At 73.1% G+C, this 55,410-nt stretch carries 56 protein-coding genes, 1 pseudogene and 1 riboswitch (1 of these 58 only partly in view); of the genes and pseudogenes, 29 read left to right on the top strand and 28 right to left on the bottom strand.

Features of this window, described 5'->3' with window-relative positions:
- A protein-coding gene (cobM, locus tag AB0L74_RS16825) for a precorrin-4 C(11)-methyltransferase (RefSeq protein ID WP_365651827.1) crosses the window boundary here: on the bottom strand, positions 1-287 show its 5' end (the start). The gene continues 532 nt to the left of window position 1, outside the view; 287 of the gene's 819 nt are visible here — the first part of the coding sequence; the start codon lies at positions 285-287; the stop codon falls past the left edge of the window.
- 140 nt (positions 288-427) lie between these two features.
- On the opposite strand from cobM, the gene AB0L74_RS16820 reads away from it, so the two are divergent.
- Positions 428-1,156 (top strand): ZIP family metal transporter, encoded by a 729-nt coding sequence (locus AB0L74_RS16820; protein ID WP_365651824.1) that lies wholly within the window; start codon positions 428-430, stop codon positions 1,154-1,156.
- Positions 1,157-1,173: 17 nt separating this feature from the next.
- On the opposite strand, the gene cobI is transcribed toward AB0L74_RS16820, so the two are convergent.
- From cobI to AB0L74_RS16775, 9 genes are all read right to left on the bottom strand, one after another.
- Entirely contained in the window at positions 1,174-1,905 is a 732-nt protein-coding gene (gene cobI / locus AB0L74_RS16815) for a precorrin-2 C(20)-methyltransferase (protein WP_365651821.1), read from the bottom strand.
- A complete protein-coding gene (locus AB0L74_RS16810) occupies positions 1,902-3,257 on the bottom strand; it encodes a cobyrinate a,c-diamide synthase (RefSeq protein ID WP_365652184.1) in 1,356 nt (451 codons plus the stop codon). Before AB0L74_RS16810 ends, cobI begins: the two co-directional genes overlap by 4 nt.
- Entirely contained in the window at positions 3,254-3,853 is a 600-nt protein-coding gene (cobO, locus tag AB0L74_RS16805) for a cob(I)yrinic acid a,c-diamide adenosyltransferase (protein WP_365651818.1), read from the bottom strand. The genes AB0L74_RS16810 and cobO overlap by 4 nt, the downstream gene beginning before the upstream one ends.
- Positions 3,853-5,838, bottom strand: a complete 1,986-nt coding sequence (locus tag AB0L74_RS16800) for a putative cobaltochelatase (protein WP_365651815.1) — start codon at positions 5,836-5,838, stop codon at positions 3,853-3,855. The genes cobO and AB0L74_RS16800 overlap by 1 nt, the downstream gene beginning before the upstream one ends.
- Positions 5,835-9,485, bottom strand: coding sequence for a cobaltochelatase subunit CobN (gene cobN, locus AB0L74_RS16795; protein ID WP_365651812.1), 3,651 nt, complete (start codon positions 9,483-9,485; stop codon positions 5,835-5,837). Before cobN ends, AB0L74_RS16800 begins: the two co-directional genes overlap by 4 nt.
- The gene (locus AB0L74_RS16790; protein WP_365651809.1) at positions 9,482-11,029 is read right to left on the bottom strand and encodes a cobyric acid synthase; all 1,548 of its coding nucleotides are present in this window, start codon (positions 11,027-11,029) and stop codon (positions 9,482-9,484) included. The genes cobN and AB0L74_RS16790 overlap by 4 nt, the downstream gene beginning before the upstream one ends.
- Complete coding sequence (locus AB0L74_RS16785; protein WP_365651806.1) at positions 11,026-11,985, bottom strand: cobalamin biosynthesis protein; 960 nt, start codon at positions 11,983-11,985, stop codon at positions 11,026-11,028. The genes AB0L74_RS16790 and AB0L74_RS16785 overlap by 4 nt, the downstream gene beginning before the upstream one ends.
- A 122-nt stretch (positions 11,986-12,107) precedes the next feature.
- Positions 12,108-12,179, bottom strand: a riboswitch (cobalamin riboswitch).
- A gap of 261 nt (positions 12,180-12,440) precedes the next feature.
- Positions 12,441-12,662 (bottom strand): hypothetical protein, encoded by a 222-nt coding sequence (locus AB0L74_RS16780; RefSeq protein ID WP_029385150.1) that lies wholly within the window; start codon positions 12,660-12,662, stop codon positions 12,441-12,443.
- A gap of 34 nt (positions 12,663-12,696) precedes the next feature.
- Positions 12,697-13,956 (bottom strand): inorganic phosphate transporter, encoded by a 1,260-nt coding sequence (locus AB0L74_RS16775; RefSeq protein WP_365651802.1) that lies wholly within the window; start codon positions 13,954-13,956, stop codon positions 12,697-12,699.
- A 227-nt stretch (positions 13,957-14,183) separates the two neighbouring features.
- Here AB0L74_RS16775 and AB0L74_RS16770 point away from each other — a divergent pair, with 227 nt between their 5' ends.
- The 6 genes from AB0L74_RS16770 (at position 14,184) to AB0L74_RS16745 (ending at position 21,207) form a co-directional block, all read left to right on the top strand.
- A complete protein-coding gene (locus AB0L74_RS16770; protein WP_365651799.1) occupies positions 14,184-14,915 on the top strand; it encodes a class II aldolase/adducin family protein in 732 nt (243 codons plus the stop codon).
- Between the two features lie 126 nt (positions 14,916-15,041).
- Positions 15,042-16,172, top strand: a complete 1,131-nt coding sequence (locus AB0L74_RS16765) for an alpha/beta fold hydrolase (protein ID WP_365651796.1) — start codon at positions 15,042-15,044, stop codon at positions 16,170-16,172.
- Between the two features lie 227 nt (positions 16,173-16,399).
- Positions 16,400-17,800 (top strand): hypothetical protein, encoded by a 1,401-nt coding sequence (locus AB0L74_RS16760; protein ID WP_365651793.1) that lies wholly within the window; start codon positions 16,400-16,402, stop codon positions 17,798-17,800.
- Between the two features lie 294 nt (positions 17,801-18,094).
- Positions 18,095-19,693 (top strand): ABC-F family ATP-binding cassette domain-containing protein, encoded by a 1,599-nt coding sequence (locus AB0L74_RS16755; RefSeq protein WP_365651790.1) that lies wholly within the window; start codon positions 18,095-18,097, stop codon positions 19,691-19,693.
- A gap of 335 nt (positions 19,694-20,028) precedes the next feature.
- Positions 20,029-20,250, top strand: a complete 222-nt coding sequence (locus tag AB0L74_RS16750; protein ID WP_029385158.1) for a helix-turn-helix domain-containing protein — start codon at positions 20,029-20,031, stop codon at positions 20,248-20,250.
- Between the two features lie 144 nt (positions 20,251-20,394).
- Positions 20,395-21,207 (top strand): enoyl-CoA hydratase/isomerase family protein, encoded by an 813-nt coding sequence (locus AB0L74_RS16745; protein WP_365651785.1) that lies wholly within the window; start codon positions 20,395-20,397, stop codon positions 21,205-21,207.
- 179 nt (positions 21,208-21,386) lie between these two features.
- On the opposite strand, the gene AB0L74_RS16740 is transcribed toward AB0L74_RS16745, so the two are convergent.
- The gene (locus AB0L74_RS16740; protein ID WP_365651782.1) at positions 21,387-22,106 is read right to left on the bottom strand and encodes a nucleopolyhedrovirus P10 family protein; all 720 of its coding nucleotides are present in this window, start codon (positions 22,104-22,106) and stop codon (positions 21,387-21,389) included.
- A gap of 87 nt (positions 22,107-22,193) precedes the next feature.
- Between AB0L74_RS16740 and AB0L74_RS16735 the strand changes: the two genes are divergently transcribed.
- The 5 genes from AB0L74_RS16735 to amaP all read left to right on the top strand — a co-directional run bounded on the left by AB0L74_RS16735 (position 22,194) and on the right by amaP (position 24,559).
- Entirely contained in the window at positions 22,194-22,658 is a 465-nt protein-coding gene (locus tag AB0L74_RS16735) for an Asp23/Gls24 family envelope stress response protein (protein ID WP_365651779.1), read from the top strand.
- Between the two features lie 74 nt (positions 22,659-22,732).
- Positions 22,733-22,918 (top strand): hypothetical protein, encoded by a 186-nt coding sequence (locus AB0L74_RS16730; RefSeq protein WP_164391757.1) that lies wholly within the window; start codon positions 22,733-22,735, stop codon positions 22,916-22,918.
- Positions 22,915-23,298: a hypothetical protein gene (locus AB0L74_RS16725; RefSeq protein ID WP_365651775.1), complete on the top strand. Its 384-nt coding sequence runs from the start codon at positions 22,915-22,917 to the stop codon at positions 23,296-23,298. The genes AB0L74_RS16730 and AB0L74_RS16725 overlap by 4 nt, the downstream gene beginning before the upstream one ends.
- A complete protein-coding gene (locus AB0L74_RS16720; RefSeq protein WP_365651772.1) occupies positions 23,295-23,975 on the top strand; it encodes a DUF6286 domain-containing protein in 681 nt (226 codons plus the stop codon). Before AB0L74_RS16725 ends, AB0L74_RS16720 begins: the two co-directional genes overlap by 4 nt.
- A gap of 5 nt (positions 23,976-23,980) precedes the next feature.
- Complete coding sequence (gene amaP, locus AB0L74_RS16715) at positions 23,981-24,559, top strand: alkaline shock response membrane anchor protein AmaP (RefSeq protein ID WP_365651769.1); 579 nt, start codon at positions 23,981-23,983, stop codon at positions 24,557-24,559.
- A gap of 40 nt (positions 24,560-24,599) precedes the next feature.
- Here amaP and AB0L74_RS16710 read toward each other — a convergent pair whose 3' ends face one another.
- From AB0L74_RS16710 to AB0L74_RS16685, 6 genes are all read right to left on the bottom strand, one after another.
- Positions 24,600-25,355, bottom strand: a complete 756-nt coding sequence (locus AB0L74_RS16710; protein WP_365651766.1) for an SDR family oxidoreductase — start codon at positions 25,353-25,355, stop codon at positions 24,600-24,602.
- Positions 25,356-25,359: 4 nt separating this feature from the next.
- Positions 25,360-27,141, bottom strand: a complete 1,782-nt coding sequence (locus AB0L74_RS16705; RefSeq protein ID WP_365651763.1) for a glycoside hydrolase family 15 protein — start codon at positions 27,139-27,141, stop codon at positions 25,360-25,362.
- 135 nt (positions 27,142-27,276) lie between these two features.
- Entirely contained in the window at positions 27,277-28,071 is a 795-nt protein-coding gene (locus AB0L74_RS16700) for an SURF1 family protein (protein ID WP_365651760.1), read from the bottom strand.
- Between the two features lie 47 nt (positions 28,072-28,118).
- Positions 28,119-28,352: a hypothetical protein gene (locus tag AB0L74_RS16695; RefSeq protein WP_078957636.1), complete on the bottom strand. Its 234-nt coding sequence runs from the start codon at positions 28,350-28,352 to the stop codon at positions 28,119-28,121.
- A gap of 143 nt (positions 28,353-28,495) precedes the next feature.
- Complete coding sequence (locus tag AB0L74_RS16690; RefSeq protein ID WP_365651757.1) at positions 28,496-29,482, bottom strand: DEDDh family exonuclease; 987 nt, start codon at positions 29,480-29,482, stop codon at positions 28,496-28,498.
- A 257-nt stretch (positions 29,483-29,739) separates the two neighbouring features.
- Positions 29,740-31,281 carry a S8 family serine peptidase gene (locus tag AB0L74_RS16685; protein WP_365651754.1) on the bottom strand — a complete coding sequence of 514 codons (1,542 nt, stop codon included), beginning with the start codon at positions 31,279-31,281 and terminating at the stop codon, positions 29,740-29,742.
- A 326-nt stretch (positions 31,282-31,607) separates the two neighbouring features.
- Between AB0L74_RS16685 and AB0L74_RS16680 the strand changes: the two genes are divergently transcribed.
- The 3 genes from AB0L74_RS16680 (at position 31,608) to moaA (ending at position 34,750) form a co-directional block, all read left to right on the top strand.
- Positions 31,608-31,964 carry a DUF485 domain-containing protein gene (locus AB0L74_RS16680; protein ID WP_365651751.1) on the top strand — a complete coding sequence of 119 codons (357 nt, stop codon included), beginning with the start codon at positions 31,608-31,610 and terminating at the stop codon, positions 31,962-31,964.
- Positions 31,961-33,589, top strand: a complete 1,629-nt coding sequence (locus AB0L74_RS16675; RefSeq protein WP_365651748.1) for a cation acetate symporter — start codon at positions 31,961-31,963, stop codon at positions 33,587-33,589. The genes AB0L74_RS16680 and AB0L74_RS16675 overlap by 4 nt, the downstream gene beginning before the upstream one ends.
- A gap of 171 nt (positions 33,590-33,760) precedes the next feature.
- Positions 33,761-34,750: a GTP 3',8-cyclase MoaA gene (gene moaA, locus AB0L74_RS16670; protein ID WP_365651745.1), complete on the top strand. Its 990-nt coding sequence runs from the start codon at positions 33,761-33,763 to the stop codon at positions 34,748-34,750.
- Positions 34,751-34,792: 42 nt separating this feature from the next.
- Here the strand turns inward: moaA and AB0L74_RS16665 are convergent, their stop codons facing one another.
- The gene (locus AB0L74_RS16665; RefSeq protein WP_365651742.1) at positions 34,793-35,014 is read right to left on the bottom strand and encodes a hypothetical protein; all 222 of its coding nucleotides are present in this window, start codon (positions 35,012-35,014) and stop codon (positions 34,793-34,795) included.
- A gap of 246 nt (positions 35,015-35,260) precedes the next feature.
- Entirely contained in the window at positions 35,261-35,677 is a 417-nt protein-coding gene (locus AB0L74_RS16660) for a DUF3099 domain-containing protein (RefSeq protein ID WP_365651739.1), read from the bottom strand.
- Between the two features lie 248 nt (positions 35,678-35,925).
- Between AB0L74_RS16660 and AB0L74_RS16655 the strand changes: the two genes are divergently transcribed.
- A complete protein-coding gene (locus tag AB0L74_RS16655) occupies positions 35,926-36,204 on the top strand; it encodes a GlsB/YeaQ/YmgE family stress response membrane protein (RefSeq protein ID WP_365651736.1) in 279 nt (92 codons plus the stop codon).
- A 69-nt stretch (positions 36,205-36,273) separates the two neighbouring features.
- On the opposite strand, the gene tyrS is transcribed toward AB0L74_RS16655, so the two are convergent.
- Both tyrS and AB0L74_RS16645 read right to left on the bottom strand, forming a co-directional pair.
- On the bottom strand, positions 36,274-37,542 hold the full coding sequence (gene tyrS, locus AB0L74_RS16650; protein ID WP_365651733.1) for a tyrosine--tRNA ligase: 1,269 nt from the start codon (positions 37,540-37,542) through the stop codon (positions 36,274-36,276).
- Between the two features lie 75 nt (positions 37,543-37,617).
- Positions 37,618-37,848: pseudogene (locus AB0L74_RS16645) on the bottom strand (hypothetical protein); the annotation flags it as partial.
- 268 nt (positions 37,849-38,116) lie between these two features.
- Here AB0L74_RS16645 and fabG point away from each other — a divergent pair.
- The 3 genes from fabG (at position 38,117) to AB0L74_RS16630 (ending at position 40,129) form a co-directional block, all read left to right on the top strand.
- On the top strand, positions 38,117-38,836 hold the full coding sequence (gene fabG / locus AB0L74_RS16640; protein WP_365651730.1) for a 3-oxoacyl-[acyl-carrier-protein] reductase: 720 nt from the start codon (positions 38,117-38,119) through the stop codon (positions 38,834-38,836).
- Between the two features lie 5 nt (positions 38,837-38,841).
- The gene (gene fabI, locus AB0L74_RS16635; RefSeq protein ID WP_365651727.1) at positions 38,842-39,609 is read left to right on the top strand and encodes an enoyl-ACP reductase FabI; all 768 of its coding nucleotides are present in this window, start codon (positions 38,842-38,844) and stop codon (positions 39,607-39,609) included.
- Between the two features lie 175 nt (positions 39,610-39,784).
- Complete coding sequence (locus AB0L74_RS16630; protein ID WP_365651724.1) at positions 39,785-40,129, top strand: hypothetical protein; 345 nt, start codon at positions 39,785-39,787, stop codon at positions 40,127-40,129.
- Here AB0L74_RS16630 and AB0L74_RS16625 read toward each other — a convergent pair.
- Positions 40,116-40,799 carry a FadR/GntR family transcriptional regulator gene (locus AB0L74_RS16625; RefSeq protein ID WP_365651721.1) on the bottom strand — a complete coding sequence of 228 codons (684 nt, stop codon included), beginning with the start codon at positions 40,797-40,799 and terminating at the stop codon, positions 40,116-40,118. The two genes, AB0L74_RS16630 and AB0L74_RS16625, sit on opposite strands and share 14 nt — an antisense overlap.
- A 145-nt stretch (positions 40,800-40,944) precedes the next feature.
- Between AB0L74_RS16625 and AB0L74_RS16620 the strand changes: the two genes are divergently transcribed.
- The 4 genes from AB0L74_RS16620 (at position 40,945) to AB0L74_RS16605 (ending at position 43,597) form a co-directional block, all read left to right on the top strand.
- Positions 40,945-42,339 carry a CynX/NimT family MFS transporter gene (locus AB0L74_RS16620; protein ID WP_365651718.1) on the top strand — a complete coding sequence of 465 codons (1,395 nt, stop codon included), beginning with the start codon at positions 40,945-40,947 and terminating at the stop codon, positions 42,337-42,339.
- 34 nt (positions 42,340-42,373) lie between these two features.
- Positions 42,374-42,490, top strand: coding sequence for an SGM_5486 family transporter-associated protein (locus AB0L74_RS16615; protein ID WP_099053712.1), 117 nt, complete (start codon positions 42,374-42,376; stop codon positions 42,488-42,490).
- A gap of 284 nt (positions 42,491-42,774) precedes the next feature.
- Positions 42,775-42,984 carry a hypothetical protein gene (locus AB0L74_RS16610; protein ID WP_365651714.1) on the top strand — a complete coding sequence of 70 codons (210 nt, stop codon included), beginning with the start codon at positions 42,775-42,777 and terminating at the stop codon, positions 42,982-42,984.
- A 94-nt stretch (positions 42,985-43,078) separates the two neighbouring features.
- Positions 43,079-43,597 carry a histidine phosphatase family protein gene (locus AB0L74_RS16605; protein WP_365651711.1) on the top strand — a complete coding sequence of 173 codons (519 nt, stop codon included), beginning with the start codon at positions 43,079-43,081 and terminating at the stop codon, positions 43,595-43,597.
- 129 nt (positions 43,598-43,726) lie between these two features.
- Here AB0L74_RS16605 and serB read toward each other — a convergent pair whose 3' ends face one another.
- Positions 43,727-44,959, bottom strand: coding sequence for a phosphoserine phosphatase SerB (gene serB, locus AB0L74_RS16600; RefSeq protein WP_365651708.1), 1,233 nt, complete (start codon positions 44,957-44,959; stop codon positions 43,727-43,729).
- 368 nt (positions 44,960-45,327) lie between these two features.
- Positions 45,328-46,071, bottom strand: a complete 744-nt coding sequence (locus AB0L74_RS16595; protein WP_365651705.1) for a transglycosylase SLT domain-containing protein — start codon at positions 46,069-46,071, stop codon at positions 45,328-45,330.
- Between the two features lie 613 nt (positions 46,072-46,684).
- Here AB0L74_RS16595 and AB0L74_RS16590 point away from each other — a divergent pair.
- Entirely contained in the window at positions 46,685-47,830 is a 1,146-nt protein-coding gene (locus tag AB0L74_RS16590) for a GAF domain-containing sensor histidine kinase (protein WP_365651702.1), read from the top strand.
- Positions 47,823-48,464: a response regulator transcription factor gene (locus tag AB0L74_RS16585; protein ID WP_365651700.1), complete on the top strand. Its 642-nt coding sequence runs from the start codon at positions 47,823-47,825 to the stop codon at positions 48,462-48,464. The genes AB0L74_RS16590 and AB0L74_RS16585 overlap by 8 nt, the downstream gene beginning before the upstream one ends.
- 188 nt (positions 48,465-48,652) lie before the next feature.
- Here AB0L74_RS16585 and AB0L74_RS16580 read toward each other — a convergent pair whose 3' ends face one another.
- Positions 48,653-49,441, bottom strand: a complete 789-nt coding sequence (locus tag AB0L74_RS16580; RefSeq protein ID WP_365651697.1) for a hypothetical protein — start codon at positions 49,439-49,441, stop codon at positions 48,653-48,655.
- A 148-nt stretch (positions 49,442-49,589) separates the two neighbouring features.
- Here AB0L74_RS16580 and AB0L74_RS16575 point away from each other — a divergent pair, with 148 nt between their 5' ends.
- The 3 genes from AB0L74_RS16575 (at position 49,590) to AB0L74_RS16565 (ending at position 52,015) form a co-directional block, all read left to right on the top strand.
- Positions 49,590-50,387: an ABC transporter ATP-binding protein gene (locus AB0L74_RS16575; RefSeq protein WP_365651694.1), complete on the top strand. Its 798-nt coding sequence runs from the start codon at positions 49,590-49,592 to the stop codon at positions 50,385-50,387.
- Between the two features lie 90 nt (positions 50,388-50,477).
- Positions 50,478-50,909 carry an NfeD family protein gene (locus AB0L74_RS16570; protein ID WP_365651691.1) on the top strand — a complete coding sequence of 144 codons (432 nt, stop codon included), beginning with the start codon at positions 50,478-50,480 and terminating at the stop codon, positions 50,907-50,909.
- A gap of 152 nt (positions 50,910-51,061) precedes the next feature.
- Positions 51,062-52,015, top strand: a complete 954-nt coding sequence (locus AB0L74_RS16565) for an SPFH domain-containing protein (protein ID WP_365651688.1) — start codon at positions 51,062-51,064, stop codon at positions 52,013-52,015.
- 109 nt (positions 52,016-52,124) lie between these two features.
- On the opposite strand, the gene AB0L74_RS16560 is transcribed toward AB0L74_RS16565, so the two are convergent.
- From AB0L74_RS16560 to AB0L74_RS16550, 3 genes are all read right to left on the bottom strand, one after another.
- Positions 52,125-52,631 carry an HNH endonuclease gene (locus AB0L74_RS16560; protein ID WP_365651685.1) on the bottom strand — a complete coding sequence of 169 codons (507 nt, stop codon included), beginning with the start codon at positions 52,629-52,631 and terminating at the stop codon, positions 52,125-52,127.
- A 210-nt stretch (positions 52,632-52,841) separates the two neighbouring features.
- Positions 52,842-53,381: a YbhB/YbcL family Raf kinase inhibitor-like protein gene (locus AB0L74_RS16555; RefSeq protein ID WP_365651681.1), complete on the bottom strand. Its 540-nt coding sequence runs from the start codon at positions 53,379-53,381 to the stop codon at positions 52,842-52,844.
- An 83-nt stretch (positions 53,382-53,464) separates the two neighbouring features.
- Positions 53,465-54,247, bottom strand: a complete 783-nt coding sequence (locus AB0L74_RS16550) for a sporulation protein (RefSeq protein ID WP_365651678.1) — start codon at positions 54,245-54,247, stop codon at positions 53,465-53,467.
- A gap of 152 nt (positions 54,248-54,399) precedes the next feature.
- On the opposite strand from AB0L74_RS16550, the gene AB0L74_RS16545 reads away from it, so the two are divergent.
- A complete protein-coding gene (locus tag AB0L74_RS16545) occupies positions 54,400-55,041 on the top strand; it encodes a DNA-3-methyladenine glycosylase (protein WP_365651675.1) in 642 nt (213 codons plus the stop codon).
- Positions 55,042-55,410: the final 369 nt, after the last annotated feature.

Raw genomic sequence — 55,410 nt, 5'->3', positions numbered from 1 at the left:
GTGCCGCCCCACAGGGCCGGGTCGCCGGAGTGGATGCGGGCCACCTTCAGGCCCTCGGCGTGCGCCCGCTCGTAGACGGCGACCACGTCCTCCAGTGACATCGTCGCCGAGTCCAGGACCCGCGCGTCCTCGCGCGCGTGCTCCAGGACCTCCTCCTGGACCAGGCTCGCCGCCCAGATCACGATGTCGGCCTCGGCGATGGCGCGCGCGGCGCGGAACGTCAGCAGATCGGCGGCGCCGGGGCCGGCACCGACGAAGGTCACCTTGCCGGCGGGGGTGTCGGCCATGGGGTCGGTTCCTCTCGTACGGAAGTCAACGCGGGTCACGTGGGCCACGCCGGCCACGCGGACCACACGGGTTCGACGCGGGTTCATCGCGGGCCGGGTCGGACGTGCGCGACCCGGCGCCGATCGGATAGCAAGGGCACATGGCGGTCTTCGTCGCGCTCGGCGCGTTCCTGATGACGCTGGCCGGCGGCTGGACGGCACAGCGCGTGACCGACCGCCGCCACCTGGTGCTGGGCCTGGCCGGCGGCCTGATGCTGGGCGTCGTCGGCCTGGACCTGCTGCCGGAGGCGCTTGAGGCGGCGGGCACCGAGGTGCACGGCGTCCCGGCGGCCCTGCTGCTGTTCGTGGCCGGTTTCCTCGTAGCCCATCTGGTGGAACGTCTGCTGGCGGCACGACAGGCCGCCCACGGTGCGGAGGAGCACGACGGTCGGACACCCGAGGTCGGCCTCACCGCCGCCGCCGCGATGGTCGGCCACAGCGCCATGGACGGGGTCGCCATCGGCGCCGCCTTCCAGGTCGGCCACGGCATGGGGCTCGCCGTCGCGCTCGCCGTGATCGCCCACGACTTCGCGGACGGCTTCAACACCTTCACCCTCACGACCGTCTACGGCAACGCCCGCCGCCGCGCCGTCGCCATGCTGGTCGCGGACGCGGTCGCCCCGGTCGCCGGTGCCGCCTCCACGCTGCTGTTCACCCTCCCCGAGCCCCTGCTCGGCGGCTATCTCGGCTTCTTCGGCGGCGCGCTGCTCTATCTCGCGGCGGCCGAGATCCTGCCCGAGGCCCACCACGAGCACCCGGCCCGCTCGACCGTGCTGTGCACGGTCGCGGGCGCGGCGTTCATCTGGCTGGTGGTCGGCATCGCCGAGTGACCACGCCCCCCGGCGGGTCACAGTTTCCCGCCCCGCCCGCCGTCCCGGCGCGCGGGCGCGATCAGCGTCGACAGATACGGCAGGGCCGCCCCGTCCAGCTCGGCGGCCGGCCGGATCGACTCCTCCGGCAGCCCCAGCGCGGAACCCCACACGGCACCGCCGATCCGCCCGCTGTCGCGCAGCGCCTCGGCGACCTCGGCGGCCTGCCGCCCGAACTTGTACGCCACGACCGTGCCCGGCCCGCTGAGCGCGTCCTTCAGCACGGCCGCGCCCGCCGTCACCGGCACCAGCGTCAGCGGCTCGGTGCCCTCCGTCAGCACGGCGCCCGAACGGGCCGCGAGATCCTGCATGGCGGTGATCCCGGGCACCGTCTCGACGACCGTGCCCGGCACCAGCCCGGCGACGGTCTGCGCGAGATAGGTGAACGTCGAGTACACGTTCGGGTCCCCGATGGTCGCGAACGCCACGCTGCCGTGGGCCCGCAGCAGCCCGGCCACCCGCTCGCCCGCCGCGTCCCACGCCGCCTCGCGCCGCGCCCGGTCGGTGCGCTCGTTCAGCGCGAACACCACCCGGACGACCTTCTCCGCGGGCACGTAGTGCAGCACCGTCGCCTCGGCCCGTCCCCGCTCACCGGTGTCCATGACGGGCACGACGACCACCTCGGCCGCGCGCAGCGCGTTCACGCCCTTCACGGTCACCAGCTCCGGGTCGCCCGGACCGACCCCGACCCCGACCAGCCTGCTGCTCATGACGTCCGGCACCTCTCCACGAACCGACGGGCGACACCGGGCTCGGACGCCCAGTGCGTGTGCAGATAACTCGCGTGCACACCGCGCTGTACGAAACCTTCGACGCGCCGCTCGGGCGCCCGCACCCCCCACGCCGGGGCCGCCCCCGCCCCGGGCTCGACCACCGTGCGGTGGAACTCGTGCCCCCGCATGCGCGTCCCGGACGGCGCCAGCACACTGTCGCCCACGGCCACCGCGTCCCGGTAGCCCAGCGTCAGCCGCTCGCTCATCCGCGCGGAGGCGTCCAGCACCCCGCACATCGGCTGCCCGTCCAGCTCCCGGCACAGATACAGCAGCCCCGCGCACTCGGCGGCCACGGGGGCGCCGGAACGCGCCAGCTCGCCGACCGCCCGGCGCAGCGGCTCGTTGGCGGACAGCTCACCGGCGTACACCTCCGGGAAGCCGCCGCCGATCACCAGCCCCGCCGTGCCCTCCGGCAGCCGCTCGTCCCGCAGCGGATCGAACGTCACCACCTCGGCACCGGCGGCGGTCAGCAGCTCGGCGTGCTCGGCGTAGGAGAACGTGAACGCCGCGCCACCGGCCACGGCCACCACGGGGCGCGTCCCGCCGCAGACCACCGGCGGCTCCCACTCCCCGCACGACAGCGGGCCCGCACCGCGCGCCAGCCCCGCCAGCGCCTGAAGATCGCATCCGGCCTCGACCTGCGCGGCCATCGCCGCCACGGCCTGAACCGCCGCGCCGCGCCGCTCGGCGACCGGCACCAGCCCCAGATGCCGCGACGGCGTGTCCACCTGCGGCGCCCGCCGCAGCACGCCCAGCACCGGCACCCCGGCCGCGTCCAGCGCCTCCCGCAGCAGCGCCTCGTGCCGGTCGGAGCCGACCTTGTTGAGGATCACGCCCCCGATCCGCACCCCGGGGTCCCAGGACGCGAAGCCGTGCACCAGCGCCGCCACCGACCGCGACTGCGAGGACGCGTCGACCACCAGCACCACCGGCGCCCGCAGCACCTTCGCCACCTGCGCGGTGGAGGCCAGTTCGCCCTCCCCGGCCGCCCCGTCGTACAGCCCCATCACACCCTCGACCACGGCGAGGTCACAGCCTCGGGCCCCGTGCAGGAACAGCGGACCGACCAGCTCCGGACCGCACAGGTAGGCGTCGAGGTTGCGCCCCGCCCGCCCGGTCGCGAGCGCGTGGTAGCCGGGGTCGATGTAGTCCGGCCCCACCTTGTGCGGGGACACGGCGAGCCCCCGCGCGGTGAACGCGGCCATCAGCCCCGTGGCGACGGTGGTCTTGCCGCTCCCCGAGGAGGGCGCGGCGACCACGAGCCGGGGGACGGACGAGGAGGGGTTCACCACTCGATGCCCCTCTGTCCCTTCTGCCCCACGTCCATCGGGTGCTTGACCTTGGACATGTCGGTGACGAGATCGGCGAAGTCCACCAGCTTCTCCGGCGCGTTCCGCCCGGTGATCACCACATGCTGGGTTCCCGGACGGTCGCGCAGCACCTGCACGACCTCGTCCGTGTCGACCCAGCCCCAGTGCATCGGGTAGGCGAACTCGTCCAGCACGTACAGCCGGTACGTCTCGTTCGCCAGGTCCCGCTTGACCTGCTCCCAGCCCTCGCGGGCCTTCTCCGCGTTGTCCATCTGGGCGTCCCGCTGGACCCAGGACCAGCCCTCGCCCATCTTGTGCCAGGCGACGCTCCCGCCCTCGCCGGAGTCCCCGAGCACGCGCAGCGCCCGCTCCTCGCCGACCTTCCACTTCGCCGACTTGACGAACTGGAACACCCCGATCGGCCACCCCTGGTTCCAGGCCCGCAGCGCCAGCCCGAAGGCGGCCGTCGACTTGCCCTTGCCCACGCCCGTGTGCACCACGACCAGCGGCCGGTTGCGTCGCTGACGCGTCGTCAGACCATCGTCGGGAACGACACTCGGCTGTCCCTGCGGCATTACGCGGCCCTCCTCTGTACGTCCTTCACCAGGCCGGCGATCGCGTCGGCCCGCAGCTCGTCCAGCGTCACGGCGGTGCCGCCCAGCTCGGCGGCGAGCTTGCCGGCCAGCCCCAGCCGCACCGGCCCCGACTCACAGTCCACGACCACCGAGGCGACCCCCTCCGCCGCGAACAGCCGCGCGGCCCGCGACGCCAGCGCCACCGGCTCCGGGCCGCCCGTGGCCCGCCCGTCCGTCACCACCACGACCAGCGGCCGCCGCGCCGCGTCCCGCAGCCGCTCCACCCGCAGCACGTCGTGGGCCTTGAGCAGCCCCGCCGCGAGCGGCGTCCGCCCGCCCGTCGGCAACGACTGAAGCCGCGCGGCGGCGGCATCGACGGACGACGTCGGCGGCAGCGCCACCTCGGCGCCCGACCCCCGGAACGTCACCAGCCCCACCTTGTCCCGCCGCTGGTAGGCGTCGAGCAGCAGCGACAGCACGGCACCCTTCACGGCGCCCATGCGCTGCCGCGCCGCCATCGAGCCGGAGGCGTCGACCACGAACAGCACGAGGTTGCCCTCACGCCCCTCGCGGGTCGCCTGCCGCAGATCGTCCCGGCGGACCACCAACCCCGGCCCCGACCGCCCGCGCGCCCGCTGATGCGGGGCCGCCGCCTGCACGGTCGCCGCAAGATGCAGCTTGGTCAGCGCACCCCGCGGACGCCGCGCCCCGGTCGTGCGCCCGTGCTCGGTCCGCGCCCGCGAGCGCCGCCCGGCGGCACCCTCGCCGATGCCGGGCACGCTCAGCGCCTTCGTACGGAACGGCTCCGCCGCCCGCACGGGGGACTGCTCACCCGCGCCCGACGGCTGCGGCTCGCCGCCCTCCCCGGCCTCGGGGCGCGCGGCGGTGTCACCGCCCTGGGGGCCGTTGTCGGGAGCGGGCTTTCCACCGCCCCCGCCGGGCCCGTCCGGTCCCGGGTCCGGGTCGTCGTCCTCCCCGGAGAACTCCTCCAGGGTCTGGTCGAGCTTGTCCTCGTCGAGGCCCGGCGCGTCGAAGGGGTTGCGCCGGCGCCGGTGCGGCAGCGCCAGCAGCGCCGCCTGCCGCACATCCTCCGCGAGCACGTCGGTCCGGCCCGCCCACGCGGCCAGCGCCGTCGCCGTGCGCGCCATCACGATGTCCGCCCGCATGCCGTCCACCTCGAACGCCGCGCAGGTCGCCGCGATCTGCCGCAGCGCCCCGTCGCCGAGCCGCACCCGCGGCAGCAGCTCCCGTGCCGCGGTGATCCGCTGCCGTACGGCGGCCTCCTCGTCGGCCCAGCGCGCGGCGAAGGCGGCGGGGTCGTCCTCGTAGGCGAGGCGCCGGCGCACGACCTCCACCCGCCGCTCCGGCTCCCGCGAGGCCGCGACCTCCACGGTCAGCCCGAACCGGTCGAGGAGCTGCGGGCGCAGCTCGCCCTCTTCCGGGTTCATGGTGCCGACGAGCAGGAAGCGCGCCGCGTGCCGCACGGAGACGCCCTCGCGCTCGACGTACGAGGCGCCCATCGCCGCCGCGTCCAGCAGCAGGTCGACCAGGTGGTCGTGGAGCAGGTTGACCTCGTCCACGTACAGGATCCCGCGGTGCGCGCCGGCGAGCAGGCCCGGCTCGAACGCCTTCACGCCCTCCGCGAGCGCCCGCTCGATGTCGAGGGCGCCCACCAGCCGGTCCTCGGAGGCGCCGACGGGCAGCTCGACCATGCGCGCGGGGCGCGCGGTCCCCGCGCCCGGCTCGTGCGGCCCGTCCGGGCAGCCGGGGTCCGGGGAGGCCGGGTCACAGGAGAAACGGCACCCGGGCACGACGGCGACCTCGGGCAGCAGCGCCGAGAGGGCACGCACCGCCGTGCTCTTCGCGGTGCCCTTCTCGCCGCGCACGAGGACTCCGCCGACCGCCGGGGACACGGCGTTCAACAGCAGCGCGAGCCGCAGGTCGTCCTGGCCGACCACGGCCGTGAAAGGGAAGGGGGTGGTCACTGGTCGCCCTCCAAGTCGCCCTCGAGCTCCAGATAAGTGGCGCGCAGCCGCTCCAGCGTGTCCGCGTCCGGCTCGGACCACAGGCCCCGGTCCGCCGCCTCCAGCAGCCGCTCGGTGATGCCGCGCAGCGCCCACGGGTTGGACTTCTTCATGAAGTCCCGGTTCTCCGGGTCGAAGACGTACTCCGCGCTCAGCTTCTCGTACATCCAGTCGTCCACGACCCCGGCCGTGGCGTCGTAGCCGAACAGGTAGTCCACGGTCGCCGCCATCTCGAAGGCGCCCTTGTAGCCGTGGCGCCGCATCGCCGCCATCCAGCGCGGGTTGACCACCCGGGCGCGGAAGACGCGGTGCGTCTCCTCGCCCAGCGTCCGGGTCTTCACCTGGTCGGGCGTGGCCGAATCACCGACGTACGCCTCGGGGCTCGCCCCCGTCAGGTGCCGCACCATGGCGACCATGCCGCCGTGGTACTGGAAGTAGTCGTCCGCGTCGACGAGGTCGTGCTCACGCGTATCGACGTTCTTCGCGGCGACGGCGATCCGCCGGAACGCCGTCTCCATGTCCCCGCGCGCCGCCCGCCCGTCGAGCCCGCGCCCGTAGGCGTAGCCGCCCCACACCGCGTACACCTCGGCCAGGTCCGCGTCGGAGCGCCAGTTGCGGGCATCGATCAGCGGCAGCAGCCCCGCGCCGTACGCGCCCGGCTTGGAGCCGAAGATGCGGGCGGTGGCCCGGCGCCGGTCGCCGTGCCCGGCGGTGTCCTGCTCCACGTGCGCCCGCACGTAGTTGGACTCGGCGGGCTCCTCCAGCTCGGCCACCGCCCGCACCGCGTCGTCGATCAGCCCGACCACGTGCGGGAACGCGTCCCGGAAGAAGCCGGAGATGCGGACGGTGACGTCGATGCGCGGCCGGCCCAGCTCCGCCAGGGGGACGATCTCGAAGCCGGTGACCCGGCGCGAGGCGTCGTCCCACACCGGACGGCAGCCCAGCAGCGCCAGGATCTCCGCGATGTCGTCGCCCTGGGTGCGCATGGCCGAAGTGCCCCACACCGTCAGGCCGACGGACTTCGGGTACTCGCCCGTGTCCTGGAGGTACCGCTGTACCAGCGAGTCCGCCAGCGACTGCCCGACCTCCCAGCTCAGCCGGGACGGGATCGCCTTGGGGTCGACCGAGTAGAAGTTCCGGCCGGTCGGCAGGACGTTGACCAGGCCCCGGGTCGGCGAACCGGAGGGACCGGCCGGGACGTAACCGCCGTCCAGGGCGCGCAGGATGTGCCCGATCTCGTCCGTCGTACGGGCCAGGCGCGGCACGACCTCGGTACAGGCGAACTCCAGCACGGCCACGGCGTCGGGGAGCTCGGTGCCCAGGACCTCGCGCACCAGCCCGGGCACCGAGGCGGCCGCCCAGTCCCGCGCCTCCATCCCCTCCGCGATCCGCCGGCACAGCTGCTCCAGCAGGTCGATCGCGTCGGCGGCGGTCCGCGCCGGGCCCTCCACCAGGTCCGTCAGCTCCACCGGCACCTTCACCGGCGCGCCCGGCTCGGCCAGCAGCTCCTTCTCCACCAGCCCGAAGTGCCCGGCCAGCGCGGCCCGCAGGCCCGGCAGCGCGTTCGCCTGCCCGCCCCACACCTGGGAGGCGCGCAGCACGGCCAGGACCAGGTTCACGCGGGGCTCGCCGACCGGCCCGCCGCCCAGGATGTGCAGGCCGTCGCGGATCTGCACGTCCTTGATCTCGCACAGGTAGCCGTCGATGTGCATGACGAACTCGTCGAACTCGTCGTCGTCCGGCTGTTCGTCCACGTGCAGGTCGTGGTGGAGCTCCGCCGCCTTGACCAGCGTCCAGATCTGCGCCCGCACGGCCGGGGCCTTCGTCGGGTCCAGATCGCTGACCAGCGCGTACTCGTCGAGGAGCTGCTCCAGCTTGGCCAGGTCGCCGTAGGTGTCGGCGCGCGCCATCGGCGGGACGAGGTGGTCGACCACCGTCGCGTGCCCGCGCCGCTTGGCCTGGGTGCCCTCGCCGGGGTCGTTGACGATGAACGGGTAGACCAGGGGGAGGTCGCCGAGGACGGCGTCCGGCGCGCAGCCGGCGCTCAGGCCCAGCCCCTTGCCCGGCAGCCACTCCATCGTGCCGTGCTTGCCCATGTGCACGATCGCGTCGGCGCCGAAGCTGTTCTCCAGCCAGCGGTAGGCCGCCAGGTAGTGGTGGGACGGCGGCATGTCCGGGTCGTGGTAGATCGCGATGGGGTTCTCGCCGAAGCCGCGCGGCGGCTGGATCATGACGACGACGTTCCCGAACCGCAGGGACGCCAGCACGATGTCGTCGCCGTCCACGTACAGCGAGCCCGGCGGCTCGCCCCACGCCTCCCGCATGGCCTCCCGGAGTTCGGGGTCCAGCTTCTCGAACCACGCCCGGTAGTCGGCCAGCGGGACCCGCGCGGGCGCGGCGGCCAGCTGCTCCTGCGTCAGCCACTCCACGTCGTGCCCGCCGGCCTCGATGAGCCGGTGGATCAGCTCGTCGCCGCCGGAGGGGTAGTCGGTGAGCGCGTACCCGGCGTCCCGCAGCGCGTCCAGCACCCGCACCGCCGAGGCGGGCGTGTCCAGGCCGACCGCGTTGCCGACCCGGGAGTGCTTGGTCGGGTAGGCGGTGAAGACGAGCGCGATCCTCTTCTCCGCGTTCGGCTTGTGCCTCAGCCGGGCGTGCCGTACGGCGATCCCGGCGACCCGCGCGGCCCGCTCCGGGTCGGCGGCGTACACGGGAACGTCGTCGGGGCCCTGCTCCTTGAAGGAGAACGGCACGGTGATCAGGCGGCCGTCGAACTCGGGGATGGCGACCTGCATCGCCGCGTCCATGGGGGACAGGGCGGCGTCGGACTCCTCCCACGCGGCGCGCGAGGAGGTCAGGCAGAGCCCTTGCAGCACCGGCACGTTGAGGTCGGCGAGGGCCCCGATGTCCCAGGACTCCTCGTCGCCGCCCGCCGACGCCTGCGAGGCGTGGGTGCCGCCGGCGGCCAGGACGGTGGCGACCAGCGCGTCGGCCCGGCCGAGGATCTCGTACAGTCCGGCGTCCGCGCCCCGCAGCGAACCGCAGTACACGGGCAGGGCGTTGGCGCCGTGCGCCTCGATGGCGTCGCACAGGGTGTCCACGAAGGCGGTGTTGCCGCTCAGCTCGTGCGCGCGGTAGAAGAGCACGCCCACGGTCGGCCGGCCGTCGTGGAGCTCGCAGGAGCCGTGCACCCCGTACTCCGGCATCTTCCGGGGCGCGGCGAAGCCCTCACCCGTCAGCAGCACGGTGTCGGACAGGAACCGCGCCAGCTCGGCCAGGTTGGCCGGGCCGCCCTCCACGAGGTACTTCAGCGCCTCGGCGACGACTCCGGCGGGCACGCTGGACTCGGCCATCAGCTCCGCGTCCGGCACGGCCTCCCCGCCCAGCAGCACGGTGGGGACGCCGGACGCCTTGAGCGCGGCGAGGCCGTCCTCCCAGGCGCGCTTGCCGCCCAGCAGCCGTACGACGGCGACGTCCGCGCCGTCCAGGAGGCCCGGCAGCTCCTCCCGCACGTCCACCCGGGTCGGGTTGCCGATCCGGTAGGCGGCGTCTGAGGCTCGGGCCGCCAGCAGATCCGTGTCGGCGGTCGACAACAACAACACTGTGCTCATGCGGGCGCTCCCGGTGGAATGAAAGGCAGTCCTTGCGGCGCGCCGGACTCGATGAGCCGCCACAGCGCGTCCGTGTCCGCGTGCTGTTCGATCAGGTCGCCGAGCCGGTCGAGCTGCTCCTCGCGCAGCACGGCGAACGACGTGTCCGGGGCCGGTACGAAGCGGCGGCCCGCGGCGGCGGCCACCTCGCGCAGGAACGCCCGCCGGAAACCGTCCGACTCCAGCGAGCCGTGCCAGTGCGTCCCCCAGGTCTGGCCGACCCGGCAGCCGTCGAGGAAGGGCTCCCCTCCGGTGACCTCGGCGACCCCGTGGTGGATCTCGTACCCCTCGACCCGCTCGCCGAGGGCCCGGCCCACCGGCCGGGTGAGGGTCTTCTCACGGGCGAACCGCACCCGCACCGGCAGGATCCCGAGCCCGTCGACCCGGCCGCGGCGGCTCTCGACGTCGTCCTCGATGCGCTCGCCGAGGAGCTGGAAGCCGCCGCAGAGGCCGAGCACGGGCCGCTGCTCGGCGGCCCTGCGCCTGAGGGCGTCCGCGAGTCCCCGCTCCCGCAGCCAGTCCAGCGCCCGGACCGTCCCCCGCGTCCCCGGGACGACCACCAGGTCCGCGTCGGCCAGTTCCTCCGGCCGGTCGACGAACCGCACCACCACGCCCGGCTCGGCGGCCAGCGCGTCCACGTCCGTGAAGTTCGACATCAGCGGGATGGCGCAGACGGCGACCCGCAGCACGTCCTCCCCGACGGGCGGGGCCACGTTCGACTCCCGCACGGTGCCGCGCAGGGAGACCCGCAGGCCGTCCTCCTCGTCGATGCCGAGCCCGTGCCGGAACGGCAGCACCCCGTAGGTGTGCCGTCCGGTCAGGCCGTGCAGCATGTCCAGGCCCGGCTCCAGCAGCGACACGTCCCCGCGGAACTTGTTGACCAGGAACCCGGCGACCAGCGCCTGGTCCTCGGGCGACAGCAGCGCCACCGTCCCGAAGAACGAGGCGAACACGCCCCCGCGGTCGATGTCGCCGACGACCAGCACCGGGAGCCCGGCGTTGCGGGCGATCCCCATGTTCACGATGTCGGTCCGGCGCAGGTTGATCTCCGCCGGGCTGCCCGCCCCCTCGCAGATCACCGCGTCGTACGTGCGGCGCAGCTCGGCCAGGCAGTCCAGGACGGTGCCGAGCAGCTGCCGCTGCCGTCCGCCGTGATAGCCGCGCGCGCTGAGCTCGCCGACCGGCTTGCCCAGCAGCACCACCTGGCTGCTCTGCTCGCCGCCCGGCTTGAGCAGCACCGGGTTCATCAGCGCGGTCGGCTCGACGCGGCACGCCTGCGCCTGCATCGCCTGGGCCCGCCCGATCTCGGCGCCCTCACGGGTGACGAAGGAGTTCAGCGACATGTTCTGCGCCTTGAACGGCGCGACCTTGACGCCCTGCCGCGCCAGCCACCGGCAGATTCCGGCGGTGACGACGCTCTTGCCGGCGTCGGAGGTGGTCCCGGCGACGAGGAGACCGCCGCCCCTACCGCCTGCCGTGCCGGACCCGGCTCCCGTGCCGCTCATGACGTACGTCCTCTCTTCCGCGGGCCGACGGCCAGCAGCCGCGCGCCCGCACACGCGCCCAGCGCCAGCCAGGACACGCGCCGGGACAGCCGTACCGCACGGCCGATGTCGCCGACGCGGACGGTGCGTCCCGCCGCGCCGTTGAGCACGGGCCGGTGCTCCACCCGCCCGCCGTACGACAGCGTTCCGCCGAGCCGGACGCCGAGAGCGCCCGCGAACGACGCCTCGACGGGCCCGGCGTTGGGGCTCGGGTGCCGCGCGGCGTCGGCCCGCCAGGCCCGGACGGCCCCGCGCGGGTCGCCGCCGGCGAGGACGGCGAGGACGGCGGTGAGCCGCGCGCCCGGCCAGCCGGCGAGGTCGTCGAGACGGGCCGAGGCCCAGCCGTAGCGGCGGTGGCGGGGCGACGTGTGGCCGACCATCGCGTCCAGGGTGTTGACGGCCCGGAAACCGAGCAGCCCCGGCACGCCGCCGACGGCACCCCACACCAGGGCGCCCACCACCGCGTCGGAGGTGTTCTCGGCGACGGACTCCACGACGGCCCGCGCGATCTGGTCGGCGTCCAGGGCCTGCGGGTCGCGCCCGCACAGATGCGGCAGCCGCGCCCGGGCGGCCTCGATGTCGCCCGCCTCCAGCGCCCGCCCGACGGCACCGGCCTCGCGCGCGAGCGAGGTGCCGCCGACGACGGCCCAGGTGGCGGCCGCGGTCAGCGCGACGGAGGCGGCGGGGGAGGGGCGCACGGCCCGGGAGGCGAGGGCGCCGAGCGCCACGGCCCCGCCGGCGCACACGGCGGCGTGCAGGGCGCCCCAGCCACGGTGGTCCCGCCACAGCAGACGTTCCACGGCACCGGCGGCACGGCCGAACGCGGCGACCGGATGCCCCCGGCGGGGATCGCCGAGGAGGAGGTCGCCGAGAAGGCCCGCGGCGGCGCCGTACGCGAAGACGCGTTCGGCACGCATGGGAGCTCAGCCGGTCACACGGTCGGGGAGAGACCTGACGGTGAACCTCGATCGGCAGCCGAGCATCGCGTTATGTCCTCACTCAGGGTGTCCACGCCCTGGTTCGACGAGACCGGCGGTGAGAGTTCCTGGCTCCCGGGGGGCACCCCGGTCACAGTGGCGGGACCGCGCCGGATTCGCACCGGGCTTCCTCTCCTGCCGCCGTACATGGCCCAGGAAGTCCACCACGGCCCCCGAACACCCGTCAACTTGCCCTTGACCTGCGCCGGGGGGAGTGTGCGCAGGCCCACATCGCCAGGGCGAGCGCCGGGCACGCGAAAGCGGGGTGCGGGACGGTGGCCCGTCCCGCACCCCGGGGTGACCGTGGGCGGCGCGGCCCGCCGGGCGGCACCCGGTGACCGCTCGGGCGCCGCGCCGGCGCGGGCGGGGCGGCCGGGCGCCCGCGTGTGCCGCCGTCAGGCGACGATCAGATAGATCCCGTACGCCACCGCAGCCGCGCAGGCGGCGAAGCACGCGTACGCGCCGGTGACCGCGAGGGCGGCGGAACCGCCCTGCGCCGCGGCCCGCTCCCGGCGGGAGAGGCCGGCGATGCCGAGGGTGAACAGGGCCACCAGGGCAACGGTGACCACGAGGCTGACCCCGAAGACGGAGCCGAGGGCTGCCCAGTCGATCTTCATCCTGCTACTTCCTTCGTACCGGGTGGGCGCGGGCTCAGACGGGGGTGGCGGCCGACGGCGCCTTGGCGTCGGAGGCCGTGGCCTGGGCCGGGATCGCGGCGGTCAGGTCCTCGGCGGACGCGCCCGCCGGGGGCGGGGTCACGGCGGCGATCGCGGTGGTCACCACCCCGGCCGACCCGGCTTCCCCGGCCTCCTCGGTGTCGTTGACGTTGGTGTGGTCGACGACCTCGCGGCGGGAGATCTTCCAGATGGCGAAGCTGGAGGCGACCAGGAAGACCGCGACCAGCGCCGTGCCCCAGTCGCCCAGGCCGCAGACCCACTCGGCGAGCGCGGCGACCAGGGCCGCGGCGGGCAGGGTCAGGCCCCAGGCGACGAACATCCGGGTGGCCGTGGACCAGCGCACCACACCGCCCTTGCGGCCGAGGCCCGCGCCCATCACGGCACCGGAGACCGAGTGCGTGGTGGAGAGGGAGAAGCCGAGGTGGGAGGAGGCCAGGATGACCGTGGCGGCGCTGGTCTGGGCGGCGAAGCCCTGCTGCGGCTGGAGGTCGGTCAGGCCCTTGCCCATGGTGCGGATGATGCGCCAGCCGCCGAGGTAGGTGCCGAGCGCGATGGCCAGGCCCGCGGAGAGGATGACCCACATCGGGGGGTCGGAGTCGGGGGCGAGGGCGCCGCCGGCGACCAGGGCGAGGGTGATGATGCCCATCGTCTTCTGCGCGTCGTTGGTGCCGTGCGCCAGCGAGACCAGGCCGGCGGAGGCGATCTGCCCGGCGCGGTAGCCCTTGGCGGCGGCCGCGCCGTCGGCCTTCCTGCCCAGCGTGTACGTCAGCCGGGAGGCGAACATCGCCGCGACGCCCGCGACGATCGGGGCGGCGACCGCCGGCAGGAGCACCTTGGTGACGAGCACGTCGCCGTGGACCGCGCCGACGCCCGCGGAAGCGATCGCGGCGCCGATCAGACCGCCCATCAGGGCGTGCGAGGAGCTGGACGGCAGGCCGACCAGCCAGGTCAGCAGGTTCCAGAGGATCGCGCCGACCAGGGCGGCGAATATGACCTCGGGACGGATGCCGGTCTCGTCGACGAGCCCCTTGGAGATGGTGTTGGCGACCTCCACGGAGAGGAAGGCGCCCACCAGGTTGAGGACGGCGGACATGGCCACCGCGACCTTGGGCCGCAGAGCGCCCGTGGAAATGGTCGTGGCCATCGCGTTCGCGGTGTCGTGGAAACCGTTCGTGAAATCGAACGCGAGTGCGGTCACCACCACAATCGCGAGAATCAGCGAGAAGCTTTCCATTTACCCAGGCAATCGTTCGAGGTCATTGGTTGCTCGAACGTAGGTAACGAGGGTGAACGGAAGATGAACTGAGAGGGGCGCGGCAGTGACCGGAAGCGGGGTCTTCGCCCCCTCTTGCGCAGGTCGTGTGCGCCCCGCGCCCGGCTGCCGCGCGTCCGCCCGGCCGGGCGGACGGTCCGAAGAGATATCGGTCACCCGGCGGGGGCGGCGCCTGGGAAGATCGCCTCATGACCGAGCAGACGTGGAACCGGCGGAGCGCCCAGGGCGCCCGGGAGGAGGAGCGGGTGGTGGGGGAGTCGCGGGAAAGGCGCGTGCGCCCGGAGGAGGCGCACGCCTGGGAGGCGCTCGTGGCGACGGCCCGGCGCACGGTCGCCGACGGACTGGTGGTCGGCACCTCCGGCAATGTCTCGGTGCGCGTCGGCGACACCGTCCTGGTCACCCCGTCGGGTGTCCCGTACGACCGGCTCACGCCGCAGGACGTCACCGGGGTCGGTCTCGACGGCGCCCAGGTGCTCGGCACGCTGGTCCCCACCAGTGAGCTGCCCATGCACCTGGCCGTGTACCGCGCCACCGGCGCCCGCGCCGTCGTCCACACCCACGCCGTGCACGCGACGGCCGTCTCGGCCCTCGTCCGGGAGCTCCCCCCGGTCCACTACATGGCCGCCGCCCTGGGCGGCCCCGTCCGGGTCGCCCCGTACGCCACGTACGGCACCGAGGAGCTGGCCGCGCACATGCTCGACGCCCTCGCCGACCGCTCCGGCTGCCTTCTGCGCAACCACGGCACGCTCACCTACGGCGCCACCCTCGACCAGGCGTACGACCGCACCGCCCAGCTGGAGTGGATGTGCCGCCTGTGGCTGACCGCCTCGTCCGTGCCCGGCCTGACGCCGTCCCTGCTGACGCGGGAGCAGCTCGCCGAGGCCGGCGAACGGCTGCGGGGATACGGCCAGGAGAGCTGACCGGCGCCCCGGGCGGGGCGGCGGCGTCCGCCGCCCCGCCGGCGGGCGCGTCGAGCACCGCCGCGCCGTCACCCTCACCCGCCCGCCCACTGGCCGGTCACCGGATCCGCCGGGACACTGGGTGACGTGCGCACCGTCACCGCAACGGCCACCGCCGTCACCGCAGCCCTGGCCACCGGCGCCGCCAGCATCGTCGCCGGCCGGCTCGCCAGCGACGCCGCGCTGAAGGCGCCCGCGGGCCGGCCCCTGCCCACCGAACCCCGGCTCACCGTGCACGGCACCGCGGCAGGCCAGATCACCCTCACCCGGCACCTGGCCACGCTCCGCCCCGGCCGGTACGGCCTCGCGGGCGACGGCTCCCACGCGGTCGTCGGCCCCGTCCTCGACGCGGCCCGGCACCCCGCCGACACCGTCGTGCGCCGCCTGGAACGCGTCACGCACGGCACCCTCGGGCCCGGCGACAAGGTCTGGCTCACCCCGAACCTGTACGTCGGCGACCCGGGCACCGCCCTCGGCCTGGACCACGCCGACGCCGACGTCCCCGGCGAGCTCGGCTCCCTGCCGGCCTGGTTCGTGCCGTCCTCCCGCGACACCTGGGTGATCGCCGTGCACGGCCTGGGCGCCACCCGGGAACAGGCCATGAACGTGATGGGGTTCCTGCACCGCCTGCGCGTCCCGGTGCTCGCCCTCGCCTACCGCGGCGACCTCGGCGCGCCCCGGTCGCCGGACGGGCTGAACCACCTCGGCCAGACCGAGTGGCGCGACCTGGACGCGGCGATCCGCTACGCGCTGCGGTACGGCGCCCGGCAGGTCGTCCTGCTCGGCTGGTCCACCGGCGCCACCATGGCCCTGCGCGCCGCCGAGTACTCCGGACTGCGCGACCGGATCGCCGGGCTCGTCCTGGACTCCCCGGTCCTGAGCTGGGAGGCGACCCTGCGCTCCCTGGCCGCGGCCCGGCACACGCCCGGGGCGCTGCTGCCGCTCGCGGTCCGCGCCGCCCAGGGCCGCGCCGCACTGCGCGCCGACCGTGCCGCCGACCCCGGCCCCGACCCCGGCCACCTCGCGGTGCCGGTACTGATCTTCCACGGCCCCGGCGACACGGTGGCCCCCTGGCACCTCTCCCGCCGCCTCGCCGCCGCCCGCCCCCGGCTGGTCCGCCTCCACACGGTCCCGCAGGCCCCGCACGCGGCCATGTGGAACGCCGCCCCCGACACCTACGAAGAGACCCTGCGGCGCTTCCTCACGCCGCTGATCTGACCGACGCCGAGGCCTCCCGGCGGCGCGCGGCCGGCCCCCGTGCCCGGTTCACCCCCCAGTACCCCACCGCTTCCGGCCACACCCCGCCCCACCCATTCCGCTTAGGGCCCCACCTCCTGGCCTGCGCGTCTTCGGCGGCCCACCACCACCCGTTGCGTTGGCCACCCCTGTCGCCCCCGGTGACATTCCGTTTGGGTTTTCGGACCGTCAACCGGAAGACTGCACCCGTGACGTCCCGTATCCCGCGCGACTCCAGGCTTCGACTCGTCCGCCCGCGACCCCTGGCCGCCGCCCCCAGAGCCGTGAACCAGCGGCGCCCGCGCCGCGCCGCGCCGCGCCCGCCCGAGGGCACGCCGGCCCGCTCGGAACTGGCCAGAATGGCACGCTCCGGTCTGGCCGGCGCGGTGCGCGTCGCCCGCTGGGCCGACGCCACCCTCGGACCGGGCCGGGCCGGCGCGACCTCCGACGGCAAGGCCACGCTCTCCGACGCCACCGCCGAACGGGCGGCGCGCGAGCTCGGCCTGACCGTCGCCCAGGTCCGCGCCGACTGGGACACCGCCCGCCTGGCCGGTCTCGTCGAGGTGCACGGCGACAGCGCCCGCCCCGGCTGGCGGCTGCGCGCCTGGGACCGCGACGACAGCGCCGTCCTGCGCGGCTGGGTCGCCCTCTTCGACGCCTGGTCGCTCGCCCACCCCGAGCCCGCCGACCACGAGCCGGCCGCCGTCGCCGAGGTCGTCTCGGCCATGCCCCAGGTGCTCTCCTTCCTCCAGCTGTCCGCCGGGCCCGTCCCCCTCGCCCAGCTCCTCGACCTCCTGGAACAGCGCGTCACCGAACTGCGCACCGAGCGCTGCGAGGTCCCCTACGGCCCGCGCGCCGAGCCCGAGACCCCCGGGCCCGGCGAGGACACGCCGCTCGCCCCGCTCCTGGACTGGGCCCTGCGCGCCCTCGCCTCGGTCGGCGCCCTCACCTACGGCGACGGGCAGGCCACGCTCACCCCGCTCGGCAGCTGGGCGGTCTGGGTCAAGCTGGAGCAGATCTGCGTGGCCGCGCAGAGCCCCGCCGGGAACATCGAGCAGGCCGCCGAGGACATGCTCCGCGGCTGCGCCCAGCTGCGCCCCAACGCGGCCCGCGCCGAGTACCGCGCCTGGCTCGCCGCCCGCCCCGTCGGCAGCGCCGTCACCGAACTCCTCGCCGCCGCCCGCGGCGACGACGCCCTGCTGCGCGGCCTCGCCTTCGAGGCGCTGCGCGTCGTCGGCGCCCCCGCCGAGCCCGACGTCCGGGCCGTGCTCGACGAGCCGACGCTGCGGCCCTACGCCCTGCTGTGGCTGGCCGAGCACGACGGGGCCGACCCGGAGGACGCCCACGAGGTCCTCACCCGGGAGGAGGCCACCTGGCTGTGGGTCGACACCGCCGCCGCCGTCGCCGACCACGGCGAGGCCCCGATGCTGGTCCGGCACCTGGAGTCCGCGGTGCAGCCGACCATCCCCGCGCTGCTCGACGAGGTGCGGGCCGTCGGGCACCCCCGCACCGTGCAGGTCCTGGTCGCGCTCGCCGCGGCCCATCCCGACCCGGCCCTGGCCAAGGCCGTGCGCCGGGCGGCGTTCCAGGTCCACACGGGCGGCAGCTGACACCCGGGGCGGCGTCCCGCCCCCGGGCCCGGCAGGACGCCCCCGGCGGGGCTCCCGCTCCCGCCCGCCGACTCAGGCCCCCGCCGCCTTCGCGTCCGTGTACGGCGGCGCCCGGCAGACGCCCGGACGACCGGCGTCCGCGCCCGCCCTACCGATCGCTCCCCCCCGTCGGCCGGAAAAAGTGGTTGCACGGTCCCGCTAGACTGAATCCCATGGCCATTCTCCTCGTGCATTAGACGGCGGGCCCGTCCTCAGCCGCCCGTCCCGCCATCCCAACCGCCCAGGAGTCTGTCCGTGATCTCCGCCTCCGGCATCGAGCTGCGCGCCGGTGCCCGTGTCCTCATCGAGTCCGCCACCTTCCGCGTCGCCAAGGGCGACCGCATCGGCCTGGTCGGCCGCAACGGCGCCGGCAAGACGACGCTCACCAAGTGCCTGGCCGGCGAGGGCATCCCCGCCGCCGGCACCATCACCCGCTCCGGCGAGGTCGGCTACCTCCCGCAGGACCCCCGCACCGGCGACCTCGACGTGCTCGCCCGCGACCGCATCCTCTCCGCCCGCGGCCTGGACGTCCTGCTCCGCAAGATGCGCGAGAACGAGCAGCGCATCGCCAATGGCCAGGGGGCCACCCGCGAGAAGGCCCTGCGGCAGTACGAGCGCCAGGAGACGGAGTTCCTCACCAAGGGCGGGTACGCCGCCGAGGCCGAGGCCGCCACCATCGCCGCCGCGCTCAACCTGCCCGACCGGGTGCTCGGCCAGCCGCTGCACACGCTCTCCGGCGGCCAGCGCCGCCGTATCGAGCTGGCCCGGATCCTGTTCTCCGACGCGGACACCCTGCTGCTGGACGAGCCGACCAACCACCTCGACGCCGACTCGATCATCTGGCTGCGGGACTACCTCAAGACCTACCGCGGCGGCTTCATCGTGATCTCCCACGACGTCGACCTGGTCGAGACGGTCGTGAACAAGGTGTTCTACCTGGACGCCAACCGCGCCACGATCGACGTCTACAACATGGGCTGGAAGCTCTACCAGCAGCAGCGCGAGGCCGACGAGAAGCGGCGCAAGCGCGAGCGGCAGAACGCCGAGAAGAAGGCCGCCGCGCTCAACGCCCAGGCGGACAAGATGCGTGCCAAGGCGACCAAGACGGTCGCCGCGCAGAACATGGCCCGCCGCGCGGAGAAGCTGCTGTCCGGCCTGGAGGAGGTCCGCCAGCAGGACAAGGTCGCCAAGCTCCGCTTCCCCGAGCCCGCGCCCTGCGGCAAGACCCCGCTGACGGCCGAGGGCCTGTCGAAGTCGTACGGCTCCCTGGAGATCTTCACCGACGTCGACCTGGCCATCGACAAGGGCTCCCGTGTCGTCATCCTCGGCCTCAACGGCGCGGGCAAGACGACCCTGCTGCGCCTGCTCGCGGGGGTCGAGCAGCCCGACACCGGCCGGGTCGTCCCCGGTCACGGCCTCAAGCTCGGCTACTACGCCCAGGAGCACGAGACCCTCGACCCGGACCGCACGGTCCTGGAGAACATGCGCTCCGCGGCGCCCGACATGGACCTCGTCGAGGTCCGCAAGGTGCTCGGCTCGTTCCTGTTCTCCGGTGACGACGTGGACAAGCCCGCCGGCGTCCTCTCCGGCGGTGAGAAGACCCGCCTGGCCCTGGCCACCCTCGTGGTCTCCTCGGCCAACGTGCTGCTGCTGGACGAGCCGACCAACAACCTCGACCCGGCCAGCCGCGAGGAGATCCTCGGCGCCCTGCGCACCTACAAGGGCGCGGTCGTCCTGGTCACCCACGACGAGGGCGCCGTCGAGGCGCTCCAGCCCGAGCGGATCATCCTGCTGCCCGACGGGGTCGAGGACCTGTGGGGCGCCGACTACGCGGACCTCGTCGCCCTCGCTTGATCGAACGACTGATCCCCCGCGTATGGATCATTCGGCCGATCCGTGATCCATCATCTGTGTGAGATCTCCTCATACCGAGGTGTGTCATACACCCATTTCGCGGCCGGGCCCTCCTTCGCCGGGGGCCCGGCCGTCGCGCCTTTCTGACCTGGTGTTTTCCGAAAGAACACGTGCGACTCTACGGACTTCCTCGCTTGGAATGGGAGATTCCGTATGTGGGGACGCACTCCCGTCGTCACGGACTTGTCTCACGGACCTTGCCGAATGGGTGGCCATCACGCCCCGGAGGGGTGATCATGAGGAGACCAGAGCGCACTTCCCATGAGGAGGCACGGGTGGCCGAGACTCTGAAGAAGGGCAGCCGGGTGACCGGCGCCGCGCGCGACAAGCTCGCGGCAGACCTGAAGAAGAAGTACGACGCCGGTGCGAGCATCCGGGCGTTGGCCGAGGAGACCGGCCGCTCGTATGGCTTCGTGCACCGCATGCTCAGCGAGTCGGGCGTCACGCTCCGAGGGCGTGGCGGGGCGACGCGGGGCAAGAAGGCCCCATCGGCCTGACCATCCCCGGGCGGTCCCACGGCTTCGATGGTGGCCACCCGGTCGGGCGACTGATCGACCGGGTGGTTACTGTGCAGTCACTTAGGGATGCCGTACGGAGTCCCGTACGGCACTCAGGATGACCGCACCCATCGGAGGCGCCCCATGGCTTCGCCCGCCCAGGACCACGGCCCGAACGACCCCGTCCTCGACCAGGACGGCGTACGGCTCACCGTCGACGACGCGATCGCCACGGTGACGCTGACCAACCCGGCCAAGCGCAACGCCCAGAGCCCCGCCCTGTGGCGGGCGCTCACCGAGGCCGGGCGGCGGCTGCCGGGGTCCGTGCGGGTCGTCGTGCTGCGGGCCGAGGGCAAATCCTTCTCGGCCGGGCTCGACCGGCAGGCGTTCACGCCCGAGGGCTTCGACGGCGAGCCGTCGTTCCTCGATCTCGCGCGCGGCGGCGACGCCGAACTGGACGCGACCATCGCCGAGTACCAGGAGGCGTTCACCTGGTGGCGGCGCGGCGACATCCTGTCGATCGCCGCCGTGCGGGGACACGCCATCGGGGCGGGCTTCCAGCTCGCCCTCGCCTGCGACCTGCGTGTCGTCGCCGACGACGCGCAGTTCGCCATGCGTGAGACCAGTCTCGGACTCGTCCCCGACCTCACGGGCACGCACCCCCTGGTCGGGCTCGTCGGGTACGCCCGCGCGCTGGAGATCTGCGCGACCGGGCGGTTCGTCGCGGCCGCCGAGGCCGTGAGCACCGGGCTGGCGAACCTGGCCGTGCCGGCGGACCAGCTCGACGACGCCGTACGCGACCTGGCGTCGGCGGTCCTGTCCGCGCCGCGCGACGCCGTGATCGAGACCAAGGCCCTGCTCCAGGGCGCGGTGCACCGGGACTTCGAGGCCCAGCGCACCGCGGAGCGGGCCGCCCAGGCACGCCGCCTCCGGGACCTGGCCGGCCTCGGCGAATAACGGAGACGGCCAAGACGGGAGACGGCGCAGCCGGCGCGGATTCCGGAAGACGGGCCCGAGGCCACGGCTCCGGACGCGCTGGATCGCGGGGGCGGGTGCCGCGGGGGCGGTCCCGAGGCGACGGCGGCCGATCCGGGCGACGGACTCCGGGAGACGGCCGCCCGGTCCCGCGGTCCGGTTCAGTCGACCGCCGTCACCAGGACCGTCACCGCCGGGTGATCCGGCAGGGCGTCCGACACCGCCGCGCGGACCCGCCGGGCCACCTCCACGGCCCGGTGGTCCGCGCCGACCGCGAGCTCCACCCGGACGTGCCGGGGCGACAGGGCGGCCTCCCGCGCGTGCGCGCCCTCGCCGACCCGGACCGGCCGGCCCAGCGCGGCCGTCAGCCGGGTCACGCCCGCGACCGCCAGAGCGGCGGCCGCCGCCCGGCCCTCGTCACCCTCCGCCGGGACGGCGGCCGGCGCCCCCGGCGCCTCGTCCCGTGGCGCGGCCTCGGTGCCCGTCTCCTCCAGCAGCCCGGTCACCCGCAGATCCACCTCCTCCACCGTCAGGCCGAGCCGCCCCGCCGCCGCCGCGAGCGCCGCGCGCAGCCGGGCGGCCGCCGCCGGCAGCGGCTCGGACGCCGTCGCCGCGCAGTCCGCCGTCACCCGCAGCGGCCCGGGCGGCAGCCCGCTCGGCGGGGGCGGCACGACCGGTTCGTCCGCGCGCCCGGGATCGGCGGGCGCGACCCGCACCCCGTCCAGGCGCACGCCCGCCACGCCCGATGCCGCCTCCCGCAGCACCCCCCGGACCGCCCGCTCGGTGATCCACGCGCCGTCCCGCGGCCCGCCCAGGGGAAGGAACCTGCCCAGCCCCAGCTGCTCCCGTACCGCTCGCGTCAACCGGTCCGCCGTCGTCATTCCTCCAGCCTGCCGCATTCCTGGCGCGCGATCGCGCAACCCCGCTTACGGTGGTCGCAGAACGACGACCGAAAGGGACGTGCGGCGATGAGCGAGACCACGGAACGGAACCAGGACCCCGGCGGCGCGATCAGGGCGCAGAGCCCCAAGCGGGGCGGCGCAGACCCCGGCACCCGCGGACGGACCACCATCGCCGACGGTGTCGTGGAGAAGATCACCGGAATGGCCGCACGCGACGTCGACGGCGTGCACGCCATGGGCAGCGGCATGTCGCGCACCTTCGGTGCCGTACGCGACCGGGTCCCCGGCGGCACCAAGTCGGTCACGCGCGGGGTCAAGGCCGAGGTCGGCGAGAAGCAGACCGCGCTCGACCTGGAGATCGTCGTCGAGTACGGCGTGTCGATCGCCGATGTCGCGCGGGACGTGCGGGAGAACGTGATCGCCGCGGTGGAGCGGATGACCGGCCTGGAAGTGGTCGAGGTCAACATCGCGGTCAGCGACGTCAAGCTGCCGGACGAGGAGGAAGAGGAGCCGGAGCCCCGGCTCCAGTGACCCCGCACCGAGGGACCGCGAGCGACCGCGGTGCCCCCACCACCCGATCGCCATGAGGAGCTGAGGAGCGCACCATGAGCATGGCCGTGGCCGGCATGATCGCCGGAATGGCGCTGGGCTTCGCCGGATACTTCGGCGGATTCGGCGCCTTCCTCCTGGTGGCCGCCCTGGGTGCCGTCGGGCTCGTCGTCGGCCGGTTCCTGGAGGGGGACTGGGAGCTCGGCGACTTCTTCCGCGCGCGTGACGACCGCCGGCGGTGACCGCCGTGAGCAGTGGGACCGGTGAGCTCGGCGGAGCCCCCGCCGCCGTCCCGCCGGGGGAGCGCGGTGCGACCAGGATCGCCGACCGGGTCGTCGCGAAGATCGCCGCTCAGGCGGCGCGCGAGGCGGTGGGCGAGCTCCCCCCGGACGCCGCACGCCCCCACGCCACCGTCGCCGTGCACCGCGACACCGCCCGGGTCCGCGTCCATCTGGAGCTGGGCTACCCCGGCGACATCGGCGCCCGCTGCGGCCGGGTGCGCCGTCGTGTCGTCGAACGGGTGGGCACGCTGACGGGCATGACGGTGCCGGAGGTCGCCATCCAGGTGGAGCGGCTGCACCCGGTACCGGAGTACGGCGCGGCACACGGGAGGACGCGATGAGCGAGCCCCGGAACACCCACGGCACCCCCGACACCGACGACACCCGGGACGCCGGCGCGGGCGCCACGCGGCCCGCGCCCGTCCTCCTGGAGAAGGCCGCCGGCACCGGGCAGGCGCCCGGCGGCGCCCCCGGCCGGGCCGGCCGCCTCTGGTCGGCACGCCGCGTCCCCGCGGGCATCGCCGCCCTGCTGCTCCTGCTCCTCACGGGCGTCTTCCTGTACGACATCGCCGCCGTACGCGCCGACCGGCCCGCCCTCGGCTGGCGCCGGGAGCTGGCCCGGCAGCTGGCCCGCAGGCCCCTGGACGACACCTGGGTGCTGACCGGCGCGGCGGTCGCCGCCGCGCTCGGGCTGTGGCTGCTGCTCCTGGCCGTCACGCCCGGCCTGCGGGACCTGCTGCCGATGCGGCGCCCCCACCCCGACGTACACGCCGGACTCCACCGCGGCGCCGCAGCCACGGTGCTGCGCGACCGGGCCGTGGAGGTCGCCGGGGTGCAGTCGGCCCGGGTGCGGATGGGACGGCGGAAGGCGAAGGTGCGCGCGGTGGCGCACTTCCGCGAACCCGACGACGTACGCGCCGACCTGGACACCGCGCTCACCGACGCGGTGCGGGCGCTGGGGCTGGCCCGGCCGCCCGCCCTGTCGGTGCGGGTGGCGCGGCCCGGACGGAAGGGGTGAGGCCGGTGCGCGCACCCGTCAACCGTGTCCTGCTCGCGCTCGTGGGCCTGGTCCTGCTCGTCCTCGGCGGCTCCGTGCTGGCCGTCGGACTGGGCGCTCCGGCGCCCTCGTGGTGGATCCACGACGGCCGGCGCGACGTGCTGCTCAGTGACGCCGAGCGGACCCGCTGGCGGGACGCCGGCTGGTGGTGGCCGGTGGTCCTCGCCGCCCTCGCCGTGCTCCTGCTGCTCGCCCTGTGGTGGCTGGCGGCGGTGCTGCGCCGGCGCCGCCTCGGCGAGATCCTCGTCGACACCGGCGACGGTGAGGGCGCGGTGCTGCGCGGGCGGGCCCTGGAGAGCGCGCTGGCCGACGAGGCGGGCCGCCCCGACGGCGTGGAACGCGCGCGGGTGCGGCTCACCGGCCGGCGCGGCGCCCCGCGTTCCCGCGTACGGCTGCTGCTCGCACCGCACCTGGACCCCGCCACCGCGTTGCACGACCTGACCACCGGCCCGCTGGCGCACGCCCGGGAGGCGGCGGGGCTCACCGCCCTGCCGGCGGAGGTGCGGCTCAAGGGCGTCCGGCACCGCGCCGAACGCGTCAGCTGACCCCCGCGGCGCACCCTCCCGGCCGCACGCCCTGAAAGCCCTAGAACCCGTGCCGCACCCCGCCGTCCACCGGCAGCATGACGCCCGTCAGGTACGACGCCGCCGGGGACAGCAGGAACGCCGCCGCGCGGCCGAACTCCTGCGGGGTGCCGTACCGGCGCAGCGGGATGCGGGAGGCGGCGGCCGCGCGCGTGGCCTCGGGGTCGGCGGACATGCCGTCCAGCTCGCGCACCCGGTCGGTGTCGATGCGGCCCGGCAGCACGCCGACGACGCGGACGCCGCGCGGGCCCAGCTCGTCCGCCAGGGACTTGGCGAAGCCGGCCAGACCGGGGCGCAGCCCGTTGGAGACGGTCAGACCCGGGATCGGCTCGTACACCGACCCCGACAGCACGAAGCCGATGACACCGCCCTCCTCCAGCTCCGCCGCGGCGGCGCGGGCCAGGCGCACCGCGCCGAGGAACACCGACTCGAACGCCGCCTGCCACTGCTCGTCCGTGGTGTCGGCGACGAAACCGGGCGGCGGCCCGCCGACGCTGACCAGCACGCCGTGGAAGCCCCCGAAGCGCTCGCGCGCGGCGGCGATCAGCCGTGCGGGTGCCTCGGGGTCGGCGTTGTCGGCGGCCACCCCGGCCGCGTTGGGGCCCAGCGCGGACGCGGCGTCGGCGACGCTCTCCTCGTCCCGCCCCGTGATGATCACCTTCGCGCCGTCCGCGACCAGTTCCCGCGCGGTGGCGTTGCCCAGGCCCCGGGTAGCGCCGGTGACGACGTACACCCGGTCCTTCAGTCCAAGATCCATGGCCCTATCCTGCCCGCTCGTCCCCGAACAGGGCGAGGGCCGTGTGCACCAGTCCGATGTGGCTGAACGCCTGCGGGAAGTTGCCGAGCTGGCGGCCGGCCACCGGGTCGTACTCCTCGGCCAGCAGCCCCACGTCGTTGGCGAGTCCCACCAGCCGCGCGAACAGTTCCTCGGCCTCCTCGGTGCGGCCGGTCATGTGCAGCGCGTCCGCGAGCCAGAAGGAGCACACCAGGAAGGTGCCCTCGCTGCCGGGCAGCCCGTCGACGGGGTCCTCGGTGCTGTAGCGGCGCACCAGGCCGCCGCGGGTCAGTTCCTTCTCGACGGCGTCGATGGTGCCCAGGACCCTTGGGTCGTCGGGCGGCAGGAAGCCCACGCGCGGGATGAACAGCAGCGCGGCGTCCAGCTCGCGCGAGCCGTAGGACTGGGTGAAGGTGCCGCGCCCGGGGTCGTAGCCCCGCTCGCACACCTCCCGGTGCACCTCCTCGCGCAGCGCGCGCCATTCCTCCAGGTCGCCCTCCAGCTCGGGGTGCCGCTCCAGGGTGCGCACGGCCCGGTCGGCGGCCACCCACACCATCACCTTCGAGTGCACGAAGTGGCGGCGCCCGCCGCGCACCTCCCACAGCCCCTCGTCCGGCTGCCGCCACACCGTCCGCAGGAACCGCATCAGGGAGCGCTGGAGCTGCCACATCTGCGGCTTGTCGGGCAGGCCCGCCTTGCGGGCCAGCGACAGGGTGTCCATGACCTCGCCGAACACGTCCAGCTGGAGCTGGTTCACGGCGTCGTTGCCGATCCGTACGGGCGTGGACTCGTCGAAACCGGACAGCCACGGCAGCTCGAACTCCGGCAGCCGCCGCTCACCCGCCAGCCCGTACATGATCTGGAGGTCCGCCGGACTGCCCGCGACCGCGCGCAGCAGCCAGTCCCGCCATGCCTCGGCCTCCTCCAGGTACCCGGCCGCCAGCAGCGCGCCCAGGGTGAGGGTGGAGTCGCGCAGCCAGCAGTAGCGGTAGTCCCAGTTGCGGACACCGCCCGGCTCCTCGGGCAGCGAGGTGGTGGCGGCGGCCACGATGCCGCCGGTCGGCTTGTAGGTGAGTGCCTTGAGCGTGATCAGGGAGCGCACCACGGCGTCCCGGTACGGGCCGTCGTAGCGGCAGTGGGCCGCCCAGGCCCGCCAGTCGGCGACGCTGTGGCGCAGCGCCTCGTAGGGGTCGATCTGCGCGGGGCGCGGCTCGTGCGAGGGGTGCCAGGTGAGGACGAACGCGACCTTCTGCCCCGCGGTGACGGTGAACTCCGAGTGCGTCCCGTAGTCGTGTCCCCAGGTGGGGACCTCCGGCTCGCTGCGCAGCCAGGCCGCGTCCGGCCCGGCGACGGCCACCCGGTGGCCGTCGGTGCGGCGCATCCACGGCACGATCGAGCCGTAGTCGAAACGCAGCCGCAGCGTGCTGTGCACGGTGACCTCGCCGCGCAGGCCCTCCACGACGCGGACGAGATCCGGCGCGCGGTCGCGCTGGGGCATGAAGTCGGTGACGCGGATCGCGCCCCGGCCGGTCTCCCACTCGGTGTCCAGGACCAGGGTGTCGCGGCGGTAGGCGCGCCGGGTGCAGTGCTCGGCGCCCTTGGGGGCGATGCGCCAGTGGCCGTTGTCCTCGTCGCCGAGCAGCTTGGCGAAGCAGGCCGCCGAATCGAACCGGGGCAGGCACAGCCAGTCGACGGATCCGTCCGTGCCGACCAGGGCCGCGGTCTGCTCGTCACCGATGAGCGCGTAGTCCTCGATACGGGGATGCACGGCATTCCGTCTTCCCGGCGGGTGACGGGGCAATCAGGGAATGCTCCGGCCGCCCCCGGTGACCGTTTTGCCGGTGCCGGGCGCGAGGGGCCTGCGCGGGGGGCGTACGAGGGAGGTGTGCGCAGGGCGCGTGCGCTACACCGCCGCCGGCTGTGCCGCTTCCGTCTCCTCCGCCACCGCCGCTCCCGCCCGCTCGCGGGCCTCGCGGCGGACCAGGACGAACCAGCCGAACGGGACGGCCGCGGCGAACAGCCACCACTGGATGGCGTACGCCAGGTGCGGGCCGATGTCGTCGTGCTCGGGGGCCGGGAGCAGCTCGGGCGAGCCGTCCGAGGGCTCCGGAGCGGTGAGCTCCACATAGCCGCCGAGGACGGGCTTGCCGAGACGCTCGGCCTGCTGCCGGCTGTTGATCAGCATGACCTGGCGGTCCGGCAGCCCCGGGACGTTCTTGATGCCGCTGTCCTCGGTCGTCTCGTCGGGCATCAGCCGGCCGGTGACGGTGATCTCCCCCTTCGGGGGCGCCGGGACCTCCGGGAACGCCGACTGGCTCGTGCGGTCCCCGGGGACCCAGCCGCGGTTGACGACCAGGACCCTGCCGTCGTCGAGGACGAAGGGGGTCAGCACGTGGTAGCCGACCTCGTCGTCCGCGTTGGTGCGGCGGCGCACGACGACCTCGCCGGCGGTGTCGAAGTGCCCCTTCGCCGTCACCCGGCGGTACAGCTTGTCCCGCTCGACGCTCGCTCCGGGCGAGGTCAGGGACTCGGCGGGCACGGGCCTGGCCGCCAGGGAGTCGGCGATCACCTTGTTCAGCGCGACCTTGTGCTCATGGCGGTGCTGCTGCCAGAAGCCCAGCTCGATCATCGTCGGGATGAGCGCGAGCGCCACGAGGGTGAGGATCACCCACTGGCGGGACAACAGGAAGCGGTACACCCCACGACGGTACAACCCGGTCGTGGGGTGTACTCACCCGGGTGCGCTCAGACCCGGTCGACGATGCCCGCCTTCCCCTCGGCGCGGGCGCAGTGGGCACCGCAGTACCAGTGGCCCTCGACCTCGACGCCCTGGCCGATGATCTGCACCCGGCAGTGCTCGCAGATGGGGGCCATGCGGTGGATCGCGCAGGAGAAGCAGTCGAAGACGTGCACCGCGCCCTGGGCGTGGACCTCGAAGGTCATTCCGTAGTTGTTGCCGCAGACTTCACATGTCGCCATGGGCCACAGGGTGAGCCGTCGCCGTCGTGCGGGCGAGCGGGCGCCGGGCGAGTCGCCCGGCAATCACCCGTCCGCACCGCGGCCCCCGTGCGGCGCGGTCCGTCCGCCGGGTCAGCCGCCCGCCGGGTCAGACCTCCGCCGGGTCAGCCGTCCGCCGGCTCGACGTCGTGCAGCAACTGGCCGAAGGCCGCCTCGTCCACGATCGGCGTCCCGTACTGCCGCGCCTTGACCACCTTCGACGTGCCCGAGTCGGGGTCGTTGGTGACCAGCAGGCTGGTCAGCCGGGACAGGCTGGTCGCGACGTGCAGCCCGGCCTCCGTCGCGCGGTCCTCCAGCAGCTCCCGCTCGATGGAGGTGTCACCGGAGAAGGCGACCCGCATGCCCTGCTTGAGGCGTTTGCCCTCTTGGTATCGGCCTGGGTTGGGATAGGGGCACGCGGGCCTCTTGCGTGAGGGACGCCAGCTGTTCGCCCGGTAGCCGCCGTACGCCGCCTGCCGTCCGATCCGGGGCGCGGGCCGGTCCGACCACTCGGTCAGCGGCCGGCACTCGTGCAGCGGCAGCCGGACGCCGCCCGCCGCCGCGGCGGCCAGACTGGGCCGGAACGCCTCCGCCAGCACCCGCGCGTCGTCCAGCGCGTGGTGCGCCCGCTTCTGGACGACGCCGAAGTGCGCGGCCAGCGACTCCAGCTTGTGGTTGGGCAGCGGCAGGCCGAGCTCCTTGGAGAGCGCGATGGTGCACAGCCGCTGCCGCACCGGCGCCTCGCGCTCCGCGCGCGCGTACTCGCGGGCGATCATCTGCCAGTCGAAGACGGCGTTGTGCGCGACGAGCACCCGGCCGTCGAGCCGGGCCGCGAACTCCTCGGCGATGTCCCGGAACAGGGGCGCCCCCTGGAGCATCTCGCTCGTCAGACCGTGTATCCACACCGGGCCCGGATCCCGCTCGGGGTTGACCAGCGTGTACCAGTGGTCCTCGACCTCGCCCCGCGCGTCCAGCCGGTAGACGGCCGCGGAGATGATCCGGTCGTCACGGGCCAGGCCGGTGGTCTCCACGTCAACGACCGCGTATCCCTGCGGGTACGCGGCCGGCCACGCTGGGGGAGGGGGCGCTGCGGTCGTGGGGTCTTCGAGCATGGTCCCTGAGGATACGGGCCGCGACTGACACCGACGTCCCTCAGGTCGCCTCACCGGCCGTCCACGGCGTCAGGAATGACCCGTGTGTACCGATTTGGCGGTTTTTCTGGCGACTCCTGGTCAAGTCCCGTCCCCGGCGGGCCGGTTCGCCGGGGACGGCCGGCGCCACCGGCACGGACGTGGGGGCCGGGCGCGCTCACCCGGCCCCCACGCGCGCGTGCCGCCCGCGTCACCGCGTGCGGGCCCGCGTCACCGCGTCACTTCGTGACCGCGTCCAGCGCGTCCACGATGCCGTGGCCGTAGAAGCCGTTGACGCGCTTGCCGCCCTCGCACACCGCGTCCTGGGTGCCGTCACCGTTCTGGTCGTACGACGCCGGGCAGCCCGGGTTGTCCGCCTGCGCCTTCAGCAGCGCCTGGAGCTGCGCGGGCGTCGCCTGCGGGTACCTCGACTTCAGCAGCGCGGCGACGCCCGCGGCGTGCGGCGAGGCCATCGACGTGCCCTGGAGGAAGCCGTACTCGTTGTTCGGCATGGTGGACAGGACCCGGCCCTCCTTCGACGGCGTGTCCGGGATCTGGTAGAGCCGGTCCCCGCCCGGGGCCGCGACGTCCACGACACCCCGGCCGTAGGAGGAGTAGTACGACTTGAGGTTCTGCACACCCGTGGCGCTGACCGTCACGATGCCCGGCAGCTGGGTCGGCACGTCGAAGCACTCGTGCGGGTCGATGGTCCGCGTCACCGGCGTGGTGTCGTTGGGGCTGGTCTTGTCGACGATGGCGTCGGCGTCCAGGTCGTGGTTGGAGTTGCCCGCCGAGGCCAGGTGCAGGGTGCCCTTCTTCTGGGCGTACAGCTGGGCCCGGTTGACCGCGTCGACGATCGCCTTCTGGTCGGGGTCGTCCAGGCAGTTGTACAGCCACGGGTCCACGTAGTAGCTGTTGTTCGTGATCTCCACGCCGTGGTCGGCGGCGAAGACGAAGGCGCACACCACGTTCTCGGGGTAGAACAGGCCGTTGTCCGGGTCGCTCACCTTGATGCTCGACACCTTCACGCCCGGAGCGACACCGGCGACGCCGATGCCGTTGCGGGCGGCGGCGATCTCCCCGGCCACGTGCGTGCCGTGGTAGTCGTCGGCGGTGTACGGGCGCCAGGCGCCCTCGCTGGTGTCCGCCTTGCCGCCCACGCAGTTGGCGGACTGGGCGGCGGAGAAGTTCGGGGCGAGGTCCGGGTGGGTGTCGTCGACACCGGTGTCGATGACGGCGACGGTCACCTTGCGGCTGCCCGGGTTGATCTGCGCGGCCTCGTCGGCGCCTATCGCGCGCAGGTCCCACTGGTCGGCTTCGAGGGGCTCGCTGCCCGGCGCGGCGGCGGAGGCCCGCGCGGTCTTCGCGGCCTGCGCCTCGGTCATGACCTCAGCGGCGCCCGCGTCGGTCGTGCCCGCGGCGGTCAGCGGCGCGGTGCGCGTGGCACCCGCCGACTGCACCCCGCGCACGGCGCGTATCTCCTCGGCGAAGCCGGGGTTGGCCGAGTGGACGACGATCACGCCGATCTTCCCGTACGTGGCCACCACGCTGCCGCCGGCCGCCTCGATCGCCTTCTTCACCGACGCGACGGTGCGGTGGTCCGTCGCCGTGTTGACCACGTACGCCAGCTTCGGGCCGTCCGCGGCCGGTGCGGCGTCCGCGGCCAGCGCGGCCCGCGGTGCGGCCGACGCGGCCGCCGGCAGGAAGCCGAGCGAGGCGGTCAGCGACAGGGCCAGCGGCACGGTGAGGGCCAGCCGGCGTCTGGAAGGAAGATGAGCCATGGGGTCTCCACATCATCCGGAAACGAACACCAGCCCGAGACGCAGGTGGTGCTCGGGCAGGTACATGACGGGTGGTGCAGGGTGAAGCTATCTCCCGGACTCGCTGGCCAGCAATGACTCACAAGGGGGGACTTCCGGCGACTTCGGAAAGTGACCCTGCCGGTTGAACCGGTACCTGCGTCCCTCCGTGACGTTGGACAAGGGGCACGAGCAGCGTCGTGCCCCCTGTCGGATCACTCCCCGGGCGCCTACCATCGCGACCCGGCTCACGTGATCCACATCACCGTGAGGTCCAAGCCGTCATGTCCGTCGTACGAGGAGACTCCGTGGCCACCGACGCACCGCCCCCCTCGAAAGAGCAACACCGACTCCCCTCCACCGAGGAGTTCGCCGAGGTGCAGCAGAGCGCGGAGTTCGGTGAACTGCGCCGCTCCTTCCGCTCCTTCGCCTTCCCGCTGACGATCGCGTTCGTCGCCTGGTACCTGCTGTACGTGCTGCTGTCGAACTACGCCGGCGACTTCATGGGCGCCAAGCTGTTCGGCAACGTCAACGTCGCGCTCGTCCTCGGCCTCGCCCAGTTCGTCACCACGTTCCTCATCGCCTGGTGGTACTCGCGGCACGCCGCCGCCCAGCTCGACCCCAAGGCCGAGGCCATCAAGTCCCGGATGGAGGGCGGCGCGTGAACCTCGCCACCACGGCCACGACACTCGCGGCCAACGAGGCCAGCGAGCACCGGCCACTGATCATCTCCCTGTTCGCGGTATTCGTCGTCGCGACCCTCGCCATCACCGTCTGGGCGGGCCGCCAGACCAAGAACGCCGCCGACTTCTACGCGGGCGGCCGCCAGTTCAGCGCCTTCCAGAACGGACTCGCCGTCTCCGGCGACTACATGTCCGCCGCGTCCTTCCTCGGCATCGCCGGCGCCATCGCCATCTTCGGCTACGACGGCTTCCTGTACTCCATCGGCTTCCTGGTCGCCTGGCTGGTGGCTCTCCTGCTGGTCGCCGAGCCGCTGCGGAACTCCGGCCGCTACACCATGGGCGACGTCCTCGCCTACCGGATGCGCCAGCGGCCGGTCCGCACCGCCGCCGGCACCTCCACCATCGTGGTGTCGATCTTCTACCTGCTGGCCCAGATGGCGGGCGCCGGCGTCCTGGTCTCGCTGCTGCTCGGCATCACCTCCGACGCGGGCAAGATCCTCATCGTCGCCCTCGTCGGCGTGCTGATGATCGTCTACGTCTCCATCGGCGGCATGAAGGGCACCACCTGGGTCCAGATGGTCAAGGCCGTGCTACTCATCGGCGGCACCCTGCTGATCACCTTCCTGGTACTGCTGAAGTTCGACTTCAACATCTCCGACCTGCTCGGCACCGCCGCCGAGAACAGCGGCAAGGGCGCCGCCTTCCTGGAGCCCGGCCTCCAGTACGGCGCCACCGGCACCTCCAAGCTGGACTTCATCTCCCTCGGCATCGCCCTGGTCCTCGGCACCGCCGGCCTGCCGCACATCCTGATCCGCTTCTACACGGTGCCCAACGCCAAGGCCGCCCGGAAGTCCGTCAACTGGGCCATCGGCATCATCGGCGCCTTCTACCTGATGACCATCGCGCTCGGCTTCGGCGCCGCCGCGCTGATCTCGCAGAAGGAGATCATCGAGTCCAACCCGTCCGGCAACACGGCGGCACCCCTGCTCGCCCTGCACATCGGCGGCGTCGACTCGGCCTGGGGCGCGATCCTGCTCGCCACCATCTCGGCGGTGGCCTTCGCGACCATCCTGGCGGTGGTCGCCGGCCTCACCCTCGCCTCGTCCTCGTCCTTCGCGCACGACATCTACGCCAACGTCATCCGCCGGGGCCAGGCCACCGAGAAGGAGGAGATGCGGGCGGCCCGCTGGGCGACCGTCTTCATCGGCATCGTCTCCATCGCGCTCGGCGCCCTCGCCCGCGACCTGAACGTGGCCGGCCTGGTCGCCCTGGCCTTCGCCGTCGCCGCGTCCGCCAACCTGCCGACGATCCTCTACAGCCTGTTCTGGAAGCGGTTCACCACCCAGGGCGCGCTGTGGTCGATCTACGGCGGACTGATCGTCGCCGTCGGCCTGGTGCTGTTCTCGCCCGTGGTCTCCGGCGACCCCAAGGCGATGTTCCCCGACGTCGACTTCGCCTGGTTCCCGCTGAAGAACCCGGGCATCATCTCCATCCCGTTCGGCTTCCTGATGGGCTGGCTCGGCACCATCCTGTCCAAGGAGGAGCCGGACACCGGCAAGTACGCGGAGCTGGAGGTCCGGTCCCTGACCGGTACCGGCGCCCACTGAGGCCGCCCCGCGCGCGGCCCCGTCGTGGATCGATGTGGTAGATCCCTACGACGGGGCCGCGCCGCACGTCGTGGGATCGGGCCGCTGTCGTTGTCGGCGCGGTCACGTAGGCTCGCCAGTATCGGAGGGGATGAGGTGCCCCGCCGATCCGCGTCGAGGGAGGGGGCCCACGTGCTCATCGACACCTACGGCCGAGTGGCCACCGACCTGAGGGTCTCGCTGACCGACCGCTGCAACCTGCGGTGCACCTACTGCATGCCCGAGGAGGGTTTGCAGTGGCTGGCCAAGCCCGACCTGCTCACCGACGACGAGATCGTCCGCCTCATCGGCATCGCGGTCACCGGCCTCGGCATCACCGAGGTCCGCTTCACCGGCGGCGAGCCCCTGCTGCGCCCCGGCCTGGTGGGGATCGTCGAGCGCGTCGCCGCCCTCGACCCGCGCCCGAGGATGTCCCTCACCACCAACGGCATCGGCCTCAAGCGCACGGCGACGGCCCTGAAGGCGGCCGGCCTGGACCGGGTCAACGTCTCGCTGGACACCCTGCGCCCGGAGGTCTTCAAGGCCCTCACCCGCCGCGACCGCCACAAGGACGTGCTGGAGGGACTCCGCGCCGCCCGCGAGGCCGGCCTGACCCCGGTCAAGGTCAACTCCGTCCTGATGCCGGGGCTCAACGACGACGAGGCCCCCGACCTGCTCGCCTGGGCGGTCGAGCACGACTACGAGCTGCGCTTCATCGAGCAGATGCCGCTGGACGCCCAGCACGGCTGGAAGCGCGAGGGCATGATCACCGCCGGGGACATCCTCGCCTCGCTGCGCACCCGCTTCGAGCTCACCCCGGAGGGCGCCGAGGAGCGCGGATCCGCCCCCGCCGAACGCTGGGTCGTCGACGGCGGCCCCCACCGGGTCGGCGTCATCGCCTCCGTCACCCGCCCGTTCTGCGCCGCCTGCGACCGCACCCGTCTGACCGCGGACGGACAGATACGGACCTGCCTGTTCGCCACCGAGGAGACGGACCTGCGCGCCGCCCTGCGCTCCGGCGCCCCCGACGAGGAGATCGCCCGGATCTGGCGCCTGGCCATGTGGGGCAAGAAGGCGGGCGCGGGGTTGGACGACCCCTCGTTCGTCCAGCCGGACCGCCCGATGTCGGCGATCGGCGGCTAGGCACTCCATCGCCGGTTGGGCATCTGATCGGCGGCCGGGCACCTACGTGCCCTGGTGGGACTCCCACTCGGTCAGCGGGACCACGTCCTTCAAAAAGCCGCGCACCCCGAGGAACTGGGACAGATGCTCCCGGTGCTCCTCGCAGGCGAGCCAGGTCTTGCGGCGCTCCGGCGTGTGGATCGTGGGATTGTTCCAGGCCAGCACCCACACGGCGACGGCGCGGCAGCCCTTGGCGGAACAGATGGGGGTGGTCTCGTCACTCACAGGCTTCGTCTCACAACTGCGTACCGTCACTGCGTGCCGTCACGCCGGAAAGGCCGGGGAAAAGGCGACGCCGAGCAGCCACGGGGGGAGCTGCCCGGCGTCGGTCCGTCGCTCCGACGGGGGATGCGGAGCGCCTACGAAGTATGTCACGGGTCACCCGCCGCCCGGCACCGGAACAACATGATTGATCTGAGCTTTTCTTGAGCTTGATCACGCGGTGACCTTCGGCCGGCCCGTCCGCCCCGGTCACCGCTGGTGGTGCGGCTCGCTCCGCGCGCCCGGCGACACCACGTCTTCGGGGGCTCCGGCGTCGTCGGGGTCTCCGGCGGCGGATTCGGCCGCCTCCCCGTCCGCTCGCGGCGGTGCGATCATGGGCCGTGTCGGGGCCATCACGAACGTCGACGGCAGCGACGGCGCGTTCTCCCGGCCCGCGTTGGCGATCACCACCGCGATGTAGGGCAGTACCGCGCCGAGGACCAGCGCCACGATCGCGACATGCCGCTCCACGTTCCACAGGCAGGCCGCGAGGATCACCGACAGCGTGCGGACCGTCATCGAGATCACGTACCGGCGCTGCCGTCCGCGCACATCCTCCTGGAGGCCCGTCCGGGCTCCGGTGATCCGGAACACCTGGGCGTTGCCGCCGCCATGCTGCTTCCGCATCACATTCCACCATCCGCCCGTATCGGACTCTCCCCGCCGCGCAGCCGTCCGTGACCGCCCGGGGACACCGGTCGCGGACAGCTCCCACGTTACGCCGCGTCCGCGCCCCCCACGAGACCGGGTTACCCGCTGCCGCCCGCGCGGACGGCCGGCGCCGTACCGCGTACGGTCCGCTCCGGCATGCGCCGTACGCGGCAGGGACCGACACTGGCGGTAATGCTCACGTCGAGCCGTACGAGGAGGCAGCCATGGGCTGGTTGTGGGCGATCATCGTCGGATTCGTGCTGGGGCTGCTCGCCAAGGCGATCATTCCCGGCAAGCAGCACAGCCCTCTGTGGCTGACCACCCTGTTCGGCATACTCGGGGCGATCGCCGGCAACGCGATCGCCCGGGCGGCCGGCGTCGACGCGACCGCCGGCATCGACTGGTGGCGCCACGTGTTCCAGCTCGTCGCCGCGATCGTCATCGTCGCCGTCGGTGACGCGCTCTACCGGGCGACGCTGGGCAAGCGCAAGCAGCGGGTCTGAACCGGGCCCGCCACCGGGCCGGACGGGGGGCGGAGCCCCGCGCGGACCCCGCCCCCCGACCGTGTGGCGCTAGGCGCCGGTGACCTCGACCGCGGCCAGGTTCTTCTTGCCCCGGCGCAGCACCAGCCAGCGGCCGTGCAGCAGGTCCTCCCGCGCGGGGACCGCGTCCTCGGAGGGCACCTTGGCGTTGTTCACGTAGGCGCCGCCCTCCTTGACCGTGCGGCGCGCGGCGGACTTGCTGGCGACCAGGCCGACCTCGGCGAACAGGTCCACGACCGGGGCGAGCTCGGCGACCCGGATGCGGGGCAGCTCCGACAGGGCCGCGGCCAGCGTCCGCTCGTCCAGCTCCGCCAGCTCGCCCTGGCCGAAGAGGGCCTTGGACGCGGCGATCACGGCGGCCGTCTGGTCGGCGCCGTGCACCAGCGTCGTCAGCTCCTCGGCCAGCGCGCGCTGGGCGGCCCGCGCCTGCGGGCGCTCCTCGGTCTGCCGCTCCAGCTCCTCCAGCTCCTCGCGGGACCTGAAGGAGAGGATCCGCATGTAGCGCGAGATGTCCCGGTCGTCCACGTTCAGCCAGAACTGGTAGAACGCGTACGGCGTGGTCATCTCCGGGTCGAGCCAGACGGCGCCGCCCTCGGTCTTGCCGAACTTGGTGCCGTCCGCCTTGGTCATCAGCGGCGTGGCGTAGGCGTGGACCGCGGCGTCGGGCTCCAGCCGGTGGATCAGGTCCAGGCCCGCCGTCAGGTTGCCCCACTGGTCGCTGCCGCCCTGCTGGAGCGTGCAGCCGTACCGGCGGTAGAGCTGGAGGAAGTCCATCGCCTGAAGCAGCTGGTAGCTGAACTCCGTGTAGCTGATGCCCTCGGAGGACTCCAGACGCCGGGCGACGGACTCCTTCGTCAGCATCTTGTTGACCCGGAAGTGCTTGCCGACGTCCCGCAGGAACTCGATCGCGGACAGGCCCTGCGTCCAGTCGAGGTTGTTGACCATCACGGCCGCGTTCTCGCCCTCGAAGGAGAGGAACGGCTCGATCTGGCGACGCAGCTTCTCCACCCAGCCGGCGACCGTCTCCGGGTCGTTCAGCGTGCGCTCCGCGGTGGGGCGGGGATCGCCGATCAGGCCCGTCGCGCCGCCGACCAGCGCCAGCGGCCGGTGGCCGGCCTGCTGGAGCCGGCGTACGGTGAGCACCTGCACCAGATGCCCGACGTGCAGGGACGGCGCGGTCGGGTCGAACCCGCAATAGTAGGTGACGGGACCGTCCGCGAGCGCCTTGCGCAAAGCGTCCTCGTCAGTGGACTGGGCGAACAGCCCGCGCCACTTCAGCTCGTCGACGATGTCCGTCACGGTCGTATGTCTCCTTGAACGGTGAACAGGTTCCCCGTGCGGGGTCCCCCCAGTCTATGGGGGGCGACCGACAGGTCAGACGCCCCGGCTGACCGGGCTCATGTTGAAGTCCGGCACCCGCAGCGGGGGCATCGCGGCTCGGGTGAACCAGTCGCCCCACTCCCTCGGCAGCGTCTTCTCCGTGCGCGTCTTCTCCGTGCGCGTCTTCTCCGTGCGCCCGGCCTGCGCGGCCCGCCCCAGCAGGTCCACCGGCGACTCGTTGAACCGGAAGTTGTTCACCTCCCCGGTCACCTCGCCGTTCTCCACCGGAGTGCCGGCTCCTGTCGGTGTGGCCGCCGTGGTGCCGGCCGCTCCGCATCATGTCGCCCCGTCCCGCGCCGGACCACGCGTTTCCGGATCGCCGGTCGTGGCTTTCTGTAGGGATCCGACAGTGAGCCTCGTGCGCCACTGTGGGCGCCCCCTTGTCCGCCGCGACGTCCCGACCGATAGGTTTTCAAAGAAGCCGCCTGTCATCGCCGCCTGTCGTCCAGGTGCCCGGGCGGGGTATTCAGACAGCTATCGAAAGGGTGATCCGTTGAGCCGCTCGGTTCTCGTCACCGGAGGCAACCGGGGCATCGGCCTCGCCATCGCCCGCGCGTTCGCCGAGGCCGGCGACAAGGTCGCGATCACGTACCGCTCGGGGGAGCCGCCGGCCGCCCTGGCGGACCTGGGCTGCCTCGCCGTCAAGTGCGACATCACCGACGCGGAGCAGGTGGAGCGGGCCTACAAGGAGATCGAGGACGCGCACGGCCCCGTCGAGATCCTCGTCGCGAACGCCGGCATCACCAAGGACCAGCTCCTGATGCGCATGTCGGAGGACGACTTCACGTCCGTCCTCGACACCAACCTCACCGGCACCTTCCGCGTGGTCAAGCGCGCCAACCGCGGCATGCTGCGCGCGAAGAAGGGCCGCGTCGTGCTGATCTCCTCGGTCGTCGGCCTGCTCGGCTCGGCGGGCCAGGCCAACTACGCCGCCTCCAAGGCCGGCCTGGTCGGCTTCGCGCGCTCGCTCGCCCGGGAGCTGGGCTCGCGCAACATCACCTTCAACGTCGTCGCGCCCGGCTTCGTCGACACCGACATGACCAAGGTGCTCAGCGAGGAGCAGCGCGCGGGCATCGTGTCGCAGGTCCCGCTCGGACGGTACGCGCAGCCGGAGGAGATCGCCGCGACGGTGCGGTTCCTCGCCTCGGACGACGCCTCGTACATCACTGGAGCCGTCATCCCCGTTGACGGCGGACTGGGAATGGGTCACTGATCACCATGAGCGGAATTCTCGAGGGCAAGCGCGTCCTGATCACCGGCGTGCTGATGGAGTCCTCCATCGCCTTCCACACGGCCAAGCTGGCCCAGGAGCAGGGCGCCGAGATCATCCTGACCGCGTTCCCGCGGCCCACGCTGACCGAGCGCATCGCCAAGAAGCTGCCCAAGCCCACCAAGGTCATCGAGCTCGACGTCACCAACGACGAGCACCTGGGCCGGCTCGAAGAGGTCGTCGGCCAGGAGCTGGGCGGCCTGGACGGCGTCGTCCACTCCATCGGTTTCGCCCCGCAGGACGCCCTCGGCGGCAACTTCCTCAACACGCCGTTCGAGTCGGTGGCCACCGCCATGCACGTCTCGGCGTTCTCCCTGAAGTCGCTGACCATGGCCTGCCTGCCGCTGATGCGGAACGGCGGCTCCGTCGTCGGCCTCACCTTCGACGCCCAGTACGCCTGGCCGCAGTACGACTGGATGGGCCCGGCCAAGGCCGCCCTGGAGGCGACCAACCGCTACATGGCGCGTGAGCTGGGCAAGCAGAACATCCGCTGCAACCTGATCTCGGCGGGCCCGATCGGCTCCATGGCCGCCAAGTCCATCCCGGGCTTCAGCGAGCTGGCCTCCGTGTGGGACTCCCGCTCCCCGCTGGAGTGGGACCTGAAGGACCCCGAGCCGGCCGGCCGCGGTGTGGTCGCCCTGCTGAGCGACTGGTTCCCGAAGACCACCGGCGAGATCGTCCACGTGGACGGCGGTCTGCACGCCATCGGCGCCTGACCGCGCATACCGTCCGGGCCGTGGCCGAGGGCTCGCATCCGTCCGGGTGCGGGCCCTCGCCGCGTCACCCGTTCGGCGCAGCCGGCCGGGCGGTGCGGGCCGGGGGACGCGCACCCTGGAGGTGGCGGGCCCACCCCGCCGTTTCCCTCCCCAGCACGGCCGAGGAGGTCCCCTTGTGCGCTTGTTCCGCAGCCTGGCCTCAGCCGCCGTCGCCGTCGCCTGCGTGACGGTCCTGCCGTACGTCTCGCACGCGGGCGTGCCCGCCGGGAAGGACACCGAGCCCCCGCCTTTCGGGGCCGCGTGCCGGATCGATGTCACCGGTTCGCGGGTGACCGCCCACTGCCACAACCCCTATCCCGACCCGGACCGCGTGAGCCTGCACGTCGAGTGCGCCCACTGGTGGGACCTCGACAGCGATGGCACCCCGGTGGAGGCCGGCCCCGCGCAGACCGTGCGGCTGACCGGACGCTGCTGGCAGGAGGTCGGCTCCGCCTGGGTCAGCCACCTCAGGGGGAGCTGAACCGGCCCGGCCGGCACAGGAACGGATACCCGGCGGCCTCCGCCTGGGCCGTCTCGGCGTCCCCGGTGCGGATCGCGTCCACCAGCCGCGCGTGGTCCATGTGCGTCTCCGGCGTCAGCTCCTCGCCGACGTCCTCGCGCAGCCAGTCCCGCAGCACCTCGCCGAGATCGGCGTACATCGCGGTCATCACGTCGTTGTGGGAGGCGGCCACCACGGCCAGGTGGAAGGTGGCGTCCGCCGCGACGAACGCCTCCGTGTCGCCCGTGTCCCACGCCTCCTCCCGGCGCACGAGCAGCGCGTCGAGCTGCTTGAGGTCCTTCTCCGTGCGCCGTTCGGCCGCCAGCCTGGCCGCGGCCGACTCCAGCGTGGAACGCAGCTCGGCGACGTGCCGGGGGTCGGCGTCGGCGAAGCGGCGGTGCATCACGCCCGCCAGCTCGCTGGTCGCCACGACGTACGTGCCGGAGCCCTGACGGATGTCCAGCAGGCCGTTGTGGGCCAGCGCGCGGACCGCCTCGCGGACCGTGTTGCGGGCCACGCCGAGCTGCTCCACCAGCTCGGGCTCGGTCGGGATGCGCGAGCCGACCGGCCACTCACCCGAGGTGATCTGCTGCCGCAGTGCGGCGATGACCTGCTCGGACAGCGCCGAACGACGGGGATGGCTCAGGGGCATGGCACACCTTCGCACGCTAGTTCCGGCCGGGGAGAGCCCGGGGTGGCGGGGGCGCCGCGACGCCCGCCGGGACGCCCGGCGGCGCCGTGGGCGCCCGAGCGCCCGAGGATGCCGGAGGATGGACAGCCAATCATCCTATGATTCTATGATGGGCCTCATGGCTAGTGACGAAACCCGGACGCTCACGTCCACGACCGCAGTCAGTACGGCCGCGCCCGACGCCCGGGAACCCGAGGGGGCCGGGGAGCGTGCCGTGCCGGAAAGGCCCTCCACGCGCGCGTGGACGGCGTGGACGACACGCCTGCTCGTGCTCGGCATCGTCCTGGCCGCGCTCAACCTCCGCCCGGCCATCACCAGCCTCGGCGCACTCCTCGAAGAGGTCCGCGACGGGCTCGGCATGAGCGGCAGCGTGGCGGGGCTGCTCACCTCCGTGCCCCCGCTGTGCTTCGCCGTCTTCGGCGTCACCGCCCCGCGGCTGGCCCGCCGCTTCGGACCCGGCGCGGTGGTGTGCGCGGGCATGGCGGCCATCGCCGCGGGCCTGCTGATCCGCCCCTACGCGGGCGGCACGCCCGGCTTCCTGGCCGCCAGCGCGCTGGCCCTCATGGGCATCGCGGTCAGCAACGTCCTGATGCCGGTCATCGTCAAGCGCTGGTTCCCTGATCGCGTCGGCTCCATGACGGGCCTGTACTCGATGGCCCTCGCCTTCGGCACCTCGATCGCCGCCGCGGCGACCGTGCCCCTGACGGACGCGCTCGGCGGTCACTGGCAGCCCGGCCTCGCCGTGTGGGCCGTGCTCGCGGTGGCGGCCGTCCTGCCGTGGCTCGCGTTCATACGGGACCGGGAGGCGCCGCCCGCCGGCCACGCCCCGGGACGCGCCGCCGGGCCAGCGGGGGAGGAGCGGGCCGAGGCACGGCCCGAGCCGCAGGCCGCCGGGCAGGCCGCCGGACAGCCCGCCCTGCGGATCACCCGGAGCCGCACCGCCTGGGCGCTCGCCGTGTTCTTCGGTCTCCAGGCCACCGCCGCCTACATCACCATGGGCTGGATGGCGCAGATCTTCCGGGACGCGGGCGTCTCCGCCGGCACGTCCGGACTGCTGCTGGCCGTCACCATGGTGATGGGCGTGCCGCTCGCCTTCGTCATCCCGCGCGTGGCCACCCGGCTGCCCCACCAGGGCCCGATCGTGCTGGTGCTGGGCGTGTGCGGCCTGGCCGGTTATGCCGGGCTGTACCTCGCCCCGGCCGGCGGCGCCTGGGTGTGGGCGGTGCTGCTCGGCGTCTCCAACTGCGCCTTCCCGCTCGCCCTGACCATGGTCGGGATGCGGGCCCGCACGGGCACGGGCGTCGCCCAGCTGTCGGCCTTCGCCCAGAGCACCGGCTACCTGATCTCCATCCCGGGCCCGCTCCTGGTGGGCGTGCTCTACCAGCACAGCGGAGGCTGGGGCCTGCCGATCGCGCTGATGACCGCCCTGATGGTGCCCCAGATGGTGGTCGGCGTCCTGGCGGGACGCGACCGCACGGTGGAGGACGAGGCGGGCCGCTGACCCGGGCGCGGACCGGGGGTGCGACACTTGCCCCATGCCAGTCCTCGACCCGAACCCCCAGCACGGTCAGAAGAAGATGCTGCTCGTCTTCGGCGCCTTCTTCGGGATCTTCGTGATCATCGGCATCGTCGCGACGATCGCCTCGCCCTGACCGGGCGCCCTTCCCCGGCGGCCGTCCCGGACGCCGTTCCCGGGCAACCTCCCCGGGCGGCCGGCGTTGAGCCCGCCGGCCGCCGATGGTGGGGATAACCCCCCTGTCCCCTAGGGGGCGGGGGTCAGGGTCATGTGGGTGGATCTCCGGATGGGGCGGCGCCCGCGGATTCCGTAACGTCGAGACGTGACCGCACCAGGCGGATCACGGCCCGGAAACCGGACGCGGACCGACGTCCACGGGGACCGCGGCCCACGGACGCCCGGAAACCCTCGGAGGCACCCATGCCGGCCCGTACGCACACCCGGCCCCACCTGGCGCCCCGGGGCGGCGGCGCCGAGATCCGGCTGCCGTGGTGGGCCCTCGCCCTGCCGGTGCTCGCCTTCACCACCCTGCTTCTGCTGATACTCGACCCCGCGGACGCCCACGCGGCCCCCGCGGAGCCGGTGATCACCCACCTCCTGGAGCGGGTCCGGCAGCTGACCGGGAGCTAGCGCCGCCCCACACCGCCTCCCGGCGGCCTCCGGCGGCGGAAACGCATGTCAACTCCCTGCGCCCGATGGCCTGTTTCATGCGAAGCTGGGTCCCATGAGCGTCGCAGAACCCCGCAGGATTGTCCTCTTCCGGCATGCGAAAGCCGACTGGCCACAGGTGACCGACCACGAGCGACCGCTCGCCGAGCGGGGCCGCAAGGACGCCGCAGAGGCCGGACGCCGGCTCGCCGACACCGGCATCCCCTTCGAGCTCGCCCTGTGCTCCACCGCGACCCGGACCCGCGAGACGTGGAAGCTCGCCGTCCAGGAGTTCCCGCAGCGGCCGAAAACCGTCTACGAGGAGCGGATCTACGAGGCATCGCCGGGCGAGCTGATCGCCCTGCTCAACGAGACCCCCGACGACGTGCAGAACGCCCTGCTGATCGGCCACAACCCGGGAATGCAAGGGCTCGCCGACGTCCTGGCCGGTTCGGCCGGGGAAGACGTCCGCTCCCGGATGGCCGGCCGCGGCTTTCCCACCGCCGCCTTCGCCGTGCTGTCCTTCACCGGCTCCTGGAAGACCCTGGAGCCCGGTGTGGCCACGCTGCTCGACTACTGGGCGCCGGCCGACTGACCCGATCCGCGGTCGGGCCTGACGGGCCGGACTCGCCCACCCGCGGTCCGGCCGCACGACGAAGGCCCGGCACCCTCGCGGTACCGGGCCCCACGCGGCGCCCGGAACGGGCAGCCGCCCGCCAGGCGCTCAGTGCGGGGCGGAATCCTGCCCCAGCTGCTGGTCGAGCGTGTCCGCCGCCTCGATCTCCTCGCGGGTGATGCCCAGCAGATACAGCACCGTGTCCAGGAACGGCACGTTCACCGCCGTGTGCGCGGCCTCCCGCACCACCGGCTTGGCGTTGAAGGCGACCCCGAGACCGGCCGCGTTCAGCATGTCCAGATCATTGGCGCCGTCACCGATCGCGACCGTCTGCGACAGCGGCACACCGGCCTCGGCCGCGAACCGGCGCAGCAGCCGCGCCTTGCCCGCCCGGTCCACGATCTCGCCGGTGACCCGGCCCGTCAGCTTCCCGTCGACGACCTCCAGCGTGTTGGCCTGGGCGAAGTCCAGCCCCAGCCGCTCCTTCAGATCGTCGGTGACCTGCGTGAACCCGCCAGAGACGACGCCCACCTGGTAGCCGAGCCGCTTCAGCGTGCGTATCAGCGTCCGCGCGCCCGGTGTGAGCCGCACCTGGCCGCGCACCTTCTCCACCACCGAGGCGTCCAGCCCCTCCAGCAGTGCCACACGCGCGTGCAGCGACTGCTCGAAGTCCAGCTCCCCGCGCATCGCCGCCGCCGTCACCTCGGCGACCCGGTCCTCACAGCCGGCGTGCGCGGCGAAGAGCTCGATCACCTCGTCCTGGATGAGCGTGGAGTCCACGTCCATGACGACCAGGCGCTGCGCCCTGCGGTGCAGCCCGGCCGCCACGACCGCCACATCCACACCGAGCGCCGCCGCGTCCGTCACCAGGGCCGTGCGCAGCGGCTCGGTCTCCACACCGGACACGGCGAACTCGACCGCCGTCACCGGATACTTGGCCAGCCGGAAGATGCGGTCGATGTTGCCGCCCGCCTTGGTGATCCGGGCGGCGATCGCGGCCGTGGCCTCGGAGGTGAGCGGGTGGCCGAGCACGGTCACCAGGGAGCGGCCGAGGCCGCGCGGCCGGTTGTCGCCGGTACCGGAGATGATCTCGGCCTGCATCTTCATCGACTCCGCCCAGCTGTGGACGGTCGCGCGCAGGTCGCCCTCCAGCCCCCCGGGCGGCTCGGTGACGAGCGCGCACAGCACCATCCGGCCACGGGTGACGACCTGCTCGATGTCGACCACGTCGACGGAGTAGGCGGCGAGGGTGTCGAACAAGCCGGCGGTGATGCCCGGCCGGTCCTTGCCGAAGATCTTGACAAGGAGAGTGGGGACGTCGGAGGTCTGCGAAGCGCTCATGGTGTTCCCACCGTATCCGGCACGCGGTGCCTTTCGCCCCCGAGGTCCGCCTGACGGACAGGGAACAGCGGGTGCCGCCCGGGTGGCGCGTGCCGGTACGTCCCGTTCTCGAGACCCCCTCCATCCGGGCACCACCCGGTCCCCGGCCGAGGCGGCGGCGGAGGGGGCGGCGGAGGCGGTCGTGGCACCGTGTTCGGCCGGACCCGCTGCCGTTCCGGGCCCGGACGCGGGAAGGGGTGCGGGCGGGGTCCGCGCGGCCGCGCGGACCCCGCGTGGCCCGGCCGGCCACGGGGCCGTACGACGGCGAAGGGCGGCACCCCGGTGGGGGTGCCGCCCTCGGCGTACGGGTCTGAGGTCCCGCGCAGGCCTCAGTACGCGCTGTTGACGTTGTCGATCGTGCCGTACCGGTCGGCCGCGTAGTTGGCGGCGGCGGTGATGTTGGCGACCGGGTCGTAGATGTTCCAGGACGTGCCCGGCACGTGGTAGGCCTGGAAGGTCGGCGGGATCACCTGGAGCAGGCCCTTGGACGGGACGCCGTTGATGGCGTTGATGTCCCAGTCGTTGATGGCGTTCGGGTTGCCCGAGGACTCCCGCATGATGTTCTTGTGCAGGCCGTGGTAGGTGCCCGGGATGCCCTTGGCCTTCATGATGTCCAGGGCCTCGCGGATCCAGCCGTCGAGGTTGTTCGAGTAGCTCTTGGCGGAGACCTGCTTGACGGTGAGGCGCGCGCCGGAGCGGCTCGCGGCCTCGTTGGCCTGGCGCTCCTGGGCGGCCTTCTTCTCGGCGGCGGCCTGCGCGGCCGCCTTCTTCGCCGTGGCGGCCTTCTTCGTGGCGGCGGCCTCGGCGGCGGCCTTCTTCGCCTCGATGGAGGCGACCTTCTCGCTCGCGCCGGCGAGCTGGTCGGTGACGTCGGCCTTGACGCCCTTGATCTGCTCGGTGCTGTACGCCACCTTGGCCGGCGCGGCGGCCTCGGCCGTGGTCGTCTGCCCGCCGCCCGGCACCGCGGAGAACGCGACGGCGGCGGCGCCCAGCGTGCCGACACCGGCGATCGCGATCTTGTGGGTGCGGGTCAGGGAGCGACTATGGCCACGGGTGAGGAAGTTCTTGGGCATGCGAATGGGACCTCTTCGAATAGCGCGGAGTCGCTCACGTCCGGTGGGGACGGTGGTGCTTCCGGCACAAACGCCGCGGGGCGAACCCGCGGCGCTGAGCGACGTGAGCAATTCTTAGCGGCGGCAAAATCGCGAGGCAAAGGTGTGACGTACGATCCGCGGTAGTGGATCAGGGAAGGGCAAAACAGGGCAGACGGGGCAGTATGTCCCGGTCAAATGGGACGTCTCGCTCTCCTACTCCCCTTCGTACGTGATCTGCGCCCTATGCGCGGCCTCACACCGGCCGCCGGTCGCTCTCACCCGTAGTTGCTCCAGCAATGCATTCGGTGAGGACGCGCCGGACCCCTGACCCGCACTCCGCCCCCGCCCCCGGGGAGCCGGCGGCGATCCGCCTTCCGGCACCGGCCGCCCTCCGCGCCCGGCGCCGCCCTCTCCCGCATCCTCTTTCATCCGCGCGCCCGCGCCCGCGCGCGCGTAGCGCTCCGCCCCGTCCCGGGCTCCGCCGGGGCTCCTGCCGCCGGAGGGAGGACCCCAGCCCTACGTCCACCGCCCTAGGCGGGGGCCGCCACAGGTCCGATCCCCGCTGTCACCCCACGCCGGTACCGTGAGGAACATGAGTCACGGCCCCCGGTCCGGCCTGGCCGCGGTGAGCTCCGCGCTGCTGGCCATGAGCAGGCACCTGGAGGTGCGCGACGTCCTGAAGACGATCGTCGCCTCCGCCCGCGAGCTGCTCGGCGCGCAGTACGCCGCGCTCGGTGTCCCCGACGACCACGGCGGCTTCGCCCAGTTCGTCGTGGACGGCGTCAGCGAGGAACAGTGGAAGGCCATCGGCCCGCTGCCGCGCCAGCACGGCGTCCTCGCCGCGATGCTGCACGAGGCCAGGGCCGAGCGCCTCGCGGACGTCCGCGAGGACCCCCGCTTCGAAGGCTGGCCGCCCGCCCATCCCGACCTCGTCGACTTCCTGGGCCTGCCCATCCGCGACGGTGACGAGGTCCTCGGCGCCCTCTTCCTCGCCAACAAGAACTGCCCGAGTCCCCAGGGCGGCTGCGGCTTCACCGAGCAGGACGAGGAACTGCTCGGCATCCTCGCCCAGCACGCGGCGATCGCCCTCACCAACGCGCGCCTGTACGAGCGCAGCCGCGAACTGACCATCGCCGAGGAGCGCTCCCGCCTCGCCCACGAGCTGCACGACGCGGTCAGCCAGAAACTCTTCTCCCTCCGCCTGACCGCCCAGGCCGCCGCCCGCCTGGTGGACCGCGACCCCGCCCGCGCGAAGGGCGAGCTGCGCCAGGTCTCCGCGCTCGCCGCGGAGGCCGCCGACGAACTGCGCGCCGCCGTCGTCGAGCTGCGACCCGCGGCCCTCGACGAGGACGGTCTGGTCGCCACCCTGCGCACCCAGATACAGGTCCTCGACCGCGCCCACAGCGCGCGCGTGACCTTCACCGGCCGGGGTGTGCGCGCGCTGCCCGCCGCCCAGGAGGAGGCCCTGCTGCGCGTCGCCCAGGAAGCGCTGCACAACGCCCTGCGCCACTCGGGGGCGCGCCATGTCGACGTGACCCTGGACCGGCGCGGAGCCGGTGCCGTCCTGCGGGTCACCGACGACGGCAGCGGCTTCGACCCGCAGACGGTCCGCAGTGCGGGCCGCCATCTGGGCCTGGTCTCCATGCGGGACCGGGCGAGCGGCGTCGGCGGCTCGCTGACCGTGGAATCGGCGCCCGGCAAGGGCACCACCATCGAGATGGAGGTCCCCGGTGGCTGACACGATCAAGGTGCTTCTCGTCGACGACCACCAGGTGGTCCGCCGGGGCCTGCGCACCTTCCTGGAGGTACAGGACGACATAGAGGTCGTGGGCGAGGCCGCCGACGGCACCGAGGGCGTCGACCGCGCCGAGGCGCTGAAACCCGACGTGATCCTCATGGACGTCAAGATGCCGGGCATGGACGGCGTGGCCGCCCTGCGCAGACTCCGCGAACTGGACAACCCCGCGCGCGTGCTGGTCGTCACCAGCTTCACCGAGCGGCGCACCGTCGTCCCGGCCCTGCGGGCGGGCGCCGCCGGGTACGTCTACAAGGACATCGACCCCGACGCGCTCGCCGGTGCCATCCGTTCCGTGCACGCCGGGCACGTCCTGCTCCAGCCCGAGGTCGCCGACGCCCTGCTGTCCCAGGAGGAGGGCGGTGCCGGCCAGGGCAGGGCGGGCTCGCTCACGGACCGCGAGCGCGAGGTGCTCGGCCTGATAGCGGACGGCCGCTCCAACCGGGAGATCGCCCGCGCGCTGGTCCTGTCCGAGAAGACGGTGAAGACGCACGTCTCGAACATCCTGATGAAACTCGACCTCGCGGACCGCACCCAGGCCGCCCTGTGGGCCGTACGGCATGGCCTGACCCGCTGACGACCGGCGGACCGGCCGGTCACGACACCGCGGCGGTGCGACGCGACGGCCACGCGGTGTGACGCCCGGGTGAGGGTCCCGTTCCGGGCTGAGATTCATACGGTCGTGGGAACGTCTCCCAAGAGCCGCCACGACCACCGCCTCCCGGGGCCGCCGCCACACCCCCGGCGCCCGTCACCGGACGGACGTCACCGCACCCCCCGCTCCCGCTCCTCCACGACCGAGTTGTACGCCGCCACCTGCGCCCGCCGAGCCGTCCGCTCCACCGGCCGCAGCGCGGCCGACCGAGCCGCCATCTCCGAGGCGCTGACCGCGCCCCCGTGCCCACTGCCGTACGCCAGCGAGATCAGCGCCCCCACCCGCTGCGCCAGCTCCAGCACCCGCACCGCCCGCGGCGGATAGCCCGGCGCCAGCACCTGGCGCCCCGCCTCCGCCCGCGCCCGGTACGCCTCGATCGCCGCCTGTGCCACCGGCCCCGAACCGGCCACGTCCAGCCGCCTCAGCACCTCGGTCGCCTCCCGCAGCGCCTCCGCCAGCTCCCGCTCCGCCTCCCCGAGCGACGGCACGTCGGCGGGCGGCGCCTCCCGCACCGGCAGGCAGTGCCAGACCACCTCGACGTGCACATCGCCCTCGGGCCCGGCCTCGTACACCTCCGGCACCAGCCCGAGCGCGGTGCCGTGGCACACCACCGCCTCCTCCGCCTCCAGCGCCCGCGCGTTGAACTCCGGCGGCCCGCTCAGCCCCAGCGGATGCCCCGGCGCGGGCAGCGCGACCCGCAGCCCGGTCGCCCCGAGCGTCCGCAGCCGTCCCAGCGCGAGCGTGAGACCGACCGGCGACGACTCGCCCGGCAGCCCCTCCACCCGGTGCACCGCGTCCTCGCCCACGATCGCGAGCACGGCGTCATCCGGAGCGACAAGTCCGGCAAGGAGGGCATTTCCCCAGGCGGCCAATCGGCCTGAACGTGGTTCCGAGAGCATGCCCCCACCCTAAGGACCGGACCGATGGAACGGACAAGCCGACCAGTGGCGTAGATTCGTTGAGGGCCCCGCCCACCGGCGCGGTCCCGAGCCACAGGCGTACGCGACAGCCGAGACCGGCCACACTGCAAGGGGAGACAACGCGCTCATGAGCGATGTTCTGGAGCTTCAGGACGTATCCGTGGTCCGCGAGGGCCGGGCTCTGGTGGACCAGGTCTCCTGGTCGGTCAAGGAGGGCGAGCGCTGGGTCATCCTCGGCCCGAACGGCGCCGGCAAGACCACCCTCCTCAACGTCGCCTCCAGCTACCTCTACCCCAGCCAGGGCACCGCCACCATCCTCGGCGAGACCCTGGGCAGGCCCGGCACCGACGTCTTCGAGCTGCGCCCGCGCATCGGCATGGCCGGCATCGCCATGGCCGACAAGCTGCCCAAGCGCCAGACCGTCCTGCAGACCGTGCTGACCGCCGCGTACGGCATGACCGCCACCTGGCGGGAGGACTACGAGGAGGTCGACGAGCTGCGCGCCCGCGCCTTCCTCGACCGCCTCGGCATGACCGAGTTCCTCGACCGCAGGTTCGGCACCCTCTCCGAGGGCGAACGCAAGCGCACCCTCATCGCCCGCGCCCTGATGAGCGACCCCGAGCTGCTGCTCCTCGACGAGCCCGCCGCCGGCCTCGACCTCGGCGGCCGCGAGGATCTCGTCCGCCGCCTCGGCCGCCTCGCCCGCGACCCCATCGCCCCCTCGATGATCATGGTCACCCACCACGTCGAGGAGATCGCCCCCGGCTTCACCCACGTCCTGATGATCCGCCAGGGCAAGGTCCTCGCCGCCGGCCCGATCGAGCTCGAACTCACCTCCCGCAACCTCTCCCTCTGCTTCGGCCTGCCGCTCGTCGTCGAGCAGGTCGGGGACCGCTGGACCGCCCAGGGCCTCCCGCTGTCCTGACCCCGCCGCCGCGCTGGTGCGCGGGCCGGATGCCGCCGTGAGCCGCCCGGCGCCCTGTCCGCGCACGGCCCGCGGACCTACCATGACCACGTGACCAACATCGACGCATGGGTGTGGTGGCTCGTCGCCGCGGCAGCGCTCGGAATACCGCTCGTCGTGACCGCGATGCCGGAGTTCGGAATGCTCGCCGTGGGCGCGGTCGCCGCCGCGGCCGCCTCCGGATTCGGCGCCGGCCTCGTGATCCAGGTACTGGTCTTCGTCGTCGTCTCGGTCGCCCTCATCGCCGTCGTACGGCCCATCGCCGCCCGGCACAGAAGCCAGCGGCCCCAACTGGTCTCCGGCGTCGACGCGTTGAAGGGCCGGCAAGCCGTCGTACTGGAACGCGTCGACGGCTCCGGCGGCCGGATCAAGCTCGCCGGCGAAGTCTGGTCGGCGCGCGCCCTCGACACCGGCCGGTCCTACGAAGCGGGGCAGGAAGTGGACGTCGTGGACATCGAGGGCGCCACGGCGATCGTCATGTGACCTCGCACGACGCAAGTGGCGCGAACTCCCCCCGAGCCGCGCGACGGTCTGTCAGACTCGACCAGCAAGATCTTCAACAGCCGTAAGATGCGCAGGATCCGCAAGATCTGCCGAGCGCCGAGGCGAAGACGGAGAAGGGTACGGGGAACGCGATGCAACCGATCATCATCGTCCTGATCATCCTGGTGGTGTTGGTCTTCATCGCCCTGATCAAGACGATCCAGGTCATCCCACAGGCCAGTGCCGCCATCGTCGAGCGCTTCGGCCGCTACACGCGGACCCTGAACGCGGGCCTCAACATCGTCGTCCCGTTCATCGACACCATCCGCAACCGCATCGACCTGCGCGAACAGGTCGTGCCGTTCCCACCGCAGCCGGTGATCACCCAGGACAATCTGGTCGTCAACATCGACACCGTCATCTATTACCAGGTCACCGACGCGCGAGCCGCCACCTACGAGGTCGCCAGCTACATCCAGGCCATCGAGCAGCTCACCGTCACCACGCTGCGCAACATCATCGGCGGCATGGACCTGGAGCGCACCCTGACCTCCCGCGAGGAGATCAACGCGGCCCTGCGCGGCGTCCTCGACGAGGCCACCGGCAAGTGGGGCATCCGCGTCAACCGCGTCGAGCTCAAGGCCATCGAGCCGCCCACCTCCATCCAGGACTCGATGGAGAAGCAGATGCGCGCCGACCGCGACAAGCGCGCCGCGATCCTCCAGGCCGAAGGCGTCCGGCAGTCGGAGATCCTGCGCGCCGAGGGCGAGAAGCAGTCCCAGATCCTGCGCGCCGAGGGCGAGGCGAAGGCCGCCGCGCTGCGCGCCGAGGGCGAGGCCCAGGCCGTCCGCACGGTCTTCGAGGCCATCCACGCCGGCGACCCGGACCAGAAGCTGCTCTCCTACCAGTACCTCCAGATGCTCCCCAAGATCGCCGAAGGCGACGCCAACAAGCTCTGGATCGTCCCCAGCGAGATCGGCGACGCCCTCAAGGGCCTGTCCGGCGCGATGGGCAACTTCGGCGCCATGGGCGGCGGTTCCGGCAACGGTGGCGCCTCCGCCGGCAACAGCGGCACCGAACGGCGCGAGAAGCCGTCCATCGACTGACGACCGCCCCGACGCGACGTTCCCCGCGCCCGCCCGAGGGACGCGGGGAACCGCACGACCGGCCGCGAACAGCCCGCCGCCGGGGATCAGCCGAAGCCGCGGCCCCTCGTCACGCGGCGTTCCGCGCCAGCCAGTCCGGCAGCGCCGAGAGATCCTCCTGCCCCAGCGCCAGCAGCATCGCGTCCGCCGGCGTCGGCTCGAACGGCTGCCGCAGCAGGGCCATCCCCGCCTCCTCCGGCGTCCGGTCGGCCTTGCGGTGGTTGTCCTCCGCGCAGGCGGCGACCGTGTTCAGCCACGTGTCCTGCCCGCCCTGCGACCGCGGCACCACATGGTCCACGGTCGTCGCCCGCCGGCCGCAGTACGCGCACCGGTGCCGGTCCCGTACCAGCACACCCCGCCTCGACCACGGCGCTCGTCTTCGGAACGGCACCCGCACGTACTGACACAGCCGGATCACCCGCGGAGCCGGTATGTCGACCGCGGCTCCCCGCATCCGCAGTTCGGGGTGGGCCTGCTCGACGACGGCCTTGTCCTGGAGCACCAGAACGACGGCTCGGTTCAGCGTCACCGTCGACAACGGTTCGAAGCTCGCGTTCAGTACCAGCGTGTCCCGCATACCAGCCCACCTCCCGTGTGCACCGGCCCACCCCCTGGCGGGCTGGGGTCAACTCTGGCCGGGCACGCCGAGAGGGACAACGCAATATCTGCTGCTCCCACGAGGGACGCGCTCCTTGAGCCCCCGCGACCCCCCGGCAACAAAGAAATGCCCGCCCCTGATCACTTCCAAGACCAGGGGCGGGCAAACGTTCCATGAACGCTCGGCTGCTCAGCTTTCGGCGGGCACCTCGTACTCACCGATCAGCTGTGCCCGCGCGAGGGTGTGGAACCGCAGGTTGAACCCCACGAACGCGGGCGACGCGTCCGCGTCCGGCCCCAGCTTCTCCTGATCCACGGCGTACACCGTGAACACGTACCGGTGCGGACCGTCGCCGGCCGGCGGCGCGGCACCGCCGAAGTCCCTGGTGCCGTAGTCGTTGCGGACCTGGACGGCACCCTCCGGCAGCCCCTCGAACTTCCCGCTGCCCGCACCCGCCGGCAGCTCGGTCACCGAGGCCGGGATGTCGAACACCACCCAGTGCCAGAACCCGCTGCCCGTCGGGGCGTCCGGGTCGTAGCAGGTCACGGCGAAGCTCTTGGTCTCGGCCGGGAAGCCCTCCCACCGCAGCTGCGGCGAGGTGTTGCCCTCCGCGTAGACCTGAGCGTCCTTGAGCCTCGCGCCCTCCCGGACGTCCTCGCTCGTCACCGTGAACGACGGCACGGGCGGGTGGAAGTCATGGGGGAGCGGCGGCCTCTTCAGCTCGGTCACCTCGGTACCTCCTGATCGGTTCCTGGGGAGATTCCCGATCGTGCTGATCGGCGGAATCGGTACGTCCCGAGCCTAGTGCGGCACTAGAACCAGTTGCGCTTGCTGCCGACTTCGGACAGCCACTGGTTCAGGTAGGCCGCCCAGTCGGTCCCCTGGTAGTCGTTCAGCCCCACCTGGAACGAGCGGAAAGTGTCGCTCCCCTCACTGAACAGGCCCGGCTTCTTGTCCATCTCCAGCACGACGTCCATGGCGTGCTCGTCGGCCACGAAGCTCAACTCGACCTGGTTGAGGCCCCGGTACTGCTGCGGCGGAAGAAACTCGATCTCCTGGTAGAACGGCAGCTTCTGCCGCGTCCCCCGGATGAGGCCGCGCTCCATGTCCGCGTTCTTGAACCGGAAGCCCAGCTGGAGGAACGCGTCCAGGATCGCCTTCTGCACCGGCAGCGGGTGCACGTTGATCGGGTCCAGGTCACCGGAGTCCACGGCCCGCGCGATCTCCAGCTCGGTGGTGACCCCGATGTGCATCCCGTGCAGCGCCTGCCCGTCGATCATCGTGATCGGCGTCTCCCACGGGATCTCCAGCCCGAACGGCACCGCGTGCACGGCGTTCGCCTGGAGCTCGAAGGCACCGCCGAGCCGCACCTTCGTGAACTCGATGTCCTGCTTGTACTCCTGATCGCCGCCCTCGACCTCGACCTTGGCCTGAAGCCCGACCGACAGCCCCTCGATCCGCTGGTTGACGGACCCGCCCTGGATCCGCACCTCACCCTGGACGACACCGCCCGGAACGACGTTGACCTCGTTCAGCACCGTCTCGACCGAAGCCCCGCCGGCCCCCAGGCTCGCGAGCAGCTTCTTGAACGCCATGTCTCTCCCTCATCAGTGGACGGCTGATCACCGCGGATGTCCGAACCCTAGAAACGCGATCCGGCCGAGCCCGGTTCCGCGCCCCGCCGTGGCACGGCGGGACCGGCCGGACACCCCGGCACCGCCACCCGTTTGCAGTACCCTCGGACGGCATGATCGCGACCCCCGACCGTACGCCCCTGCCCAGGAAGTTCTTCGACCGCCCCGTCCTCGACGTCGCCCCCGACCTCCTCGGCCGCATCCTCGTGCGCAGTACCGCCGACGGTCCGATCGCCCTCCGCCTGACCGAGGTCGAGGCATACGACGGCCCGAACGACCCCGGATCCCACGCCTACCGCGGCCGCACGGCCCGCAACGGCGTCATGTTCGGCCCTCCCGGACACGTGTACGTCTACTTCACCTACGGCATGTGGTTCTGCATGAACCTCGTGTGCGGTCCCGAGGGCCGGGCGAGCGCCGTCCTCCTCCGAGCCGGCGAGATCATCGAAGGCGCCGAGCTGGCCCGCACCCGTCGACTCTCGGCCCGTAACGACAAGGAACTGGCCAAAGGTCCCGCCCGCCTCGCCACCGCCCTGGGCGTCGACCGGGCCCTGGACGGCACGGACGCCTGCGCCGCGGAAGACACGCCCCTGCGCATCCTCACCGGCACGCCCGTGCCGCGTGACCAGGTGAGCAGCGGTCCGCGTACGGGAGTGGCAGGCGACGGCGGCGTCCACCCCTGGCGCTTCTGGGTCACCGACGACCCGACGGTGAGCCCGTACCGGGCGCACGTTCCGAGGCGACGCCGAGGTTGACGCGCCCTGTCGGGCCGCGTAATGTATTCCGAGCCGCTGAACCGGGTACGGCGATCGCCTGCAGCCGGAGCGGCCAACCCACTACCTACGACGTCCCGTCAGCGGGAACGAATTCGGCGTGCTCGCATGTCCGAATTCAGGCTCGCGACGCTCGATTATGAGTCCGCAGGGGAAATCGGCTAGCGTAGTGAATGTCGAAAGGCCGAGGGGCGAAAGCCCTGAAGCCCAAGGCAGCTCCCGCCGACAGGGAATCAGGCCCGAGAGGATCTGATAGAGTCGGAACCGCCGGAAAGGGAAACGCGAGAGCGGGAACCTGGAAAGCACCGAGGAAATCGGATCGAGAAAAGATCTGATAGAGTCGGAAACACC

It is taken from the genome of Streptomyces sp. NPDC052020 (assembly GCF_040680575.1).
GTDB lineage: Bacteria > Actinomycetota > Actinomycetes > Streptomycetales > Streptomycetaceae > Streptomyces.
Note: the sequence above shows the minus strand (reverse complement) of the source record. Positions and strands in the feature narration are given on the sequence as shown.

Coding starts and splice junctions, on each gene's coding strand:
- AB0L74_RS16820 (WP_365651824.1), top strand. CDS start 428: ATGGCGGTCTTCGTCGCGCTCGGCGCGTTCCTGATGACGCTGGCCGGC.
- cobI (WP_365651821.1), bottom strand. CDS start 1,905: ATGAGCAGCAGGCTGGTCGGGGTCGGGGTCGGTCCGGGCGACCCGGAG.
- cobO (WP_365651818.1), bottom strand. CDS start 3,853: ATGCCGCAGGGACAGCCGAGTGTCGTTCCCGACGATGGTCTGACGACG.
- cobN (WP_365651812.1), bottom strand. CDS start 9,485: ATGAGCACAGTGTTGTTGTTGTCGACCGCCGACACGGATCTGCTGGCG.
- AB0L74_RS16790 (WP_365651809.1), bottom strand. CDS start 11,029: ATGAGCGGCACGGGAGCCGGGTCCGGCACGGCAGGCGGTAGGGGCGGC.
- AB0L74_RS16785 (WP_365651806.1), bottom strand. CDS start 11,985: ATGCGTGCCGAACGCGTCTTCGCGTACGGCGCCGCCGCGGGCCTTCTC.
- AB0L74_RS16780 (WP_029385150.1), bottom strand. CDS start 12,662: ATGAAGATCGACTGGGCAGCCCTCGGCTCCGTCTTCGGGGTCAGCCTC.
- AB0L74_RS16775 (WP_365651802.1), bottom strand. CDS start 13,956: ATGGAAAGCTTCTCGCTGATTCTCGCGATTGTGGTGGTGACCGCACTC.
- AB0L74_RS16770 (WP_365651799.1), top strand. CDS start 14,184: ATGACCGAGCAGACGTGGAACCGGCGGAGCGCCCAGGGCGCCCGGGAG.
- AB0L74_RS16745 (WP_365651785.1), top strand. CDS start 20,395: ATGGCTTCGCCCGCCCAGGACCACGGCCCGAACGACCCCGTCCTCGAC.
- AB0L74_RS16740 (WP_365651782.1), bottom strand. CDS start 22,106: ATGACGACGGCGGACCGGTTGACGCGAGCGGTACGGGAGCAGCTGGGG.
- AB0L74_RS16735 (WP_365651779.1), top strand. CDS start 22,194: ATGAGCGAGACCACGGAACGGAACCAGGACCCCGGCGGCGCGATCAGG.
- AB0L74_RS16730 (WP_164391757.1), top strand. CDS start 22,733: ATGAGCATGGCCGTGGCCGGCATGATCGCCGGAATGGCGCTGGGCTTC.
- AB0L74_RS16720 (WP_365651772.1), top strand. CDS start 23,295: ATGAGCGAGCCCCGGAACACCCACGGCACCCCCGACACCGACGACACC.
- AB0L74_RS16710 (WP_365651766.1), bottom strand. CDS start 25,355: ATGGATCTTGGACTGAAGGACCGGGTGTACGTCGTCACCGGCGCTACC.
- AB0L74_RS16695 (WP_078957636.1), bottom strand. CDS start 28,352: ATGGCGACATGTGAAGTCTGCGGCAACAACTACGGAATGACCTTCGAG.
- AB0L74_RS16690 (WP_365651757.1), bottom strand. CDS start 29,482: ATGCTCGAAGACCCCACGACCGCAGCGCCCCCTCCCCCAGCGTGGCCG.
- AB0L74_RS16685 (WP_365651754.1), bottom strand. CDS start 31,281: ATGGCTCATCTTCCTTCCAGACGCCGGCTGGCCCTCACCGTGCCGCTG.
- AB0L74_RS16660 (WP_365651739.1), bottom strand. CDS start 35,677: ATGCGGAAGCAGCATGGCGGCGGCAACGCCCAGGTGTTCCGGATCACC.
- AB0L74_RS16655 (WP_365651736.1), top strand. CDS start 35,926: ATGGGCTGGTTGTGGGCGATCATCGTCGGATTCGTGCTGGGGCTGCTC.
- fabI (WP_365651727.1), top strand. CDS start 38,842: ATGAGCGGAATTCTCGAGGGCAAGCGCGTCCTGATCACCGGCGTGCTG.
- AB0L74_RS16625 (WP_365651721.1), bottom strand. CDS start 40,799: ATGCCCCTGAGCCATCCCCGTCGTTCGGCGCTGTCCGAGCAGGTCATC.
- AB0L74_RS16620 (WP_365651718.1), top strand. CDS start 40,945: ATGATGGGCCTCATGGCTAGTGACGAAACCCGGACGCTCACGTCCACG.
- AB0L74_RS16615 (WP_099053712.1), top strand. CDS start 42,374: ATGCCAGTCCTCGACCCGAACCCCCAGCACGGTCAGAAGAAGATGCTG.
- AB0L74_RS16610 (WP_365651714.1), top strand. CDS start 42,775: ATGCCGGCCCGTACGCACACCCGGCCCCACCTGGCGCCCCGGGGCGGC.
- AB0L74_RS16605 (WP_365651711.1), top strand. CDS start 43,079: ATGAGCGTCGCAGAACCCCGCAGGATTGTCCTCTTCCGGCATGCGAAA.
- serB (WP_365651708.1), bottom strand. CDS start 44,959: ATGAGCGCTTCGCAGACCTCCGACGTCCCCACTCTCCTTGTCAAGATC.
- AB0L74_RS16595 (WP_365651705.1), bottom strand. CDS start 46,071: ATGCCCAAGAACTTCCTCACCCGTGGCCATAGTCGCTCCCTGACCCGC.
- AB0L74_RS16590 (WP_365651702.1), top strand. CDS start 46,685: ATGAGTCACGGCCCCCGGTCCGGCCTGGCCGCGGTGAGCTCCGCGCTG.
- AB0L74_RS16580 (WP_365651697.1), bottom strand. CDS start 49,441: ATGCTCTCGGAACCACGTTCAGGCCGATTGGCCGCCTGGGGAAATGCC.
- AB0L74_RS16575 (WP_365651694.1), top strand. CDS start 49,590: ATGAGCGATGTTCTGGAGCTTCAGGACGTATCCGTGGTCCGCGAGGGC.
- AB0L74_RS16565 (WP_365651688.1), top strand. CDS start 51,062: ATGCAACCGATCATCATCGTCCTGATCATCCTGGTGGTGTTGGTCTTC.
- AB0L74_RS16560 (WP_365651685.1), bottom strand. CDS start 52,631: ATGCGGGACACGCTGGTACTGAACGCGAGCTTCGAACCGTTGTCGACG.
- AB0L74_RS16550 (WP_365651678.1), bottom strand. CDS start 54,247: ATGGCGTTCAAGAAGCTGCTCGCGAGCCTGGGGGCCGGCGGGGCTTCG.
- AB0L74_RS16545 (WP_365651675.1), top strand. CDS start 54,400: ATGATCGCGACCCCCGACCGTACGCCCCTGCCCAGGAAGTTCTTCGAC.